39 protein-coding genes are annotated in these 45164 nt (G+C 42.1%); 17 read left to right on the top strand and 22 right to left on the bottom strand.

The window, feature by feature from the left end; translation table 11 throughout:
- The first annotated feature begins 349 nt into the window (after positions 1-349).
- Positions 350-778 carry a hypothetical protein gene (locus PR675_RS17905; RefSeq protein WP_014657136.1) on the top strand — a complete coding sequence of 143 codons (429 nt, stop codon included), beginning with the start codon at positions 350-352 and terminating at the stop codon, positions 776-778.
- Between the two features lie 79 nt (positions 779-857).
- On the opposite strand, the gene actP is transcribed toward PR675_RS17905, so the two are convergent.
- From actP to acs, 3 genes are all read right to left on the bottom strand, one after another.
- Positions 858-2507, bottom strand: coding sequence for a cation/acetate symporter ActP (gene actP / locus PR675_RS17900; RefSeq protein ID WP_060561500.1), 1650 nt, complete (start codon positions 2505-2507; stop codon positions 858-860).
- Positions 2504-2815: a DUF485 domain-containing protein gene (locus tag PR675_RS17895; RefSeq protein WP_004916081.1), complete on the bottom strand. Its 312-nt coding sequence runs from the start codon at positions 2813-2815 to the stop codon at positions 2504-2506. Before PR675_RS17895 ends, actP begins: the two co-directional genes overlap by 4 nt.
- 67 nt (positions 2816-2882) lie before the next feature.
- Positions 2883-4838 (bottom strand): acetate--CoA ligase, encoded by a 1956-nt coding sequence (gene acs, locus PR675_RS17890; RefSeq protein WP_004916080.1) that lies wholly within the window; start codon positions 4836-4838, stop codon positions 2883-2885.
- A gap of 423 nt (positions 4839-5261) precedes the next feature.
- Here acs and sodA point away from each other — a divergent pair, with 423 nt between their 5' ends.
- From sodA to yiiM, 4 genes are all read left to right on the top strand, one after another.
- Positions 5262-5888, top strand: coding sequence for a superoxide dismutase [Mn] (gene sodA / locus PR675_RS17885; protein ID WP_014657135.1), 627 nt, complete (start codon positions 5262-5264; stop codon positions 5886-5888).
- A gap of 207 nt (positions 5889-6095) precedes the next feature.
- The gene (locus tag PR675_RS17880; protein ID WP_014657134.1) at positions 6096-7793 is read left to right on the top strand and encodes an Hsp70 family protein; all 1698 of its coding nucleotides are present in this window, start codon (positions 6096-6098) and stop codon (positions 7791-7793) included.
- Positions 7793-9256, top strand: coding sequence for a J domain-containing protein (locus tag PR675_RS17875; protein ID WP_060561501.1), 1464 nt, complete (start codon positions 7793-7795; stop codon positions 9254-9256). Before PR675_RS17880 ends, PR675_RS17875 begins: the two co-directional genes overlap by 1 nt.
- 71 nt (positions 9257-9327) lie before the next feature.
- On the top strand, positions 9328-10008 hold the full coding sequence (gene yiiM / locus PR675_RS17870) for a 6-hydroxyaminopurine reductase (protein WP_004916078.1): 681 nt from the start codon (positions 9328-9330) through the stop codon (positions 10006-10008).
- A gap of 5 nt (positions 10009-10013) precedes the next feature.
- Here yiiM and PR675_RS17865 read toward each other — a convergent pair whose 3' ends face one another.
- Positions 10014-11645: an ATP-binding cassette domain-containing protein gene (locus tag PR675_RS17865; protein ID WP_272582848.1), complete on the bottom strand. Its 1632-nt coding sequence runs from the start codon at positions 11643-11645 to the stop codon at positions 10014-10016.
- The gene (locus tag PR675_RS17860) at positions 11642-13324 is read right to left on the bottom strand and encodes an ABC transporter ATP-binding protein (protein WP_060561503.1); all 1683 of its coding nucleotides are present in this window, start codon (positions 13322-13324) and stop codon (positions 11642-11644) included. The genes PR675_RS17865 and PR675_RS17860 overlap by 4 nt, the downstream gene beginning before the upstream one ends.
- A 186-nt stretch (positions 13325-13510) precedes the next feature.
- On the opposite strand from PR675_RS17860, the gene PR675_RS17855 reads away from it, so the two are divergent.
- Positions 13511-14422: a LysR substrate-binding domain-containing protein gene (locus PR675_RS17855; protein WP_004916076.1), complete on the top strand. Its 912-nt coding sequence runs from the start codon at positions 13511-13513 to the stop codon at positions 14420-14422.
- A 57-nt stretch (positions 14423-14479) separates the two neighbouring features.
- Here PR675_RS17855 and PR675_RS17850 read toward each other — a convergent pair whose 3' ends face one another.
- A complete protein-coding gene (locus tag PR675_RS17850; RefSeq protein WP_004916075.1) occupies positions 14480-15355 on the bottom strand; it encodes a pirin family protein in 876 nt (291 codons plus the stop codon).
- A 266-nt stretch (positions 15356-15621) separates the two neighbouring features.
- Here PR675_RS17850 and PR675_RS17845 point away from each other — a divergent pair, with 266 nt between their 5' ends.
- The 3 genes from PR675_RS17845 to PR675_RS17835 all read left to right on the top strand — a co-directional run bounded on the left by PR675_RS17845 (position 15622) and on the right by PR675_RS17835 (position 18194).
- Complete coding sequence (locus PR675_RS17845) at positions 15622-16299, top strand: hydrolase (protein WP_004916074.1); 678 nt, start codon at positions 15622-15624, stop codon at positions 16297-16299.
- A 97-nt stretch (positions 16300-16396) separates the two neighbouring features.
- A complete protein-coding gene (locus PR675_RS17840; protein ID WP_004916073.1) occupies positions 16397-16963 on the top strand; it encodes a YceI family protein in 567 nt (188 codons plus the stop codon).
- A gap of 52 nt (positions 16964-17015) precedes the next feature.
- Positions 17016-18194, top strand: a complete 1179-nt coding sequence (locus tag PR675_RS17835; protein WP_239686487.1) for a lactate oxidase — start codon at positions 17016-17018, stop codon at positions 18192-18194.
- Positions 18195-18251: 57 nt separating this feature from the next.
- Here PR675_RS17835 and PR675_RS17830 read toward each other — a convergent pair whose 3' ends face one another.
- From PR675_RS17830 to pilM, 12 genes are all read right to left on the bottom strand, one after another.
- Positions 18252-18989 (bottom strand): 3-oxoacyl-ACP reductase family protein, encoded by a 738-nt coding sequence (locus PR675_RS17830; protein ID WP_004916069.1) that lies wholly within the window; start codon positions 18987-18989, stop codon positions 18252-18254.
- A 174-nt stretch (positions 18990-19163) separates the two neighbouring features.
- Positions 19164-20207: a tryptophan--tRNA ligase gene (gene trpS, locus PR675_RS17825; protein ID WP_004916068.1), complete on the bottom strand. Its 1044-nt coding sequence runs from the start codon at positions 20205-20207 to the stop codon at positions 19164-19166.
- 19 nt (positions 20208-20226) lie between these two features.
- Positions 20227-20919: a phosphoglycolate phosphatase gene (locus PR675_RS17820; protein ID WP_036942401.1), complete on the bottom strand. Its 693-nt coding sequence runs from the start codon at positions 20917-20919 to the stop codon at positions 20227-20229.
- Positions 20916-21590, bottom strand: a complete 675-nt coding sequence (gene rpe / locus PR675_RS17815) for a ribulose-phosphate 3-epimerase (RefSeq protein ID WP_004916064.1) — start codon at positions 21588-21590, stop codon at positions 20916-20918. The genes PR675_RS17820 and rpe overlap by 4 nt, the downstream gene beginning before the upstream one ends.
- Positions 21591-21624: 34 nt before the next feature.
- Positions 21625-22509 carry an adenine-specific DNA-methyltransferase gene (gene dam / locus PR675_RS17810; RefSeq protein ID WP_004916061.1) on the bottom strand — a complete coding sequence of 295 codons (885 nt, stop codon included), beginning with the start codon at positions 22507-22509 and terminating at the stop codon, positions 21625-21627.
- Between the two features lie 80 nt (positions 22510-22589).
- Positions 22590-23495, bottom strand: coding sequence for an SPOR domain-containing protein (locus tag PR675_RS17805; RefSeq protein WP_014657126.1), 906 nt, complete (start codon positions 23493-23495; stop codon positions 22590-22592).
- 319 nt (positions 23496-23814) lie between these two features.
- Entirely contained in the window at positions 23815-24909 is a 1095-nt protein-coding gene (gene aroB / locus PR675_RS17800; RefSeq protein ID WP_004916059.1) for a 3-dehydroquinate synthase, read from the bottom strand.
- A gap of 34 nt (positions 24910-24943) precedes the next feature.
- Positions 24944-25465 (bottom strand): shikimate kinase AroK, encoded by a 522-nt coding sequence (gene aroK / locus PR675_RS17795; protein WP_004916057.1) that lies wholly within the window; start codon positions 25463-25465, stop codon positions 24944-24946.
- A gap of 503 nt (positions 25466-25968) precedes the next feature.
- Positions 25969-27006, bottom strand: coding sequence for a secretin N-terminal domain-containing protein (locus tag PR675_RS17790; RefSeq protein WP_014657124.1), 1038 nt, complete (start codon positions 27004-27006; stop codon positions 25969-25971).
- A complete protein-coding gene (locus tag PR675_RS17785; RefSeq protein WP_060561505.1) occupies positions 26996-27544 on the bottom strand; it encodes a hypothetical protein in 549 nt (182 codons plus the stop codon). The genes PR675_RS17790 and PR675_RS17785 overlap by 11 nt, the downstream gene beginning before the upstream one ends.
- On the bottom strand, positions 27537-28076 hold the full coding sequence (locus tag PR675_RS17780) for a PilN domain-containing protein (protein ID WP_040132636.1): 540 nt from the start codon (positions 28074-28076) through the stop codon (positions 27537-27539). Before PR675_RS17780 ends, PR675_RS17785 begins: the two co-directional genes overlap by 8 nt.
- The gene (gene pilM / locus PR675_RS17775; RefSeq protein ID WP_060561506.1) at positions 28063-28905 is read right to left on the bottom strand and encodes a pilus assembly protein PilM; all 843 of its coding nucleotides are present in this window, start codon (positions 28903-28905) and stop codon (positions 28063-28065) included. Before pilM ends, PR675_RS17780 begins: the two co-directional genes overlap by 14 nt.
- A 116-nt stretch (positions 28906-29021) precedes the next feature.
- Here pilM and mrcA point away from each other — a divergent pair, with 116 nt between their 5' ends.
- The gene (mrcA, locus tag PR675_RS17770; RefSeq protein WP_014657121.1) at positions 29022-31553 is read left to right on the top strand and encodes a peptidoglycan glycosyltransferase/peptidoglycan DD-transpeptidase MrcA; all 2532 of its coding nucleotides are present in this window, start codon (positions 29022-29024) and stop codon (positions 31551-31553) included.
- 128 nt (positions 31554-31681) lie between these two features.
- On the opposite strand, the gene nudE is transcribed toward mrcA, so the two are convergent.
- The gene (nudE, locus tag PR675_RS17765; RefSeq protein WP_004916049.1) at positions 31682-32233 is read right to left on the bottom strand and encodes an ADP compounds hydrolase NudE; all 552 of its coding nucleotides are present in this window, start codon (positions 32231-32233) and stop codon (positions 31682-31684) included.
- A 420-nt stretch (positions 32234-32653) separates the two neighbouring features.
- On the opposite strand from nudE, the gene PR675_RS17760 reads away from it, so the two are divergent.
- The 4 genes from PR675_RS17760 (at position 32654) to pckA (ending at position 37988) form a co-directional block, all read left to right on the top strand.
- On the top strand, positions 32654-34747 hold the full coding sequence (locus PR675_RS17760; RefSeq protein WP_004916096.1) for an IgaA/UmoB family intracellular growth attenuator: 2094 nt from the start codon (positions 32654-32656) through the stop codon (positions 34745-34747).
- Positions 34748-34798: 51 nt separating this feature from the next.
- Positions 34799-35206, top strand: a complete 408-nt coding sequence (hslR, locus tag PR675_RS17755) for a ribosome-associated heat shock protein Hsp15 (protein WP_004916047.1) — start codon at positions 34799-34801, stop codon at positions 35204-35206.
- Between the two features lie 85 nt (positions 35207-35291).
- The gene (gene hslO / locus PR675_RS17750) at positions 35292-36164 is read left to right on the top strand and encodes an Hsp33 family molecular chaperone HslO (protein WP_004916045.1); all 873 of its coding nucleotides are present in this window, start codon (positions 35292-35294) and stop codon (positions 36162-36164) included.
- Between the two features lie 204 nt (positions 36165-36368).
- Positions 36369-37988 carry a phosphoenolpyruvate carboxykinase (ATP) gene (pckA, locus tag PR675_RS17745; RefSeq protein ID WP_060561507.1) on the top strand — a complete coding sequence of 540 codons (1620 nt, stop codon included), beginning with the start codon at positions 36369-36371 and terminating at the stop codon, positions 37986-37988.
- Between the two features lie 86 nt (positions 37989-38074).
- Here pckA and PR675_RS17740 read toward each other — a convergent pair whose 3' ends face one another.
- Together PR675_RS17740 and PR675_RS17735 are read right to left on the bottom strand one after the other, a co-directional pair.
- The gene (locus PR675_RS17740; RefSeq protein WP_004916039.1) at positions 38075-38773 is read right to left on the bottom strand and encodes a pirin family protein; all 699 of its coding nucleotides are present in this window, start codon (positions 38771-38773) and stop codon (positions 38075-38077) included.
- 538 nt (positions 38774-39311) lie between these two features.
- A complete protein-coding gene (locus PR675_RS17735; protein ID WP_060561508.1) occupies positions 39312-40514 on the bottom strand; it encodes an NAD(P)/FAD-dependent oxidoreductase in 1203 nt (400 codons plus the stop codon).
- Positions 40515-40991: 477 nt separating this feature from the next.
- Here PR675_RS17735 and pitA point away from each other — a divergent pair, with 477 nt between their 5' ends.
- The gene (pitA, locus tag PR675_RS17730; protein ID WP_004916035.1) at positions 40992-42479 is read left to right on the top strand and encodes an inorganic phosphate transporter PitA; all 1488 of its coding nucleotides are present in this window, start codon (positions 40992-40994) and stop codon (positions 42477-42479) included.
- A gap of 120 nt (positions 42480-42599) precedes the next feature.
- Here the strand turns inward: pitA and uspB are convergent, their stop codons facing one another.
- Positions 42600-42935, bottom strand: a complete 336-nt coding sequence (gene uspB / locus PR675_RS17725; RefSeq protein ID WP_004916033.1) for a universal stress protein UspB — start codon at positions 42933-42935, stop codon at positions 42600-42602.
- Positions 42936-43408: 473 nt separating this feature from the next.
- On the opposite strand from uspB, the gene uspA reads away from it, so the two are divergent.
- The gene (gene uspA, locus PR675_RS17720) at positions 43409-43843 is read left to right on the top strand and encodes a universal stress protein UspA (protein ID WP_004916030.1); all 435 of its coding nucleotides are present in this window, start codon (positions 43409-43411) and stop codon (positions 43841-43843) included.
- 265 nt (positions 43844-44108) lie between these two features.
- On the top strand, positions 44109-45164 hold a 1056-nt coding region (gene gdhA / locus PR675_RS17715), incomplete at its 3' end, for an NADP-specific glutamate dehydrogenase (RefSeq protein WP_272582847.1).

Below are 45164 nucleotides of genomic sequence, written 5' to 3'. Positions count from 1 at the left end.
GGCAAAAAGGTAATGAGCATCGATAAGCAAGCTTTATAACTTTAATAATTAATTTTTTATAAATTAATTTGTTTAAATGTTAAATAAAATCCGTTTAAGTTAGATCATTTTTCAACTTTACTTTTAATATCAATAGATAGGCCATAAACACGGTTTTGTGATCATCGGGTTTGTTGTTCTATATCTTCTATTTACCTACTCTTCTTAAGATACTTTCCCATTAAAATAGATAATAAATGTTAAATTGATGTTGCAAAAAGTTAAACATATACTATCAATAAGTAACTTAATTAGATGTTATGAATGATTTTTACACACGATAATGCGCTTGTTTATCAAGGTGAATATAATGAAGAATATAAAATCTGTTAATAGCCAAATATTTAGGGATATTGTTGCCGTTAATAAGCAAAAGGAACACGAATTCAACAATGGTCAAGATGGGGCAATTATCTTATCTCTGCTGGTGATGTTTTTTACGCCTTTCTTACTACTGAATGAGGCTCGCCAGCTTCTACACATAGATTACAGTTTTGCTGCTATGGCTGGTATAGCAGTGGTTAGTTTTGTATTGGCGGCGATCCTCTATAAGGCATTTAATATTAGCCAGAAATTTGCGAACAAAGAAATATCGCTAAATATATTATTATCAATGTATGTACCTAATAACAAATCTGAGTTCGAGAACTTTAAAGTCGAAGTAAAAAACCAACCAGCACGCTTTTTTGAGTTAGTTGATGAGTGGGTAAACACTGAAAAAATGACTTATGCGAGATAACGTGGTTTTATACAGATTAAAAAAGCGGCTTATTAAGAGCCGCTTTTTTTATGTTTCTTTCTAGAGGTAATATTAAGGGTTAGTGAGATTTACCTTGCTCAATACCTAAGCCAATTTGTGAACGTACAAATTGCTCTCTAAAGCGTTCTCTCTCGAATTTGCCTCTTTCTGAGTTATCTGTGATAGAGAATAACCAAGAAGCGACAAATGCCACTATCATCGAGAAGAATGCAGGATACTCATAAGGATAGATAGGTTTCTCATGATGTAAGATGCTTACCCAAATAGTTGGCCCTAATATCATCAGCACAACGGCGGTAATAAGTCCTAACCATCCGCCTGCTAAGGCACCACGTGTTGTTAATTTCTTCCAATACATCGATAACAGGATGATAGGGAAGTTACAGCTTGCAGCGATAGAGAATGCGAGGCCTACCATGAAGGCGATATTTTGGTTTTCGAACAAAATACCTAACCCGATAGCAACAAAGCCTAAGATCACTACCGTAATTTTGGATACACGTAACTCCTCTTTTTCATTTGCCTTACCGTCTTTGATTGCCATGGCATAAAGGTCATGGGAAACCGCTGAGGCGCCGGCGAGTGTTAGCCCCGCAACAACAGCTAATATCGTGGCGAAAGCAACAGCAGAAATAAAGCCAAGGAAGAAGTTCCCTCCGACGGCATCTGCAAGGTGTACGGCGGCCATGTTTGTTCCACCGATCAATTTGCCTGCTGCATCTTTAAAGTCAGGGTTTGCACTAACAAGAACAATCGCACCAAAACCGATAATGAAAGTTAAAATATAGAAGTAGCCAATGAAACCTGTTGCATAGAACACACTCTTACGAGCTTCTTTCGCGTCACTGACCGTAAAGAAACGCATAATGATATGAGGTAGCCCTGCTGTACCAAACATCAGCGCTAGCCCAAGTGATAAAGCCGATATAGGATCTGAAACTAATCCTCCTGGGCTCATAATGGTAATGCCATTTTTATGTACTTCGACGGCTTCTTTAAATAGGGTATTGAAATTGAAACCAACATGTTTCATGACCATTACGGCCATAAATGTTGCGCCTGCTAATAAGAGAATTGCTTTGATGATTTGTACCCATGTAGTGGCTAACATTCCACCAAATAGGACGTATAACACCATCAAAATACCTACAATTACGACGGCAACATGGTAATTAAGACCAAACAGTAGTTCGATCAACTTCCCTGCACCAACCATTTGTGCAATGAGGTAGAGTGCAACGACAACAAGAGAGCCAACGGCAGACAGTATCCGTATTGGTCTTTGTTTTAATCGATATGACGCAACATCGGCGAAGGTATAACGACCGAGGTTACGTAAGCGTTCAGCAATTAAGAAAAGAATAATAGGCCAGCCAATTAAGAAGCCGATGGAGTAGATCAAGCCATCATAACCGGAGGTGTAAACCAGTGCTGAAATACCTAAGAATGAGGCTGCGGACATAAAGTCACCCGCAATGGCCATCCCATTTTGAAAACCTGTAATTTTACCGCCTGCGGTGTAGTAGTCTGAGCGAGAACGCGTTCTTTTAGATGCCCAATAAGTAATATAGAGAGTAAACCCGACGAATAACAAGAACATGATAATGGCTTGAATATTCACAGGTTGCCGCTCGACATCCCCTGTCAGTGCATCAGAAAATGCGGCTGAAGAGGCGAAAAGTAAGATGAGAGGAAGGAGTTTTATCATTTTTGCACCTCTTTTAAGATTTCAGCCGTTAAACGGTCGTATTCACCATTTGCCCGAATAACATATAGGCCAGTTAATAAGAAAGAGATGACAATCAATCCTACACCAATAGGTATACCTCGTGTGATATAGGATCCTTCACTAATCGGCGTTCCAAGCCAACTTGGGTTAAAAGCAATAAGAAAGATAAAACCGACATACAATATTAATGTGATAGCTGACAACAACCATGAAAATCGACCGCGTTTCCTTACCAATTCTTTAAAGCGAGGGTTATTCTCTACCTCTTGATAAGCAGTAGCATTCATCAGAGTTCTCCTCTGTTATCGTCTTATTGGAATGTATGTAAGGTCGCCATAAAGGCGACCTTCAGGCTTATGACATACTCATTGATTGTTTTTCTTCGAGTAGTTTTTCGACAACGCCAGGATCTGCCAGTGTGGAAGTATCTCCTAAGTTACTAGTATCTCCTGAGGCAATTTTACGTAGGATACGGCGCATGATCTTACCGGAGCGGGTTTTAGGTAAAGAGTCCGTCCAGTGTAGAACATCAGGTGTTGCAATTGGACCGATTTCTTTTCGAACCCAATTACGAACTTCGGTATATAGCTCAGGTGAAGGCTCTTCCCCCGAAATTAAGGTGACATAAGCATAGATAGCTTGCCCCTTAATATTATGAGGAATACCAACAACGGCTGCTTCTGCAATTTTTGGGTGTGCAACTAATGCAGATTCAATTTCAGCAGTACCTAGGCGGTGACCGGAAATATTTAATACATCATCAACACGGCCCGTGATCCAGAAATAGCCATCTTCATCGCGGCGAGCACCATCGCCACTGAAATACATACCTTTAAAAGTAGAAAAGTAGGTTTGCTCAAAACGCTCGTGGTCACCAAATAAGGTACGTGCTTGACCAGGCCATGAATCAACAATGACGAGGTTACCCTCTGTTGCACCTTCTAATGGTTCCCCAAGATTATCAACAAGAGCAGGACGAACCCCGAAGAAAGGTAACGTTGCTGAGCCTGGTTTTAGCATGGTCGCTCCCGGCAGCGGAGTGATCATAAAGCCGCCAGTTTCTGTTTGCCACCATGTATCAACAATTGGGCAACGACTATCACCAATCTTCTTATAGAACCATTCCCATGCTTCAGGGTTGATAGGTTCACCAACGGATCCTAGGATACGCAACGAGCTACGGTTGGTGCCTTCAATGGCTTTATCACCTTCAGCCATTAGGGCGCGGATAGCAGTCGGCGCGGTATACAGGATATTAACTTGGTGCTTATCGACCACTTGGCTCATGCGATTGACCGCAGGGTAGTTAGGCACGCCTTCAAACATCAATGTTTTGGCACCATTAGATAGAGGGCCATATAACAAATAGCTGTGACCCGTTACCCAGCCAACATCGGCAGTACACCAATACACTTCACCGGGATGGTAGTCGAAAGTATATTTAAAGGTGAGTGTTGCATAGACTAAATAACCGCCAGTAGTATGCAGTACACCTTTTGGTTTACCTGTTGAGCCTGAAGTATACAGAATGAATAATGGGTCTTCTGCGTTCATTTCTTCAGGTGGGCAGTCGGCGCTGACGCCATCAATCACATCGTGCCACCATAAGTCACGCCCTTCTACCCAGCTTGGAACATTCCCAGTACGACGGTAGACAATGACATTCTTAACGGTGGTGACATTGGCATTGGTTAATGCGTCATCAACGTTTTTCTTGAGAGGTATTGAGCGGCCAGCACGTAGGCCTTCATCGGCTGTAATAATCAGTTTTGCTTTACAGTCGATAACACGACCCGATACCGCTTCTGGAGAGAAGCCAGCAAAGATAACAGTATGAATCGCCCCAATGCGAGCACAAGCTAACATTGCGACGGCAGCTTCAACCACCATTGGCATGTAAATCGCGACAACATCGCCTTTACGAATACCATGTTGTTTTAATACGTTAGCGAACTGACTAACATCATGATGCAGTTCACGGTAAGTGACATTTTTTGATTGAGAAGGGTCATCACCTTCCCATATGATTGCGGTTTGATCGCCCTTATCTGCCAGATGACGATCTAAACAGTTAGCGCTTAAGTTAAGGGTGCCATCTTCAAACCAGCGAATGCTGATATGGCCAGGATCGAAGGAGGTGTTTTTTACTCGGGTATACGGCTTAATCCAATCAACAACCTTTCCTTTCTCCCCCCAAAACGTTTCAGGGTCTTGAATAGAGAGTTGATACTCATTGTTGTACTGTTGCTCGTTTATCAGGGCATTTTCTGCAATTTCAGCAGTAACGGGATGCTTAGTTATTTGAGTCATATTTTTATCTCCTTGCAGATGTTAATACTATGTCAAAAAATGGTTAACTAAAGCAGGAAATATAAATTTGTTTTTCTTTTGAGCGGGAGATCACGTATTAATTGTAATGGATTTAACAGGATTATCATTTGATGCGAAATCGTCAATTAGATTAATCATCTGATTATCTGTATAAGGGTAGAATTAAAGAAAAACAAAGCAGGGCGATATTGGTATTAGTTGCTAAATAAATCAACAATGATAGTTGATGAGAAAGACCATATAAATATCATGGGTTTGATAATGATTTTCATTAACAGTAAAATAACTATAATTGATACCGACTCACAAGGTGTGAAGTTTCTGAAGTGTATACCCTATGTGTCTTGGCATTGAGTGAGAGATATAGAGGTATATGTCAATAAGTCACTGGAGACAAATACAATGAGCTATACATTACCTGCTTTACCTTATGCTTATGATGCGCTGGAACCTCATTTCGATAAGCAAACAATGGAAATCCATCACACCAAGCATCATCAAACCTACGTTAACAACACTAACACTGCGTTAGAAAAATTACCTGAACTGGCTAACCTAGACATTGATGATCTGATCCAACAATTGGATAAAGTTCCTGCTGATCAACGTACTTTTGTTCGTAACAATGCTGGTGGTCACTCAAACCACAGCCTGTTCTGGAAAGGCCTAAAATTAGGTACTGAACTAAGCGGTGATCTGAAAGCAGCTATCGAGCGTGATTTTGGTAGTGTTGACGCTTTCAAAGAACAATTTGAGAAAGCAGCAGCTTCTCGTTTTGGTTCTGGCTGGGCATGGCTAGTTCTAAAAGATGACGGTAAGCTAGCGGTTGTTTCTACAGCTAACCAAGACAGCCCTCTGATGGGTGAAGCGATTTCTGGTACTTCAGGTTACCCAATTATTGGTCTTGATGTTTGGGAACACGCTTATTATCTGAAATATCAAAACCGTCGTCCTGACTACATCAAAGCATTCTGGTCAGTCGTTAACTGGGATGAAGCTGCAAAACGTTTTGCAGAAAAAACTAAATAATTCATTAAATTAAATGATAATTAGATGGGCGTAACCCTTTTGGGGTTGCGCTTTTTTTATGCCTCTCTTTTTCTTTTTTCTATTAATCTCAGCTTTGTCTCGTTTTAATATCTTGTGTTTTGTTCATAATGTGTCTCATAAGTACAAAAAACAGATTGATATTCTATCCAGTAATAATTCAATAAAGTGAATGATAAGGGAGATAATATGGCGGCTGACATGGTTATGGGGATTGATCTTGGGACCAGTAATAGTGCAGTGAGTTTATGGATTGAAGGGCGAGCGGTATTGGTACCCAATAAACAAGGTGATGTTTTAACGCCATCTGTTGTTGCTCTTGATGATGATGACCAGATCTTGGTCGGAAAATTCGCTCGTGAACGTCTACAGAGTCACCCCCATTTAACCCAAGCCAGCTTTAAGCGCTTTATGGGCACGGATGCAACGTTATCATTAGGCTCTCTGACTTTTCGGGCTGAGGAGCTTTCTGCTTTATTATTACGGCAATTAAAAGAGGATGTTGAAGCTTGGCTTGGTTACCCCGTTAAAGATGCAGTGATCACGGTTCCTGCTTATTTTAATGATGTTCAGCGTCGGGCGGTTAAAACAGCGGGACAACTTGCTGGGCTAAATGTTTTAAGGTTATTGAATGAACCTACTGCGGCATCGTTGGCCTTTGGATTACTCGAAAACAAAGAACACAAATACCTAACCTTTGACCTTGGTGGGGGAACGTTTGATGTTTCGATAATTGATATGTTTGAAGGCGTTATTGAGGTTTGCGCGAGTAGTGGCGATGTCCGTTTAGGCGGTGATGATTTCAGTGAAGCTATTTATCTGTGGATGTTAAAGCAGCATCCTGAACTGAAAGAAGCCCAAGCAGATATTCGCGCGGAATTACTCAAACAAGCAGAAACATTAAAAATCGCATTAGGTCAAAGCAATGAAGCGACGGCTTCGCTACGGTGGAATGATCAGGATTGGCATTGGACAATGACAGATCAGGAGCTAGCTTCTTGTTGTCAATCTTTATTAGCACGATTGCAACAACCTATTTTGCAGGCTTTGCATGATTCTCGTTTTACTCTTAATGATTTGGACGACATCTTATTAGTTGGTGGTGCAACACGAATGCCACTTATCCGACAAACGGTAGCGCGTCTGTTTGGACGTTTTCCTCGCCATGACCTTAATCCAGATGAAGCCGTTGCATTAGGTGCAGGGGTTCAAGCGGGTATGGTGATGGCAGATACAGCCCTTGATGATGTTATTTTAACCGACGTAATGCCATTTTCTTTGGGGATTGAAACCTCAAAAAGAAACGGAACCCATTATGATTCGGGTTATTTTTTACCTTTAATTGAGCGAAATACCTTTTTACCTGTGAGCAAGATGCAAACGGTCAGCACGATTGAAGATAACCAAAAAATGATTTTATTAAAGATTTATCAGGGGGAAGCGCGTCGCGTCCAAGATAACGTATTTTTGGGGGAGATGGCGATTGATATCCCTCAGAAGCCTGCTGGAGAAGTGGATATTGATGTCCGGTTTACCTATACCGTTGATGGATTACTAGAAGTTGAGTGTCGTTATCAAGGTAACCCTGAGGTGTTTCGGCTAGTGATAGAGAAAGTTCCGGGGCAAATGAATGAAGCGCAAATCGAACAAAGCTTATTAAAAATTGCTGATTTAAAACAGCATCCGAGGGATAGAAAAGAGAATCGCGTGTTATTGTCACGCTGTGCTCGGTTATATGAGTTTTTACTGGGTGAGGATCGCTATTGGATGGATCAAGTCACAACGGAGTTTGAAAGAGCACTCGATAGCCAAGATCCACGCCGTATTGCGGCCATTCGTCAACAAGTGGAACAATTTTTGAGTCGCTATGAGGGAGACTCGCATTAATGAGTATATGGCAAACATTGGGAATCACTCAAACAAACGATGAAAAGGAAATTCGGCGTGCTTATGCGCGGCAGGTAAAAAAATATCGACCCGATAGCCACCCTGAAGAGTATCAACAATTACGTGAAGCTTTTGAGGAGGCAAAAAGATATGCCGCTTACGCTATTTATGATGATGAATCTGCCGATGATGAATATGTTGAAGAGCAGGCGAATATAGACGTTGATGTGCCTCATTTAGAAAGCCTCTTACACCAAGAGGCTGTTAATGAAGAAGCCGTTAATGATGATCAACAACAGCAAGAGCTGTCTGAAATTCGGATTACTTACCCATTTTCAGATGTGTTGTTAGATGATTATCAACCATCGATTAATGAATTACCGGTTGTTGAAACAGCTTATACCCAAGAGTTAATTGATTGGCTCGCGAAGCTGTTTATTATTGATGAAAACGCGGCAAAACGTGAATTAGTCGAATTGTGGGAAAACGTCTCTCAAAAAGGCAGTTTGCAGACACATCAGCAATTTCATCAAGATTTTGCGTGGGCATTATCAGAGCAAGAAGGTTTAACCGAAGCTGTTGTGGAACATGTTTCGTCTCTATTAGGCTGGCGGCTTGATGAATATAACTCAGAGCAAATTATCCCGTTTTATATTCAAAACGCATTAACTGAACAGCTACGCCAGACTGAGGTGGCTCGAGCATGGAAGCAGTGTCAGATTGATGCTGTCCATGGAGACTATATCGTTTCTCAATCTTTGCGTGTACTGACGAGTAAAAATGAGAAAGTTTCTTATAAAGTTCGCTTGATACCTGGATTGATCCCTCAAATCGCTGAGCAAGTGAAACAACGAACCAGTGAATACCCAGAGCTAAAGGATAAATTTAACCCTGCTATTTTATCTTTCATACAGCAGCCTAGGCTAGCGTTCAACTGGCGCGGGGTCTTCTTATGTATTTTTTGGGGATTGTTATTGAACATGGTTGCTACTCAGCCTGATGTTAATAGCGGCGTGGCAATAGTTGCTGGTGTGATTATTTTATTCTATTTATTTTTCAATGACCTGATTATGTTTGGGCTTCATTCTAGGAAAAAAGCATTCACTGTATTTTTGGTCAGTGAATTTTTTATAACGTTATTCGTTATCCTGATCTTTTTTCTTGGTCTGTCTGAGGTACTCTTATTCTTTATCACTGGCTTGGATATTGGGCCTGCACATGGTGCACAAGCGATGGTGATTTTTATTCTTATGTGGCTTTTTTGGTATGCATGGCCGAAAGATAAACCTAGTATACGCAGACCGGGCATAATGATGTATCGGGTGTTTGCGAGTCCATGGAAATTTTTGGAGTACTTTAAGTTTTCATGGTTTTCACTCGTTTGGTTAGTTATTATCTATTTGATTTATTATAGTGCTATGCATAACTTATTGAAGTATTGTACAGAATTTCTAGTAAATTGAACTCTGATGCTCGTTCAACGTGATAATGATGAGTTCATTGAATTTAAAGCCACGATAAAGGTGTAATCGCAATGCAAATTCATCCTCAAGTCTATATCGGCGAAGTCAAAGCCACATTAGATTGTGGTCAGAGCGCTATTCATAAGCGTCAAGTGGATGGGCCGTTGCCATTAGGGCAATTAGGGCTTGAGGGAGATGAGCAAGCTGAAAAACGCTTTCATGGTGGCCCTGATCGGGCGCTATGCCATTATCCGGCAGAGCACTATCAATTCTGGGCTAATGCTTATCCTGAACTTGAATCTCTTTTTACGCCACCAGCGTTTGGTGAAAATATCTCGACTCAAGGTATGACAGAAGAGAATGTCTTTATTGGTGATATTTATGCTTGGGGTGATGCTCGTATTCAAGTCACCCAACCACGCTCGCCATGCTATAAGCTCAATGGCCTGACAGGCGTTGAAAACTTTGCTCAAATAATGCAAGAAAATGGTCGTTGTGGTTGGTTGTATCGAGTGATAAAGACGGGGTCAGTCAGTGCCGCAACACCGATCACCCTTTTAAGTCGTAATAGCGATATTTCTGTTCAAGAAGCGATTATGATCGCTTTTCATGCCCCATTCGATGAAGAGTTATATCAACGTTTGCTAGGAGCCGCGGGGCTGTCTGCAAGTTGGAGCCTGACGATGCAAAATAGGCTTGAGCATCGCCGTATTGAAGAGTTCAGCCATCGCTTATTTGGTAAGCGAGGCTGATATTCTTAAAGGCTGCCGCTGATAAATTGTTGATACCAAGGCTCACGGGCTAATAATTCTGCATGTGTTCCTTGGTCAACGATTTCGCCAGATGCCATCACAATAATATGATCGGCTTGGCTGGCAAGCATCGGTTGGTGAGTCACAACAATACGTGTCTGCTGGTTGGCAGTGAGTAGCTGTTCAATAACAGCGGCAGTATTGATGTAATCAAGGCTAGCTGTCGGCTCATCCATCAAAATAATATCAGGACGGCTTAATAGTAGTCTTGCAATACACAAACGTTGCCTTTGTCCACCAGAGAAAATTTGCCCTCCAGCACCTACATCTCCATCTAGTAAAGTATGATCTGCATCGATATTGAGTTGTTGAAGCATGGCGATGATTGATGGATCATCGATCTCTTCTGAACTGGCAGTCATATTTTGCCGTAAACTGCCTTTAAACAGCCGGTTATCTTGAAATAATATGCCTCGCTTACTACAGAGCACTGCTTGCGATAATTGAGCGATATCTTTATTGCCATACCGCACTACGCCTTGTGAAGGGTCTTGCAAGCGCGCCAACAAATTCAATAACGTGCTTTTTCCAGCGCCAGACGCCCCCACAATGGCCGTGAATGTATTTGCTTTAAAAGTTAAGTCGAGCGGTTTTAATAGGACTTTCCCCTCCTCTGTACGCTGAGATAAGGCGTTACAGCTCACGGTATTTTCAGATGGGGTTTGAGATGAACGAACAAAATTAAGCTCAGGTGTTTCCAGTGCTTGGGTTATCTGATTGAGCGATTTTTTAGCTTGGCGTAATGCTTGGTCTAAATGGGAAAGCAACCAGAGTGGCTCAATAAAACGCGCTAATAACAGCATGGCGGCTAACCACATAGGTAGGGTAAGTGTTTCACGATTGACCGCCAATAAGCCGAAAGCTAATAAGCCGATAAAGGTTACTTGAATAGCGAATGAAAATAGCAAATGAAAAGGCAAGCTACGGCGTTGAAGTTGTTTTTGTGTCTGATATTGCTGAGTCAGGCTCTGCTCTAAACCTTGTTGTTGCTGTTGACTGACACCCGCTCTGCGAAGCAGCGGTTGATGTGTGGCAAAGTGGCCTAATTCATCGATAACCTTCTGCTGTGAGGCGTGTACTTGCTTTTCGGCGAATGACACGTGTTTGGCGGAAAAACGTAAAATAAGTAATAACATGAAGCCAATCATTAACAGGATGCTTCCTAGCCAAAAGTTCAGAATCAATGCCCCTAAGATCACGGTTAAAGGGGTGACAATACCGCTAATGATTGGGTGTAATAAGTGAGCAGGAATGGACATCACATGGGAAATAGGCCCAGAAACTAAACTTGTCGCACTTGGGATTGGTTTTAATGAGACAGGTAGATGGCGTATTAATGCGTTGGTGAGCGTGCGCATAACAATGCCACCTGCAAGGTAGCCTTTCTGAGTGGCGATAAAAATAACGGTTAATGACACTAAGCTACTCACCAGTAGCCAAATCAGCGCACTTATATCGTCGGAGCCCCAATTGATGATCACAGGAACGAGTAGCAACCCGTTGATACCATCTAAGATAGCAGCGAATATCATCCATAATAGCGCACGACGGACGGTACTTAAGAACAGACGGATCATGCGGCGTCCTCCAATGCACTTAGTAATTGTTGATATTGGGGAGTATGTTCAGATAACTGTAGGTGTGTACCTTGAGCAATTATTTGCCCTTCTTCCAGTAAGATCACCGTATCTGCATGGCATAAATAGCTCAGATCATGGGTGACCAAGACTCGTGTACGCTGCTCTTGGTTTAAAAGCTGGAAAAATAACTCGGCATTTTGCGGATCTAATGCAGATGTTGGCTCATCAAACAACAAAATAGGGACTTTAGAGAGCAGCACGCGAGCGATAGCTAAACGTTGAGCTTCACCACCTGATAAGGTGATATCATGACCGACTAAACTGTCTAGCCCCTTTGGTAATTGCTGGAGCCGTGTTAGTAGATTTAATTTTTCAAGGTAGTCAGTGATTTCGACCGCTGTCGCATCGGGGGCAAATAGCTGTAGATTTTCTTTCAGCGAACACGGCATAGGTTGAGTATTCTGCATCACAATAGATACTTGCTGGTTTAACCCTGCTAATGAGAATTGAGGTAGGGGCGTCGTATTAAAGTATAACTCGCCACGAGTTGGGTCGAGGAACCGTGCCATCAATTGTAAAAGTGTACTTTTTCCTGCTCCCGATGCACCAACAATAGCGACAAGCTGACCGGGTTGAATGGTTAAGTTGATGTTAGAGAGTAAAGTTTTATCCTGTACACAATAATCCACATCGTGAATATGAACGGCACAAGGCGCTCCTTGCAGTGATTTATCACCATACTGCATTTCTGTTTGCTCAAGAAAATGGCGAATACGCTCTGAAGCGGCGACTGCATGGTTGAGGGCATCGGCACCATGCCCCATGGCAGCGATTGGAGCGGTAATGCTATGCATCAAAAGAATAAACAACACCATTTGCGACAGTGACACCGAGGTCGGCACTACCAACGACCCAATAATCACCCATAACGTCAGTAATGTGGTACTCATTCCAATTTGAGTCAGTGAACTGAATGCGCCGATTTTGTTAATCCAGCGATTAAAGGCCACGAGAAAAGCGGAGAGTGCTTGTGTCACAGCAAGTTGAATGGCGCGGTTTGGATACTGTCTTGCAAGTAATGGGTTATCGGCAAACTCTGCATATTGAGCATATAAATTCCCCATCGTCTGGTCACGAGCAGTGAATAGCGATTGATAACGTGGTGAGCGTAGCTGGCGGAAAAGGTAAATGGTGATGATTAAAGGAAGTAGGCAAAAAATCATTAATGCCCAGTTGGTCCATAATAAGATCAGCGTTGTGGTTATGGGAACGACAAACAGTTGAGCCAAGTCGGCAGGTGCATGGGCGGTGAGTTGATGCAGCAAGCGCACATCGCGATCAACAATTTTTTGGATCCCTTCTTTACCTGAATAAACAAACTCACTCAAAGGAAGTCGATTGAGTTTATTGAGTATTTTTAGCCTTAATTGATAGCACAATTGGTTATCCGTTTGATGGGTTAGGTATAGGGCAAGTGTTTGGCAAACGAGCCATACGACTCCGCTAATAAATGCAATAATGACCCAAGTGTTCCCTTGTTCAACAGGGGATAAGGCGATTTGGCTAATTGCAACCCAAGGGATCAGGGAGCTAATGCCAGCGATAGCTTGTAAAATAACAGCAAATATTAAAACAAAACGATAAGGGCGTAACAATGCCCAAAGTGCGCGGTACATAGAAACCTCCATAGCCGGGTAGTTACTTTAATTGATTTCCTTGTTTAACTGGCAATGAGTTGTTTCGATACCGAAACTATTTGTTTGGCTAACGGGTCTTATTGACGGGGTAAATGGCGTAATTTAAGCAGACTTATTATCGATTTTCAGTAATATAAATAGGTTTTAGTAAAAAGGGGAATAGGGATGCGGTACGATTTAAATGACCTCTACTACTATGTCAAAGTAGTCGAGCATGGCGGGTTTTCACAAGCAGGTCTTGCTTTGGGGATCCCGAAATCTAAACTTAGCCGCCGTATTGCTGATCTTGAGCAGAAACTCAATGTTTCCTTAATTTATCGTTCAACACGCCAGTTCCATGTGACTGAAATCGGCCAAACCTTTTATCAACAATGCAAAAATGTTGTCGATGAAGCGAAAATTGCTGAGGAGCTGATCTGCTCTGTACAAACTGACCCGAAAGGGATCATTAAATTGTCTTGTCCTGTCGCTTTACTTCAAGTGTATCTGCAAGATTTATTAGTCGATTTTATGGTGAAGTATCCGGAGATCGATGTACAAATCTTAGCAGTTAATCGGCCCGTTGATGTGATCAGTGAAGGGTTAGATATGGCGCTGCGAGTGCGTTCGCTGCCGTTAGATGATTCGGGTTTAATGATGAAAGTATTGGGTTATTCACGGCGGGTTTTGGTCGCTAGCCCGTTGTTATTTAAAGGCGGAGAGCCGCTGCAACAACCCGAAGAGTTAGTGAATTACCCAATATTGGCAAATACCGAACATTCCCAAAATTATACGGTGACACTGAAAAACAGTGAGGACTTAAGCTTCACTCAGCACTTTATCCCCAAATTAGCAACAACCGATATTTTGACCTTGTATAAAGCCGCATTAAAGGGAATTGGTATTGCTCGATTGCCTTATGGTGTGGTGGAAAAAGACTTAAGTTCAGGGGCATTGATTGAAATATTACCTGAATGGCGTTTTCCTGAAGATATTATTCATGCGGTTTACCCATCAAGAAAAGGTTTATTGCCATCAGTACAACTATTATTAAATTATTTGGCTGAGAATATTTCACCAACTGTTAAATCATCATAATCCATCACCGTAATAAAGATAACTCCTCAATAGTCACCCTATCGAGGAGTTATTATCTTATTGATTTTGAGGGATTCGGCCAAATTTACCACGATTAAAATCATTAACCGCTTCGATAATTTCTTTATCGCTATTCATCACAAAGGGACCATAGCCGACAACGGGTTCATCAATGGGCTCACCGCTTAAGAAGAGTACAACAGCATCTTCCGTGGCTTCCATAACAATATTACTGTCACTACTATCAAGGATGAGCAGCTCTCCCTCATTTAAACTAGCGTGACCATCAACAATTAACGAGCCATGTAACATCACTAAACCAACATTACGACCGGCTTTAGTTTGTAACCCTACTGTTTTACCTTTTTTCAGTTTGAGATCCCAAACATCTAAAGGGGTAAATGTACGTGCAGCACCATTATTTCCTAGATAGTTACCTGCAATGACGCGTAAATAGCCTGCATCATTAGGTAAAGCAATATTCGGAATATGGCTACTTTTTAGCAGTTGGTATCCCGGAGACGCCAATTTATCTTTAGCCGGTAAGTTGACCCACAGTTGCACCATATCTAAGGTGCCGCCATTTTTCATAAAATCATCGGATTGGTATTCTTGATGTAAAATACCGGATGCCGCAGTCATCCACTGAACATCTCCTGGACCAATCACGCCCCCTTCACCTGTAGAATCATGATGTGCAACCTCACCATCATAGACGATAGTTACCGTTTCGAACCCTTTGTGCGGATGCTCTCCAACACCACGGTTCTCAGCATCTGAGCTTGGGAAGGTAAAAGGCCCCGCTCTATCAAGTAAAAGAAATGGGTTGAGATATTTCCCGTGGTTGTTATAGCTAAATAATGAGCGAACAGGGAAGCCATCTCCAACCCAATGACTGCGAGGTGCGTTATAAATACCAATGATCTTTTTCATGGTTATGCTCCTAAAATAGATTCTGATGTATTTATCATAGGGGCACGATTTCGTTATCAGTAGTGGTAAAAATAGGTTTCATTGTTTCATTACTAGAACAATAGTTCTGGTTTCCATTATCCTATTTTTAGAACAGTGTTTACTAAAAACCGGACTACTCAACAAAAAATCGATGAATTAATGTAAATAACAAGAGAGCGGGGCAACGATTGTTCTATTTCTCGTTTAAAAGCATTTCATTATTTTATTGATTGAGAGGTTTCATTATGAGTAATCCGGCAAACTTCAATGGACAGCGTCCTGTTATTAATCCAGATGATGCAGTGATGTTATTGATAGACCATCAAAGTGGTTTGTTCCAAACTGTCGGTGATATGCCAATGACAGAGCTGCGAGCGCGTGCTGCTGTTCTCGCAAAAATAGCTTCATTGGCAAAAATGCCTGTCATCACAACAGCATCTGTACCACAAGGCCCGAATGGCCCTCTGATCCCTGAAATTCACCAAAATGCGCCACATGCACAATATATTGCACGTCGCGGTGAAATCAACGCATGGGATAACCCTGAATTTGTTGAAGCAGTTAAAGCAACGGGTAAAAAACAACTGATTATCGCGGGCACGATAACCAGTGTTTGCATGGCTTTCCCTGCTATTAGTGCGGTAGCTGACGGTTACCAAGTTTTTGTCGTCATTGATGCATCTGGTACTTATAGCAAAATGGCACAAGAAATCACCTTAGCACGCATGGTTCAAGCTGGTGTTGTACCAATGGATACAGCCGCGGTCGCGTCTGAAATTCAGAAAACGTGGAATCGTGAAGATGCGGCAGAATGGGCACAAGCTTACACGCAAATTTTCCCTGCATATCAACTGCTCATTGAAAGCTATATGAAAGCTCAAGATGTTTTGAAAAACAATGAGCAATTAGATTCAGAACGCTAAGCCTCATTTTTAACTCGAATTATCCGTAGCCTTTACTAAAAGTAGAGGCTACCTATCTGTATTAATTTAGATAAAACAAATAATTAGGATGTATTCCATGAAAAAGATTGTATTGCCATTATTGGCTTCACTATTGGTAGCCGGTACTGCTCAAGCCGCAAATTATCAGTTAGATCCAACCCATACTAAAGCGGTTTTCTATATTGATCACTTTAATACATCGACCAATAGCGGTGGTTTCTACAACATTCGTGGTGATATGAGCTATTCCCCAGAAAAAAACAAGGGAAGCATTAATGTCAAAATCCCAGCGGAGACATTAAATACCGGTCTAACAGCGTTTGATAACCATATTAAGAGCGCCGATATGTTAGATGTAGCGAAATACCCAACCATCGAATTTAAATCAACTAAATGGAACTTTGCGGATAATAAACCTGTTTCTATTGATGGCATTTTAACCATGAAAGGACAGTCTCATCCCGTTCAGTTGAAAACAACGAAATTCGGCTGTTATTTCAGTCCTATTTTTAAAGCGGATGTTTGTGGTGGTGACTTTGAAACGACCATTGACCGTACAAAATGGGGGGTGGATTTCCTTGCAAAAGAGGGAATGGCAAAAGAGGTAGTGATAAAAATACAAGCGGAAGCTATCAAACAATAAGTTGAGGAGGTGGAGTATGTTACACAGAGCAAAAAAACAGCCCATCGCGGTGATGTCATCGGCGATACTGGCTTTGACCTTATCTGTTGGGGCTGTACAAGCCGCGGATTATCAAGCGAGTACCAAAGAAGGACCGATTAAAATTATCAATTTAGATGAGCTAGAAGACCAAGTTGCGAAAAACATGGAAAAAGGGGCTTTTGGCTATATTCGAGGTGGGGCCGAAGATGAGCTGAACTTAGATAAAAATACGCGTAGCTTTGATAGAAAATACATTATGCCGCGGGTAATGCAAGGGATTGAAATTAAAGATATTGACTTATCAACCCAATTTTTAGGGATTGATTTAAAAACGCCAATTATTCAAGCCCCAATGGCAGCTCAAGGTTTGGCCCATCAAGACGGTGAAATTGCGACAGCCAAAGGGATGGCGAAAGCTGGCTCAATTTTTTCATTAAGTACTTATGGTAACAAGACTATTGAAGAAGTCGCCGAAGTTTCAGGGGAAAGCCCATTCTTCTTCCAACTTTATATGAGCAAGAATAATGCTTTCAATGAGTTTACCTTGAAACGAGCTAAAGAGAGTGGTGCTAAAGCGATTATTTTAACGGTGGATTCGCCAGTTGGTGGCTATCGCGAAGATGATATTCGCAATAACTTCCAATTCCCACTTAGTTTTGCCAATTTAGAACTGTTCGCTAAACAAAATGATGATGGCTCTAAAACAGGTAAAGGGGCTGGGATCAGCGAAATTTATGCTCAAGCTAAACAAGCCTTTACCCCAGCAGATATTGCTTACGTGAAAAAACTATCGGGTTTGCCTGTGATAGTGAAAGGGATCCAATCACCTGAAGATGCAGATAGAGTGATCAAGGCTGGTGCAGATGCGATTTGGGTATCTAACCATGGTGGGCGACAATTAGATAGCGGCCCAGCTTCTTTTGATGTTTTGCCTTCCATTGCAAAAGTGGTCAACAAACGTGTTCCTATTGTTTTTGATAGTGGTGTTCGCCGTGGCTCCCATGTGTTTAAAGCGCTAGCAAGTGGTGCTGATGTTGTCGCGGTGGGTCGTCCAATTTTATATGGATTAAATTTAGGGGGCGCGAAAGGGGTGAATTCCGTTATTCAGCAACTGAATAAAGAATTATCCATTAATATGATGTTGGGTGGCGCGAAAAATATTGAAAGTGTAAAAGCAACGAAGCTTTATACCGATATGGATTTTCAATAAATTTCATTAAGTGAAAAAACGGGAGATGCCTCCCGTTTTTTTACGCTATTAAGATAATTAGATGCTAAATCCACCATCAATATTTAAGCTTGCACCTGTGATATAAGCAGCGGCAGGGCTGGCTAAATAAACGACAAAACTGGCTATTTCATCGGCGCTGGCATAACGTTTTAATGCCATGATCTGTTTTAAACTCTCTGCAAACTCACCTTGTTCAGGATTCATGTCCGTGTTGACAGGACCGGGCTGGATATTATTCACAGTAATGCCTCGGCTAGCGACATCACGAGCCATCCCTTTAGTAAGCCCTACGATAGCGGCTTTGCTCATCGCATAAGCACTACCGCCTTCAAATGGTACTCTTTGTGCGTTAATGCTACCAATATGAATAATGCGCCCATTATTATTCATCACTTCTAATGCAGCTTGGCTGGCAATAAATAGGCTGCGAACATTGAGGTGATAGGAGCGATCGAACGCTTCTAATGATAGGGTATCTAATGTTCCTAGCTCTAAAGTACCAACATTGTTAACTAAGATATCAAGGCTACCAAATGTATTGGCGGCTTGTGTGATGGCGGCTTTTATTTCATTTTCATCAGCGCTATTTGCTTTGATTGCCAATACGTTACCTGAAAATTGCTCAATTTCAGCCACTAAAGCTTTAGCTTTATCGTCAGAAGAGGCGTAGGTAAAAGCGACACTGGCCCCAGCTTGAGCAAATTGTTTGACGATAGCAGCACCGATACCTCTTGATCCACCTTGAACAAAAGCATATTTATTTTTGAATAACATAGATTCACCTTAACGTTATTACATATCAATGAGTGAGCTATTTGACTGAGAAAAGCACAGAGACACCAGAGAGATAAATCGATGAGGTTGTTGAAAATAATTGAAGGTGAAGAGAAAGGTGAGTTTTTAAATTAAAAGCCCTTACCTTTTAGAAGAGATAAGGGCGTGTATGAATTACAGCTGAGGGCGTTTTACAAAACCAATGGCTTCATAAACTTTATCAACGGTTTCTTGCGCGCGTGCTGCCGCTTTGGTTGCGCCTTCATCCATAATTTTGTTGAGCAGCGCTTCGTCATTACGGAATTGATGATAACGCTCTTGGAGTGTAGCCAACATGCCAGAGACGGCATCTGCCACTGCACCTTTAAGATGACCGTACATTTGACCTTCAAATTCGGCTTCAAGCTCGGCAATCTTTTTACCCGTTACGCCAGATAAAATATCTAGCAGGTTTGAAACACCTGGTTTGTTTTCGATGTCATAACGAACACGAGGCGGCTCTTCTGAGTCAGTGACCGCACGTTTGATTTTTTTCGCTGCTGATTTTGGATCTTCAAGCAGGGCGATAACGTTATTGCGGTTATCATCAGACTTAGACATTTTCTTCATTGGATCTTGCAAAGCCATGACACGAGCGCCACCTCCAGTCGGAATAAAAGGATCTGGCACGGTAAAGATATCGCCATAAATCGCGTTAAAACGCTGTGCAATATCACGGCTTAACTCAAGATGCTGTTTTTGGTCGATACCAACAGGAACTTGGTTAGTTTGATAAAGTAAAATATCGGCAGCCATTAATACAGGATAATCAAATAAACCAGCGTTAATGTTTTCTGCATGACGCGCTGATTTATCTTTAAATTGTGTCATACGGCTTAGTTCGCCGAAGTAAGTGTAACAGTTTAGCGCCCAGCTAAGTTGCGCATGTTGCGGCACATGGGATTGAACAAAAATAGTGCTTTTATTCGGGTCAATGCCACAAGCGAGGTAGAGTGCTAAGGTATCGAGGGTTCTTTTGCGTAGCTCGTCAGGGTCTTGACGTACAGTGATCGCATGTTGGTCAACGATACAATAGATGCAGTCGTAATCATCTTGCATTTGTACCCACTGACGTAGCGCACCCATGTAGTTACCGATGGTCAATTCACCGGAAGGCTGCGCGCCGCTGAATACGATAGGTTTTTGGGTTTGCTTTTGTTTTTCAGTGGGTTCACTCATTTCTTTTTATATCCTTTAATTATTTTGTGTCAGATAAACCGATGGTAGGCAGGATATCTGAAAAGTGTGTTAATACACAGTCAGGCTCACTCAGAGCGATTGATTCACCATAGTTATAACCGTAAGTTAGGCCAACGCTAGGGCATTGTGCGCTTTTTGCCGCAATAATATCATTACGGGAATCACCGACAAAAAGCAATTCCTCTTTACGTAAACCAAGCTTGCCCATGGTGAAATACAGTGGCGCTGGGTGTGGCTTTTTCTCTTTCACATCATCGCCGCCAAGCACTAACGAAAAATAGCGATCAATGGCTAATTTTTTCAGTAATGGCGCGATAAAAGGTGTGGGTTTATTGGTCACTATGGCCATAGGGATGTTATGGAATGCGAGCTTTTCTAACGTCTCTTTGACTTCTGGAAATAGTTCGCTGCCCGTTGTCACAGCGGTGGCATAGAATTTATCAAAACTGTCACGGGTCGCTTGGTGAAGCTCGGGAGTGATGGTTGCTCCCGCCCATGTTAATGCGCGTTCAATCATGACATCGGCACCGTTACCTACCCAAATTGAAACACGCTCTTTCCCTGCTGGTGGAAAACCTTGTTCTTTTAATGCGTTATCTAGCGCTTCAGCTAATCCACCGGCACTGTCAACGAGAGTACCATCTAAATCAAAGGCAATTGCTTTGATGTTTTCTAAACTCGGTTGTGTCATTGAGATACCTTTTGTAATTCCTTACGCATTTGATCAATGACGGTTTTGTAATCAGGCTGACCAAAAATTGCAGATCCTGCAACAAAGGTGTCGGCACCAGCAGCGGCAATTTCGGCAATATTATCAACTTTAACACCGCCATCGATTTCTAAACGAATATCATAGCCACTTTCATCGATCATTTTACGGACTTGGCGCAATTTAGTCAGCGTATGTGGAATAAAGGATTGACCACCAAAGCCTGGGTTTACCGACATGAGTAGGATCATATCGACTTTATCCATCACATACTCTAGGTGGCTCAATGGTGTTGCTGGGTTGAAAACGAGGCCAGCAGTACAGCCATGTTCTTTGATTAACTGTAGTGTTCTATCGACATGTTCGCTGGCTTCAACGTGGAAGCTGATATGATTTGCGCCTGCTTTTGCAAAGTCAGGGATAATTCTGTCGACAGGTTTAACCATCAAGTGGACATCGATTGGCGCAGTAATTCCGTAGTCGCGTAGGGCTTTACAAATCGGTGCACCGAACGTGAGGTTAGGAACATAGTGGTTGTCCATAACGTCAAAATGCACGATATCCGCGCCAGCGGCTAGTACTTTTGCGGTATCTTCGCCTAAACGGGCAAAATCTGCAGATAAAATAGATGGGGCAATGAGAAAATCTTTCATTATTGTCTCCGATTATTTAAACGTCACCTGAGAGTCATTCCACGCCAGACGAGAGGCGCTTGATGTTTTTCTTATCAGCGTTTTTGGGGAGTTTTAGCGCAGGCTCCCCGTTATATAGTGCCAACAACTCATTGACTTTCGCGCGATTAAGTATGTTTCGACTGATTGTTCGACGCACTTTGACAATGTGTAATTTAGCTTGATGATACCACTCTCTTGTTGCTGGCGTGTCATGATTTGAAATCAGAACCGGAATTTTGCGATCTGAAGACAAATAATGGGCTAATCGCGCAAGATTTTGTTGTTCTTGAGCGCTAAAGGCATTGGTGTGATAGGCCGTAAAGTTCGCTGTTTCGGAAAGCGGAGCATACGGAGGGTCACAATAAACGACCGAGCCTGATTCCGCAGATAGCAGCGTACTTTCATAATCTTGGGTCACAAAGGTCGCTTTTTGCGCTTTATCGGCAAACCACAGTAGTTCTTCTTCTGGAAAGTAGGGCTTTTTATAACGACCAAAAGGCACATTAAATTCGCCGCGTGAATTATAACGACATAGCCCGTTGTAGCAGTGGCGATTTAGATATAAAAATAATACGCTACGTTTGATAGGGTCTGTAGATTGGTTAAATTCTTGACGTTTAATGTAATACTGCTCGGCGGTATTAAATTCAGGCGTAAAGATCTCGCGTACTTCTCCGATGAAAGAGTCTGTACGGTATTTTACGGTATTGTAGAGGTTAATGAGGTCGCTGTTGATATCAGCTAGGACATAAGCATCGTAGCTGGTATTTAGGAAAACAGAACCTGCTCCTACAAAGGGCTCGATCAAGCAATCACCCTGTGGAAGATGTTTTTTGATATCTTCCACTAGAGGGTATTTGCCGCCGGCCCATTTCAAAAAAGCGCGTGTTTTTTTCATGCCGTCTTATTGTTACAAACGTTTAGAGTAGTATTGGGTACTCTGTCAGGACAGCATAATGCGCCCGCTATAAAACGTTGTTATTTCTGATCCTGTTGAACTTGCTTCATATTTCTAACCCATGGTTTTTTCGCTTGAATTTCGGCTGGTAAAGTCGCAATAGCGCTTTTAGCTTCATTGACGGAGCGATAGTTGCCGTGGATCAGAACATACCAAGTTTGCCCATTACGGATTGTTTTATAAACTTTATAGTTATTGAGTTTATGTTGTTTAGCGAAAGCTTCTAGTGTATCAGAACGGCTTGCACTGCTTAATTGTAATGTGTAGTTACTCGCAGGCGCTGACATTAAGTTACCACTTTGATTTTGGTTCGCCGTGGTTGTTTTTGCTGGCTGCTTAGGTTGAGCCGGTTGTTTAGTTTCAACAGGCTTTGTTTGCGTCCTCTCTGGTTTTGCAGGCACCGTTTGTGGCTTTTGGGCCGGTGGCGTTTGTGTCACAGGAGGCGGTGCAATATTTTGTGCCGGCGTATTCGCCGTGCCTTGGTTGAGTGATTGACCTTGGTTTAGGGCATCGACAACATCACCCGGGATTTCAATCCGTTCACCATAATTATTTGTTTGTTGCTGTTGAGTACCTTGGGTAGGTACTGGGTTCACAGGCGGTACGTTTATCTCTTGTGCCTGGCCTGATGGGCTTTGATTATTGCTAAGCGATGAAGAGCTAGACAAATCGATATTACGCTCGTTTGCCGTTGTATCAGTTTGCTGCTTTTCATGCTCTGTTGGAGCTTTTAAGGCTGAGCTAATGGCGATAATCAGTAATAACAGCACCAAAACACCTACACCAATCATAATATGTTGGCGAGATATCGTGAGTTTAGGTTTTGCTGTTGATGATGGACGGCTACGACCTGCCGGTCGGTCGGATGTATCTGGCCGTAGATCATTTTGTGTATTAGGCTGATTATCTGGTTTAAATTCGTCCATTTTGCCCTCCCGAATAAATATCACCTTGTAATCGAGATAAAATTTCTCTTTTCATTACGGCCTCTTCACGAGTAAATAGTGTATACCCGCGATGTTGCAAAGGATAGTCTTATACTTGTCATATCGTCTTCATATGATTAATACGACATATGATATTGCATGTCTAAAAGTCTAAGTGTTTGAGAGTGTGTTGTAACCTGAAACTTTAGGCATAGCTTATAATTTAACGATTTTAAGACATATCTGCCAGAAACATTTTAAAACCTCAAATTATCTGGATGGTTTTATCTGTTTCTGGCTGATAATCACACAAGATGGCTTAGGTTTCGGGTAAACAGGACGATATCGCATCTCGTACTGTTTGTGTTTCAATATCTGAGCGCATTTCTGCATGGCCGATTGTGGTAGGTAAGATAAGATGGAGTTTCCCGCCCATGACCTTTTTATCCCGCATCATATGAGGTAAATAGTCATCCGGTTTCATTTGCTCAGGACCCGTCACAGGTAGCTCAGCGCGTTCTAACAAGGCGATAATTCGCTGAGTTTGGTGTGCGGTGAATGTGCCTATGCGTTCTGCCGTTTTAGCCGCCATCACCATACCTGCTGCGACGGCTTCACCGTGCAGCCAAACGCCATAGCCCATATGGGCTTCAATAGCATGACCAAAAGTATGGCCAAGGTTAAGTAGCGCCCTTAAGCCGCTAGTCTCTTTCTCATCAGCCGCGACGACCTGTGCTTTTAATTCACAGCAGCGACGGATGCAGTAAGCCATGGCTTGATTATCAAGAGCCATTAGAGCGTCGATATTCGCTTCTAGCCAGCTGAAAAACTCCCCATCAAGGATGATGCCATACTTGATGACCTCAGCAAGACCAGATGAAAGCTCTCTTTTCGGTAACGTTTTTAAGCAATCAAGGTCGATGATGACAGAGGCGGGCTGATAAAATGCCCCGATCATATTTTTGCCTAATGGATGGTTTACCGCGGTTTTGCCGCCTACGGATGAATCTACTTGTGATAACAAGGTGGTTGGTACTTGGATAAAACGAACCCCACGTTGATAACTTGCTGCGGCGAAACCTGTTAGGTCACCGATAACACCCCCACCAAGTGCTATGAGGGTGGTATCGCGATTATGGCGTTTTTCGAGTAAGGCAGTGAAAACATCGTTCATAATGAACAAGGATTTATACTGTTCCCCATCCGGTAAAATGATTGAATCTACTGTTACCCCTGCTGCTTCAAGAGCACGCGTCACTTTCTCAAGATAGATAGGCGCAAGTGTCTCGTTGGTCACCAACATAGCTCGTTGACCCGCTTTGAGTGGCCAAAAAGCATCTGGTTGGTTATAAAGACCCGGAGCAATTGTGATTGGATAACTGCGTTCATCCAGAGTAACAGTGACTTTTTCCATCTTGCTTTACCTTGTTGCCATGAGTAATGTTAAGTTAGTTTTTTTCTAACAGCTCAATGATTTGGCTTGCGACAACTTTGGCACTTTGCTCATCAGTATGAATGGTGATATCAGCAATTTCTTCATACATTGGGTTGCGTTCAGATGCCAATTTTTCAAGAACTTCACGAGCCGGTTCATCCACTTGTAATAGTGGCCGTTTTTTATCACGTTGAGTTCGAGACAACTGTTTCTCGATAGTGGTTTCGAGATACACAACAACACCACGAGCAGATAGGCGATTGCGAGTTTCTTTCGATTTTACTGAACCGCCACCCGTTGCCAGTACGATGCCTTGTTTTTCGGTAAGCTCATTGATGATTTTTTCTTCGCGCTCGCGGAAGCCTTCCTCGCCTTCTAGGTCAAAGACCCAGCCTACATCTGCACCTGTACGTTTTTCAATCTCGTGATCAGAGTCGAAAAACTCCATATTAAGCTGTTGAGCCAATTGACGACCAATAGTGCTTTTGCCGGCACCCATCGGTCCAACCAGAAAGATATTGCGTTTCTCTGCCATGTTTTTTGGTATTACTACGATTATTCGTTAATGATAACCCGCCCCGCCAATCGAATTAGCGACGGGACCTAAACTGAAACCTCATGAGTGATAAGTGAGATCAGATAAGAAAATTATCTCAATACATCAACCTGAATTGCAACTATATAAATGTGGCACTGAGCGAACAAAGTGCCACATTTGTGTTACTGGTTTCTTTTATTATGCCGTCTATTTTGCCTAACGTTTTGTTCAACATGAGTTTTAACAGTATTGCCACTGCATATAAAAGCAGAGGAACGTGTTAATTTATAGAGCAAATTGATTGCGGCTATTTTATAAGCGGCTGATAGCTTGTTCTTTAATCTACTGATAGTTAGAACACTCAATGGGTAACCTTGTATGCTAAAACGACGTCAGCGTCAAATTTATCCGGTAAGTTTATGGCATAAAAAATAATTTTCTCTGCTCACATTTCCTTTATATTCATTCAACTACTTGAAGTATCAATATTATTTTTTTATCTAAATATTGATCAGCTTTGGTGTGATAAAAACCACAAGAACTCTACGGTCAATATGTTCACCTGTATTGGTAAATAACTTTCCCAAAAGGGGAATGTTGGAAAGAAAAGGTAGGCCTGTTTCTGTTTTTTCTTGCTTCTGTTGAAAAATGCCGCCGAGTATCAATGTTTCATTGTTGCGTATCGTGACAGAGGTAGCGATTTCTTGCTTATTGATCGCTAAATAGTGTTCATCACTGGTGGTAATCGCTTTATCAGGGGAGTTATGACTGATTTTCAGTAGTAGCTCAACGTGATCTCCGCGTGAGAGAGTTGGCGTGACCTCCATTCCTAATACCGCATCTTTAAACTGAACGTGTGTTTTCTTTTCTGTGCTAGTGACATAGGGGATTTCAGACCCTTGCTGAATACTGGCGGGGTGTTTGTGTGAAGCCATCAAACGAGGGCTTGCGATAATAGAGAGCAAATTTTCTTTTTCTAAAGCATTAAGTTTAAGTTCTAACAGCCCTTCGCCCAGCCGAAGTAAATTAAACTGACCTGATGAAGAGTCATAGCGGTTATAACGCTGGTAACGGCTATTATTGGGGCTACCCGATAACATTCCCCACTCCAAGCCTAACTCTTGCAGGGCTGTCCGGCTGCTGCTGATAATGTGTGCGGTAATTTGGACTTGCTGTTTAGGAACATCAAGTTGCTTTAACCACTCTTCAATCAGTTGTAAGCGGGTTTTTGTCTCTTTTATCACTAAACTATTTGTTGCAAAGTGGCTGATGGCGGTAGCTTGGCTCGATAATAAAGCATTTTCAGGGTGTTTTAACTGTTCGAGGGCATCTGTTGCACTTATGGATGTGAGTTTAAAGATTTTTTCGATGAATGGATTCTCGACGGGTTGATGAGAGGGAGTTGGTGAGGGAGAGGCGAGCTTTTGGTGAGTTTCATCTAAAGGCAGAGGGATGAAAGGGTCGCGCATCTCTTGAGCGATCACGTTTAAGGGAATAGTAAAAACAATGATTACAGCTAAAAACAGTTTATTGTTCATTAATATCATCCTTGATAAATGAGAGGGTGAATGTGGCTGTTAACTCGCCATTGCGAGGCGAAAAACGTACCTCAGAAATGAGACCTGTTTGGTATGATGCGGGCGTGATAATGGCATGGATGAAGCGGTAAATTTGCGGGTAATCACCTTGAACTTCAACCTGATAACGCTGCTCATTGGTCGCTACAGCCGCCGAGGGTTGTAAACGGTTAAGTACGACCTTTGTTTGGGTAACCATGTGTTGTATATGAGCCACAAATTGTGTTGCGTTTTGTTTTGATAATGTTAATTCTTGCTCCAGAGCCACCATTTGTTGCTCAAGTTGATGGAGTGAAGGAAGTTGTGTTAGTGCCTGCGTATATTGTTGTGATTGAGAGGCGATATGCTGAGTTTTATTTTTAAGTTCAGTCAGTTGAGACTCCACTTCCTGCCAATAAAAAAAGGTGTAAGCCAGTAAGATAGCAATCGTAGCAACCCAAAGAGGAATAGTTTGTTGCCAAAAAGGGCGATACCAAAACCCAGAGGCATTATCATTCATTCGTCTCCTCCTGATAGTGTGCACTTACATGCAAGTAGTTAACCTGACGAGTTTTCCCCATTTTTATGAGTTGTACTTGATGCAATAACGGGTTGCTTTCTAAGCGAGTGATCAATTGGCTAATATCGTGAAAATCATAGCTAACAGCAGCTATTTCTAGGTTATTACCAGTGAGTGAGACCTTCGCGAGCCAGCTTTTTTGCGGTGTAAGTTCAGGCAGCTTATAAAGAAGATTTAACCGAGTTCGGTTACTTTGTGCTTGCCGATTAAGGTGTTGTCGGTGCGTTTGCCATTCAGCGAGCTTGGCTTGTTTTTCGTTAATCACCTTTATCTGTTGCTGCTTTTGCGCGACATGTTGTTCGAGTTGCATTTTGGTGATCTGCCACTGTGTTTGTTCGAACTGCTGTTGTGAAGAATTGTAGATAACCACGATCGCGACTAGACAACTTTGCAGAATAAATAGCGCGAAACACCGCCGTTTATTGCGAGTAATACGCTGTTGCCGCCAAGGTAAAAAATTAACTTGATACATGGTCACGATCCTTATCGCGTAACGCTAAACCTGTTGCAACCACAAAATCACCGAGTTGGTGAGGGAGCCTAACGGTATGGTTATGAAAGGCTTGCAATAGGCTCCATGAATGTACTGCCTGAGACTTATGGTGATCGCCGATATAATAGAGAGGCAATTTTAGTGGCCCATTGTTTTCATTGAGTAGAGCGATAATTTGTGGAAGTGTGGTGATGTCATTTTCTTGGATTTGATTATAAGTTGCAGGTTGACTGACGGGGCCAGTCCATAGCCACTCCCCTTGGCGATAATGTATTAGCCAACTCTCATCGGGTAACCCAGCATAGCGTGCAATGTAACGTAAGACACAAGGGGCGACATCAATTGCGGTTAACAAGAAGCCACTGTCATGTAATAAATTTTGCCAAAACACGATCTCTGACTTACGTACCCCGTTTAGGTAGGCTCGATTGTCTATCACACGATAATCGATCACCAAATCTTCTGAACTTAGTGGAAACAATTTTTCGGCACAGCTTTGTAAATACCAACCTAGCTCAGGTTGCTTTAAAGTCACTTGTTCAGGTAAAGTCACTTGCTGTTTTAATGTTTTCAGAGCAGAAAATGCCATTGAGACCTGACAATTTTTAGGTAATTTCCGACGCCATTGTATTAAAATTTTCAGTAGCATCTCGTATCTATCATGTTCAGATTGGCTGGTGATTTCGTTTGGAATATTATGTTGCCAACACTCGCATAAGTACCGCCGTTTGCGGTTTTGTTTTGTGGCAACAAGTTGAATTGAGGCTTGGCAAAGGTCTATTCCGATGTTCCATTTTTGTGAATACATAGATAATTTCCTTATCATCAACAAATAAATTACGATTTCTATTGAGCTGTATAAGCTTTATACTACGCGCCAGCTATATCTAAACCCTCCTGTCTGTTGAGTATGGGAATTATCCGGTGAAGTTCGTAAAATATTTTTTTATTATTGTTATTTGTTGCATTTTTTTGGGAACCGCCTCGATTTTTGGCATGTACAAATATGTCGAAAATGAGTTACCTGACGTCGCAACAATGAAAGACATCCGCCTACAAACGCCGATGCAAATCTTCAGTGCTGATGGTGAATTAATTGCACAATATGGTGAAAAACGCCGTATTCCGCTGCCATTAGCTGATATCCCACCCCTGATGATCAAGGCCTTTATTGCAACGGAAGATAGCCGTTTTTATGAGCATCATGGTATCGACCCTGTGGGTATTTTCCGTGCCGTTACGGTAATGGCATCTTCGGGTCGTGCTTCCCAAGGGGCGAGTACAATCACCCAGCAATTAGCCAGAAACTTTTACTTAAGCCCAGAAAGAACCATAATGCGTAAGGTAAAAGAGGTCTTTCTTGCGGTGAGAATTGAGCAGTTATTCACCAAAAATGAGATCATGGAACTGTATCTCAATAAAATTTACCTTGGTAACCGTGCATATGGGGTTGGCGCAGCCGCGTATGTGTATTTTGGTAAAACGGTCAATGAATTAACGCTCAGTGAAATGGCGATGATCGCGGGTTTACCAAAAGCACCTTCGACATCAAACCCTTTATTCTCTTATGAAAAAGCGATTAGCCGTCGTAATGTGGTGCTTGGGCGTATGCTAGAAGAAAAATACATCACCCAAGCGGAATATGAACAGGCAAAAAATGAGCGAATTGAAGCGTCTTATCACGCACCGAAAATTGATTTCTCAGCGCCTTACCTCGCCGAAATGGCACGCCAAACATTGTATGAGCAACATGGTGAAGATGCTTATACTGACGGTTACAAAGTCTACACAACGGTTATTCGCAAAGACCAACTCGCAGCCACTGATGCGGTACGCAATAATTTAATTGATTATGATGTCCGTCATGGTTATCGCGGGCCAGCAGACGTGTTGTGGACAGCAGGAGAGCCTGCTTGGACGACAGAAAAAATTATCGAAAAACTTAAAAAATCCCCTGTTTATGGGCCATTATTACCTGCTGTTGTCCTTTCCTCAACGGACAGCGAAGCGACGGTGCAATTGGCCGATGGCTCAACAGAGAAAATCACTTTAGCGGGTGTGCGTTGGGCGCGTAAATTTATTTCCGATACCCAGCAAGGTGCCATGCCAAGTAAAGTGAATGCGGTGATGAAAGCAGGTGAGCAAGTTTGGATCCGCAAAGTAAAAGATATTTGGTGGCTGGGACAGGTTCCTGAAGTTAACGGGGCTTTTGTGGCATTGAACCCAAATAATGGTGCGATTATCGCCTTAGTGGGTGGCTTTGACTTTAATATGAGTGAGTTTAACCGCGTCACTCAGTCATTACGCCAAGTTGGCTCGAATATCAAACCTTTCTTGTATACAGCAGCGATGGATAAAGGTTTGACGTTGGCATCACTGTTAAATGATGTTCCTATCAGTCGTTGGGATGCGGGAGCAGGGTCAGATTGGCGGCCGAAAAACTCACCACCTCGTTATGCAGGCCCTATCCGCTTAAGACAAGGGTTAGGTGAATCAAAGAACGTGGTTATGGTACGCGCCATGAGAGCGATGGGGGTTGACTATGCAGCCGATTACCTCACACGTTTTGGCTTCCCTGCGGAAAATATCAATCGGACTGAAGCCTTAGCGCTCGGTGCGCCATCATTTACGCCAATGCAGATGGTGCGAGGCTATGCGGTGATGGTGAATGGTGGTTATCTGATTGACCCTTACTATATCCAAAAAATTGAGAATGCAGAGGGTGAGGTGCTTTTTGAAGCTAATCCAAGAATAGCTTGCCCTGATTGTACTGATATTCCAGTGATTTATGGAAATACGGAGCGTACGATCGCCCTTAAAGGTGTTGATGACGAGTCGACAGAAGAAATTACTCAATCAGATGATAAACCAACGGAGCAAGAGCCAACGATGGAAGTGACATCTGCGGCACCAAAAGAAGCGACACCTCAAGATATGTATGCGCCTCATGTTATCAGCACACCTTTAGCGTTCTTAATTAGGGATGCAATGATGACGAATATCTATGGTGAACCAGGTTGGTTAGGTACTGGCTGGCGTGCAGCGAGAGATCTAGGTGGTCGCCGTGATATTGGTGGTAAAACAGGCACAACGAATAGCTCGAAAGATGCTTGGTTCTCCGGTTACGGCCCTGATGTTGTCGCCTCGGCTTGGATTGGTTTTGATGATAATAGGCGTACCTTAGGGCGCACTGCAATCAGCGGTGGTGAAGCGGGGGCGAAAAGCGCTCAACCAATATGGGATGACTTTATGAAGTCAATCTTAGAAGGTGTACCGGTTACGATGATGAAGCCACCGAAAGGGATCATTGCTGTTTCTATTGATAGTCGGACGGGTAAGCTAGGCAATTCTCGTAAAGAGTATTTTATTGAGGGTACTGAGCCTAAAGAGCATGCTATTCAAGAGGTTGGAACGACTATCTTTGAAGAGGGTGGCGAAAGCCAAGAGCTGTTCTAATGTGTTTGGCTCCCTGTTCAAAGGGGAGCTAACAAGAGAGTAAATGTTAAATAGGAAAATCGTTGTATTGATTTTCCTATTTATTTTTAACGCAAAAATTAATCGGTGATCTATTTGGAAAAATGGCGCTAATTGTATTTTTTTAAATAACGCTCAAGATAGAATAAGGCACTGATATTACGCGCTTCATTGAAATCAGGGTGTTCAAGTAACTCCATCATGCGTGCAATTGGCCATCTAACCTGTTGTAAAGGCTCTGGTTCATCCCCTTCTAGCTTTTCATGGTAGAGGTCGCTTGCGATGAGAATATTCATCTTACTAGAGAAGTAAGAGGGTGACATGGTGAGTTTCGCCACTTGTGTGATGTGATTGGCACCAAAACCGATTTCTTCTTTTAACTCGCGTTGTGCTGCTTCTATTGGGGTTTCACCGGGATCGATAGCGCCTTTAGGGAACCCTAATTCGTAATCTTCAATACCGACAGCGTATTCACGGATTAGGATCAAACTATCATTGATGATAGGAACAATGAGTACGGCCTCACGTTTCCCTGGACGCATCCTTTCATAAATGCGTTTTTCGCCGTTGCTAAACTCGAGGTCAACAGATTGGATACTGAATAACTTGGAATGAGCAACATCCTGAATATTCAAGATTTTTGGCTTTTTAAGCTCAGTCATAACAATTCCCGAATAGGGTGAGTGAATAAAAATATCAGCGACGCTACAATGTCGCTATTACACTGTTGTTAACTATGACCCATATCAAAAAAAATTGATAGAGATTATCGGGTTGATAAAATGCTGTTAGTATACCTATCGCACTTCTAGTTGTGTGAGAGGTATGATAATAAGGTACAGTGCTTCGTCTCTTAGGTTTTATATTAAAATGGCGTACTTAGCATGTATACAAACATACAACTTGAATTGTTTTATGTATATATGAAGTGTATAAAAAGAGCACAGATTAATAAATAAAATTTTTTAATTACAACATATTGTAAATTAACATAAAAACTAAAAATAGAATAGGAATTGGCTTATATAGCGATAGCGCCGTGATTGCTATGCTTTTCTTGATATTATTTCACTGGGGAAAAAATGCTTACTTACGTCATTATAATGGCTATTTTTATAATTAGCCTAACTATAATGGCTTCCTTTCTGTATTTCAGGCGGGGGCGGAATTCTGGTGTCTATCAGATCCCTTCTCAAGCTGAGCCATCTTACCGGAAGATGATAGATAACGACTATCAAATCATCTCTCAGTACTTACGTACCAACCCTTTTCCTTCCCAAAGCGCTGAGCAAACACCGTGGCAATTGAAGAAAAATGCCGTGATCGCAACGGTGTGTAATTCAGTCACTCGATTTAATTTGCGGCAAGAGCAAGCGAATAGTTGGCGTTATTTTATTGATACCATTGAAGTTAAACTTCCCCACCAGCTTGAACCTTATTTACAGCAAAAAAATGTGATGGAGTTAGTTGAAACTAACCATCTACCATTAATTATTTCTCTAAATAATTTCTCGTTAAAAGATTTTAATTATGAGTGGACCTCTGATGATATTCAGGAAATTGTTACCCCTGAAGCGGCAATTCATGAAAGAGGAGAACCTAATGTTCAAGTATTGCGTGTTCGCAAAGAAACTATTGAGGAGCATCGGCTAAATCATTCCTCTGGTTGGCTAGGCACTTTACTGATTTGTTTGAGCTTTTTACTTGGGTATTTAGCACTAATTGCCATTCCTTTTTTGCAGTCATGGGGGTTTGTCGGAGCCTTTTTCTGTTTTGTTGCGGGCCTATTGGCTCTCTTTCGCTTACGTGTCTTCCCTAAGAAATTACAAGATGTGCAGTGCGTTTTTGGGCAACCGAAACGGTGGGAACTGTATGGGGAATTAGATAAAAGGCAATCATCGACCGTCTCTATAGGGGGGATCGATCTCTATTACCCTTCCCATTGGGAACCTTATATCCACCATGAGTTAAACAAAGCGACTCAGATAGACATGTACCCGTCAGGGCAGGTTTTGCGGCATGGGCAATTTCTATCATTGCACGAAGAGGAGCGCTATTACCCTTATCGGCGATATAAAAAAAATCTCCTGATACTCGCAACTGGTTTACTGGTTTTATTTTTGATGTTTTCCTATCAATCCATGTGCTTACCCATCAAACTCGGGTTTGCATGGCTTGAGGGTGCTGAAAAGATCAAGGTCATGAATGTGGCTGAACTGGAAACGCGAAAATTAAAAGTTGGTGATAGTTTAAGTGCGAAAGGGGTTGGGATGTGCTATCGGCCGCCTAATCTGTCTGATACGAATCATGCTCAGTTTGCGCCTTTTGATTGTTCAGGTGTGTATTGGAACAATATGAATTTGACGCCAGACCCGGAATCTGAAGTGATAGAGCGCGCAATTAGGCTACTTAATACAGTGCAAAAGCAGCTACACCCTGAAAAAAACAGTGTTGGGGTTAACCCGCGCTTACAGCGTGATATTATGAAATCAGGGATGAATATTATTTTTGATTTCTCTGAAATAATATTGAAAACCAACGAGTTATGTTACCAAGAACATGCCTGCTCTAAGCTGAAAAGTGCGCTAACCAATTTAGGCAGCACCGATGATTGGGGAACACTTGTTGTTAAAGCGTCCACAGGGAAATTAAGTGGCGCTCATGTTTTATTACGCGCAGGTAGTGCCGAGGCCTTGGAAAAGCTAGTTGAAGTCACCACATATGAATTTATCAAAGTCGAAGTTGAAAAAGAGGCTGCAAAACTGAATAGCCCTCCACCGGGTGGCGTGCTACTGATCAGTGATGAAAATAAAGCGCTCGTCGATTTTATCGTGGGGAGCACATTCAATGATATGACGCCTTTGCAACGCTGGGTGGAGCTTAAACGGATAGCGGGCTTGCTTATCAACACCCCGTTTGATGTCGAAGGTATTATCACGGATTTGTCGACGGATGCGAACGGGACATTACATATCACCCTTCATAGCAAACCGGATGAGAAGGTATTGTCGCAATATGTGATCAGTTCCTTATTCACTCTCTTTCTCGGCATTGGCGTGTTATTAAATGGTACTTTAGTCATATTCCGTATCATGAATAATAAAAAGCGATTACGTAATATTAAACGATATTATGATAAGTGCTTTGAGGCAGACAATCCCTCCAATCAAAGTTAGTTTCTAAATGATGGAGGCCTCATTTTAAAGATTGGCACTGAGGATAACATCATGAAACAATCACCTACAGAACAAGTTCGCCTAGATAAATGGTTATGGGCAGCGCGTTTTTACAAAACACGCTCGATAGCTCGCGATATGATTGATGGCGGAAAAGTTCATTACAACGGGCAAAGGACCAAGCCCGGTAAAATTGTTGAACTGAATGCGTTAATCAGGCTAAGGCAAGGTAATGATGAACGGACTGTCGAAGTATTGGAAGTGAGTGGTCAGCGCAGAGGCGCTCCAGAAGCCCAATTACTTTATCGTGAAACCCCCGAGAGCCAAGAGCAGCGTGAAAAATTGGCCCAAGCTCGGAAGATGAACGCATTAACGATGCCGCATCCAGAACGGCGACCCGATAAAAAAGAGCGTCGAACCCTGCTAAAATTTAAGCAGACAAATTCCCATGACGTGTAACCGTTGATGTTATTCGTATTTAAAAACATTTTAATCAAGGTGAGAGGTTTTTAACGAGGCCTCTCATAAGCAATAGAGAGAAATTATGGCTAAACAAGACCTACTCCACCGTTTCCTTTTTGAACAGCATGCTGTACGTGGGGAGATGATCACTGTCGATGAGACATTTCAGCAGATCCTGAACAATCATGACTACCCAGATGCCGTTAAAGGACTATTAGGTGAATTGCTTGTTGCTACCAGCCTGCTTACCGCAACATTGAAATTTGACGGTGATATTACTGTACAAATCCAAGGTGATGGCCCAGTGAATTTGGCTGTTATTAATGGCAATAACTTACAACAAATGCGGGGTGTTGCGCGTGTTGATGGCCCCGTGGTTGCTGGGAGCACACTAAAGCAGATGATTGGTAATGGCTATATGGTCATTACTATCACACCCAATCAAGGGGAGCGTTATCAAGGGATTGTTGCAATCGAAGGTGAAACGCTAGAAGAGTGCATTGATGCTTACTTTATGCAGTCAGAACAGTTACCAACGCGCTTGTTTATTCGCGTTGGTGAATCACAAGGTAAAGCGATTGCCGGCGGCATGTTACTGCAAGTACTCCCTGCTGCGGATGAAGGTAGCCATGATATCTTTGATCACTTAGTGCAGTTGACCGCGACCATTAAAGGCGAAGAGTTGAGTGAGCTGGATGTCAAAGAGGTGCTACATCGTTTATATCATGAAGAAGATGTTACGCTATACGACCCACAATCCGTTGAATTTCGTTGCACTTGCTCACGGGAGCGTTGTGAAAGCACATTAATGACTTTACCTGAAGAAGATGTTATCGATATATTGCAAAAAGATGGAAAAATTGATATGGAGTGTGAATATTGTGGCTCACACTACGTATTTATTGAATCCGATATTCAAGGGTTGAAAAATGAGCAAAATCAGCAACTTCACTGATACGATTTAGCAACCTAATTATGTGACGAGGGTGCAATTTTGCACCCTTTTTTTATAATTTTAAAGGCTTATTACGTGCTCTAAGTCTCATAATGAATTAAAAAAAATTATACATTTTCAATTCTTTGATAGCTATCGCTGTTAATTAGTCGTAAAGAATTATGATCATCTGTAGATTAGTTATGATTACCAGGAGCAATAATAATGAGCGCTAAAAGTATTACCCCGAAGGAACTCGAACAATATGGCATTCATGATGTAGCCGAAGTTGTCTATAACCCTAGTTATGAACTGCTATTCAAGGAAGAAACTAAACCTGGATTAGAAGGCTATGAGCGTGGCACAGTGACCACGTTAGGTGCTGTTGCGGTTGATACCGGTATTTTTACTGGTCGTTCACCAAAAGATAAGTACATTGTGCGTGATGATGTCACCCGTGATACTGTCTGGTGGGCTGATCAGGGCAAAGGTAAAAACGACAACAAACCAATGACCCAAGAAGTTTGGAGTGAATTAAAACATTTAGTGACAGAGCAGCTATCAGGTAAACGTTTGTTTATCGTTGATGCATTCTGTGGCGCGAATGCGGACACTCGCTTAAAAGTGCGTTTTATCACGGAAGTGGCATGGCAGGCGCATTTCGTTAAAAACATGTTTATTCGCCCAACTGACGCAGAACTGGTTGGTTTTGAGCCAGACTTTATCGTTATGAACGGTGCAAAATGCACTAACCCAAATTGGAAAGAGCGAGGTCTGAACTCAGAAAACTTTGTGGCTTTCAACCTAACAGAGCGCATGCAGTTAATCGGTGGTTCTTGGTACGGCGGCGAAATGAAAAAAGGTATGTTCTCAATGATGAACTACCTGCTGCCACTTAAAGGCATCGCATCAATGCACTGTTCTGCTAACGTTGGTGAAAAAGGCGATGTCGCTATTTTCTTCGGCCTGTCTGGTACAGGTAAAACAACATTGTCTACAGATCCAAAACGTAAGCTAATCGGTGACGATGAGCACGGTTGGGATGACGATGGTGTGTTTAACTTTGAAGGTGGTTGCTATGCAAAAACTATCCACCTTTCTAAAGAAGCCGAGCCAGATATCTATGGCGCCATCAAACGTGATGCTCTGTTAGAAAACGTCACGGTACTAGCGGATGGTAGCGTTGATTTTGACGATGGTTCGAAAACAGAAAACACGCGTGTTTCTTACCCAATCTACCATATCGAAAACATTGTTAAGCCAGTCTCTAAAGCGGGTCACGCGACGAAAGTCATTTTCTTAACGGCAGATGCGTTTGGGGTGTTACCTCCAGTTTCACGTTTGACGCCAGAGCAAACACAGTATCATTTCCTATCTGGCTTTACGGCTAAATTGGCAGGTACTGAGCGTGGTGTCACTGAACCAACACCAACCTTCTCTGCCTGTTTTGGTGCGGCATTCCTATCACTGCACCCAACACAATATGCTGAAGTATTAGTTAAGCGTATGGAAGCTGCCGGCGCGAAAGCTTACTTAGTGAATACGGGTTGGAACGGTACTGGTAAACGTATTTCTATTAAAGATACGCGCGCTATTATTGACGCTATCTTAAGTGGTGATATCGAAAAAGCAGATACCATTAAGCTGCCAATCTTTGATTTGGAAGTTCCAACAGCATTACCGGGCGTTGATACCAATATCCTTGACCCTCGTAATACCTATGCTGATAAATCACAATGGGATGAGAAAGCGAAAGACTTGGCTGATCGTTTCGTGAAGAACTTCGACAAATATACTGACACGCCAGCAGGTGCAGCATTAGTGAAAGCAGGCCCTAAACTGTAATGGGTTTGTTGAACAAATAATTATAAGGCCCTGAATTCAGGGCCTTTGTTTTTTATTGAGTGGGTAAATCTGCATGCAGTCATCTATTAGTCAGCCGCAGGTAAATCAAACAGTAAAATTTCGCTGTCTTCACTCGCTGTCATTGTGAGGCTAGCTTCTTGCCAGATCGCTAAGCCATCGCTGGTTGTGGCAGTTTGGCCATTAACCTCGATGTTGCCTTTAACCACTTGGATCCAAACAACGCGTTTGTCGGCAATCGCATAGGTTTGGGTGTCATTGTTCGATAACGCCCAACGCCACAATGTCATGTCTTGATACACTTTTAGCGAGCCATCTCTCGCATCAGGTGATAGCACCAGCTGTTTCCCATCCTTTGAATCAAAACGTTTTTGCTCATAACGTGGCTCGATACCGGCCTTTTCCGGCAAAATCCAGATTTGATAAAGGTGAAGGCGGTTTTTATCATCAGGGTTGTACTCAGAATGACGTACTCCCGTACCCGCACTCATTATTTGAAATTCACCGGCTGGGATCTGCTCCATATTGCCCATGCTGTCTTTATGTTCAACGGTGCCTTCTAGAACATAGGTGAGGATCTCCATATCTTTATGAGGATGGGTACCAAAGCCTTGCCCTGCATCGATAACGTCTTCGTTGATGACACGGAGCGCAGAGAAGCCCATAAATTGCTTATCATAATAATTGGCAAACGAAAAAGTATGCCAGCTATCTAGCCAACCATGATTAGCATGGCCACGTTCATTTGCTTTGCGTAAATAGATCATTGTGTCATCTCCTTAAAAGCCTATCGCCAACCGATGTTGGAACAGTGCTAAATTTGTTGATGACAGTTTAAACAATTTAATAATAGAGAGAAGCCGTTACGATTGACCATAGAATTCAAAAAGTTTGAACAAGATCAGGAGATAAAAAAGTAGCCAGCACAAGGCTGGCTAAACTAAACACTGGAAGCAATGTGAGCAATGTCGTACTGCCAAGACAGTGACTGTATCAGTGATGTCGAGGTAGTGATTTGATGATAATAGTTATCACTATCGTTTGTAAAGTGTTTTTTTTAATCAAAATCGTATAAATTACAATAAAAACCGCAATTATATGATTTCTATCAAATTAAATAATATCCATTATTTTTCAATGGATTAACTTTTTATAGGTTCAGCGAGATTTTTGAACGATACATAGGGAAAGTAGGGGTATTATTGAGGTTAGAATGCCTCGCTATTACCCCGTTTAATCATGTTTATGCAAAAACCATTGCGTGGCTTTAAATGATTTTTTGCGTAGGTTACGCCTTTAAATAGTTTATTGCTCTGTATGTAACGGCAGATTTTCCGCACAAGCCGCAGCCGAACTCCACGCCCATTGGAAGTTATAACCGCCTAGCCAGCCTGTGACATCCAAAACCTCACCGATGAAATATAATCCTTCTGTTTTTAGTGAGCCCATCGTTTTCGATGAAATTTCGCGGGTATCAACGCCACCTAAAGTGACCTCAGCGGTACGATAGCCTTCAGTACCATTAGGTTGTATTTGCCACTGATGTAAGTTGTTATGCAGTGTCTCAATTTGTGGGTGGGTAAGTTGTTTGAGTGCGCAATCAGGTATCTGGCCTAGCGTTTGCAAAACTTCAACTAACCGTTTTGGTAATAATTTGGCGAGTGTTGTTTTAAGGGATTGGTTTGGATGTGTTTGCTTTTCTTCAGCCAAATAATACGTCAGAGAGTGTTCAGGAAGTAAGTTAATACTTACAAACTCTCCGGGGTTCCAATAATTGGAGATCTGTAAAATAGCGGGGCCAGATAGGCCACGGTGAGTAAAAAGAATATTTTCTTTAAATAAAGTACCATCGGCGGAGGTAACGGTTGCTGCAACAGAGACACCCGAGAGGACTTGTAGCGTCTCTAACAGCGGCTTATGCAGTGTAAAAGGAACTAACGCTGCGCGGGTTGGTAAAATCTGATGACCGAACTGTTCGGCAATTCGATAACCAAAAGGTGTCGCTCCTAGTCCGGGCATGGATAGGCCACCCGTTGCGACAACAAGTGAGTGTGCACTCACTTTATTTCCGTTCACTGTTACCACAAAACCGTTGTCTATTTTTTCAACGCCAGTCACTTCGCTACGCAATTTTATGGTGATATTGGGTAAGCGGCACTCTTCTTCGAGCATATCAACAATATCTTGGGCGCTATTGTCACAGAATAATTGGCCTAATGTTTTCTCGTGGTAAGGGATATTATATTTATTAACCAACGCAATGAAATCCCACTGTGTATAGCGAGCAAGTGCTGACTTACAAAAGTGAGGGTTGGCGGAAAGGTAATTACTGTGTTCGGCATAGATATTGGTAAAGTTACAACGCCCGCCTCCTGACATGAGGATTTTTCTGCCAAGTTTTTTTCCGTTATCCAAGACCAGTGTATTCAAACCACGCTTCCCTGCGAGTGATGCACAAAAAAGTCCTGCGGCACCTGCACCCAGAATAATGACGTCATAATTTTTCACAATAAGAAATTCTCTATCTGTTTGATTTTAAAAGACACTACAATTTTATGAGTGGCTAGTGTTCGTTAAACTTTTATCGTTGCGATACCATGTATCGTGTAACAACTGATGAAAAGTATTGAATACATATTATAATTAGGGTCTGCTGAACTTTTAGGCTTATTTTTTGGTCAGTGATTAATCAATGACGCTGACTCAAAATTGGTTTTAGGGTTTTTCTAAAAGATCAGCGGTTCGTTCGATATTCGCCAAAAAAGATGAATTTACTCTGATTTGCGTGAAATTCTAACGAAAAAGAGAAAAAAAATCAGAATAAAAACAAATTGTGTAATATGCTGATAATTATAGGATAATAATCATGTTGTACTTTTTTCAACAGTAGTGAAATCAAAAAAAGGTTAGATTTTGCTTCCACCGCTAGCGTTTGTCACTGATAATGCGCCGCGTTCATGACCAACATAAAATGGCTTAACGTCTATGCTACATCTTTTTACAGGTTTGGAATTTTACACCGGCCTACTGTTAGTACTGGCACTGTTATTTGTGCTGTTCTATGAGGCTATAAATGGCTTCCATGATACCGCGAATGCGGTAGCGACAGTTATTTATACCCGTGCAATGCGCGCTCAGTTCGCGGTTGTTATGGCGGGTGTTTTTAACTTTTTTGGCGTTCTGCTCGGGGGGTTAAGCGTTGCTTATGCAATTGTGCACCTATTGCCGACAGATCTTTTGCTTAATGTGAGTTCAGCTCACGGCCTAGCAATGGTCTTTTCATTGCTATTGGCTGCAATTATCTGGAACCTTGGAACCTGGTACTTTGGTATCCCTGCATCCAGTTCTCATACGTTAATCGGGGCGATTATTGGTGTTGGTTTAACCAATGCAATTGTGACTGATTCATCGGTTGTGGATGCACTCAACATACCCAAAATGATCAGTATTTTCATGTCCCTTATCCTTTCTCCTGCTATTGGTTTTGTGATCGCGGGCTTGATGATATTTGTTCTACGCCGTTACTGGAGTGGTACGAAAAAACGTCGCCGTATTCACTTAACGCCCGCAGAGCGTGAGAAAAAAGATGGTAAGCGCAAGCCACCATTCTGGACCCGTACTGCACTGATTCTTTCCGCCGTTGGCGTGAGTTTCTCACATGGTGCAAATGACGGTCAGAAAGGCATCGGTCTTATCATGTTAGTACTGATTGGTGTTGCGCCAGCCGGTTTTGTCGTCAATATGAATTCAAGCGGTTACGATATCGCAAGAACGCATGATGCTGTTGTTCACTTGCAACAATACTATGAGACACATAAACCAGCACTCAACCATGCAATTGAAAATACACCAGCAGTGACTGGCACCGATGAAATTGGCGAAGAGTTCCATTGTGATAGCTCACGTACGGCTATCGTTCTGAGCCAAGCTCAAAAGCTGTTGAATGGCGTACAAAGCTACGATGAGTTATCACCAGAGCAACGTAATCATATGCGTCGCTTATTAATGTGTATCTCTGATACCGCAAATGCGGTTGCTAAGCTGCCAGAAACTAGCTCTCAAGATGCAAGCTTGCTGAAAAAATTGAGTAATGACTTACTGTATACCGTTGAGTATGCGCCATTGTGGATCATTATTTCAGTTGCTTTAGCACTGTCTCTCGGAACAATGTTTGGTTGGAAACGCGTTGCTGTCACTATCGGTGAGAAAATCGGTAAGAAAGGCATGACATATGCGCAAGGTGTTTCTGCTCAGGTGACTGCCGCTGTTTCAATCGGTGTTGCGAGCTACACAGGGATGCCTGTTTCGACGACTCAGGTATTATCTTCCGCAGTTGCGGGAACCATGGTCGTTGACGGTGGGGGTGTTCAGAGCAAGACAATTAAGAGTATTGCTTTGGCATGGTTATTAACACTGCCTGTTTCTATCTGTCTATCTGGTGGTTTGTACTGGATTGCATTGATGATTATCTAGAACAGTTTCACAAACTGTTGATAGAATGAATACAACATAATAGTGATGAGCTGCTCAGTTCATCACTATTTTTTTGCCTTGAAAACCGTGGAGTATCGAGTTTGTTTTTTTACCCTGCTATTAAGCAAAAATAAGTAGGTAAATTAAGCTAACAATCACTAAGATACTTAGCTGACTAATTTGTAGAAATTGTTTGCGTATCCTCTCACACCGTAATATGACCTCATCGTCAAAATGCTCAAGGTATTGCTTACTATTGATATAACGAACCAGTTTTAGCTGTTTGTTTAACTGGCCGTGGGTTGTGAAAAAGCCATTACCGTCGACAGATTGATAAAGCAACGGGTCGGTATCCCGTAGGATATAAAGCAAAACACGGATGGAAGAAAAGTAGCGTATCATATTGATGATACACAAAAAGCATAAAGCCCAGAACAAGGCAACCATACTGAACATACTCACCTCCTTAGGTATCAGCTTGCGCTGTTGCTACAAAGGAAATAAAGCAAACACAGTGTTAAGCTAGCTTATTGTTTATTGTAGGATAATAAGTTGCCTAAAAAAAGTGCAAACCCGAGGATTTTTGAGCGATTTTTATCCGAATTTAAGCTGATAAAAAAGAGATATTGGGTAAAAGTGTGTAATAACAGAATGATTATCTAAGAAATAGGCTACTGCTTGTTTATATTGAAAAATATCACACATAACTCTCGTTTATATATTAATATTGTAGAGATGATGTTATTGTTTTCTAAAATGTTATGTGATGAAAGATTCACTAGGCTAATCTGCACAGATGTGATCAAAACGACACTTATCTATCATAGTATGCAGGTATAGTATTTATAAGCGATTGGTGAGTTAAGAGGCTAAGAATAGGATAGGCTCTTAACTTATCACAAAATCAGCATTCGGAAGGAGTTTACTTTATGGCGTACAAACATATTCTCGTAGCGGTAGATTTATCACCTGAAAGTAAAATATTACTGGATAAAGCCGTCTCTATGGCAAAACCTTACGGGGCTAAAGTATCCATGATCCATGTTGATGTGAACTACTCAGATCTCTACACTGGCCTTATTGATGTGAATTTGGGCGACATGCAACAGCGTATCACGGATGAAACTCGTAATTCACTCAAAGACCTCTCCGCAGGCGCAGGTTATGAAATTCAAGAAACATTGAGCGGTAGTGGTGATCTTGGTCAGGTCTTGGTTGATGCAATCAAAAAATATGATATGGACTTAGTGGTCTGTGGTCACCACCAAGATTTTTGGAGCAAGTTGATGTCTTCAGCTCGCCAGTTGATTAATACTGTCCATGTTGATATGTTGATTGTTCCACTGAATGACGATGATGAATAATCCATTCAGTTAAAAATGAAAAACTATTCGCTAAAAACGCTTGCTTATGCAGGCGTTTTTTTTGGCTTAAAAAATTTAAATTAAGTTACTTATTGTCGGGTCAAGAAAAATTTTTTTGTATTAGAGTAAAAAAAACCTTGAAACTTGAATACAAACTAGTGATATATTCAATAGGCAAATGCAAATCAACCTCACATTTCCCCAAAAATTATCACAAGAAAGAGTGAGGAATATCACAACAAAAAATTTAAAAAGGAAGATATAGATGAATTCACTATCATCGTTCTTGGAGTCTGTACAAAAAAGAGACCCTCAGCAACCTGAATTCCTCCAGGCTGTTCGCGAAGTCTTTACCTCACTTTGGCCATTCTTAGAAAATAATCCTAAATATCGTGAACAAGCACTACTTGAGCGTTTTGTTGAGCCTGAAAGAGTGATTCAGTTTCGTGTTTGTTGGGTGGATGACCAAGGTAAAGTGCAAGTGAATAGGGCTTGGCGGGTTCAATATAGCTCTGCTATCGGCCCATTTAAAGGCGGTATGCGTTTCCACCCTTCAGTTAACCTTTCCATTCTAAAATTCTTAGGCTTTGAACAGACACTAAAAAATGCACTGACAACCTTACCAATGGGCGGTGGCAAGGGTGGCTCTGACTTTGATCCGAAAGGCAAAAGCTATGGTGAAGTGATGCGCTTTTGCCAAGCACTGATGACCGAATTGTATCGCCATTTAGGCGCGGATACTGACGTACCCGCGGGTGATATCGGGGTTGGTGGTCGTGAAGTTGGTTTTATGGCTGGGATGATGAAGAAATTATCGAATGATACTTCATGTGTTTTCACGGGTAAGGGACTCTCTTTCGGGGGGAGTTTAATTCGCCCAGAAGCAACCGGTTACGGTTTAGTGTATTTCACAAATGCGATGTTAAAACGCCATGGTTTAGGTTTTGAAGGCATGCGTGTAGCGGTATCTGGCTCTGGTAACGTTGCGCAGTATACGATTGAAAAATGTATGGAGCTTGGCGCAACGGTCGTCACGGCATCCGACTCAAATGGTACTGTTGTTGATGAAGCTGGCTTTACACCAGAAAAATTAGCGCGTTTGGAAGAAATTAAAAACAATTATGGTCGTGTAGAGGCCTATGCAAAAGAGTTTGGCTTAACCTACTTAGCAGGTCAGCAACCTTGGTGTGTACCTGTTGATATTGCTCTACCATGTGCGACACAAAACGAATTAGATACTGCTGCCGCAGAATTGCTGATCAAAAATGGTGTTAAAGCGGTTGCTGAAGGCGCGAATATGCCAACGACAATCCCAGCGACT

It is taken from the genome of Providencia sp. PROV261 (assembly GCF_028477945.1).
In the GTDB taxonomy this organism is placed as follows: domain Bacteria; phylum Pseudomonadota; class Gammaproteobacteria; order Enterobacterales; family Enterobacteriaceae; genus Providencia; species Providencia stuartii.
Note: the sequence above shows the minus strand (reverse complement) of the source record. Positions and strands in the feature narration are given on the sequence as shown.

Bases quoted from the DNA above. Each gene is read 5' to 3' on its own strand.
- PR675_RS17875 (WP_060561501.1), top strand. From the start codon at position 7,793: ATGAGTATATGGCAAACATTGGGAATCACTCAAACAAACGATGAAAAG.
- PR675_RS17860 (WP_060561503.1), bottom strand. From the start codon at position 13,324: ATGTACCGCGCACTTTGGGCATTGTTACGCCCTTATCGTTTTGTTTTA.
- pckA (WP_060561507.1), top strand. From the start codon at position 36,369: ATGAGCGCTAAAAGTATTACCCCGAAGGAACTCGAACAATATGGCATT.
- PR675_RS17835 (WP_239686487.1), top strand. From the start codon at position 17,016: ATGTCATCGGCGATACTGGCTTTGACCTTATCTGTTGGGGCTGTACAA.
- rpe (WP_004916064.1), bottom strand. From the start codon at position 21,590: ATGAAAGATTTTCTCATTGCCCCATCTATTTTATCTGCAGATTTTGCC.
- pilM (WP_060561506.1), bottom strand. From the start codon at position 28,905: ATGTATTCACAAAAATGGAACATCGGAATAGACCTTTGCCAAGCCTCA.
- PR675_RS17895 (WP_004916081.1), bottom strand. From the start codon at position 2,815: ATGAATGCTACTGCTTATCAAGAGGTAGAGAATAACCCTCGCTTTAAA.
- PR675_RS17790 (WP_014657124.1), bottom strand. From the start codon at position 27,006: ATGAACAATAAACTGTTTTTAGCTGTAATCATTGTTTTTACTATTCCC.
- nudE (WP_004916049.1), bottom strand. From the start codon at position 32,233: ATGACTGAGCTTAAAAAGCCAAAAATCTTGAATATTCAGGATGTTGCT.
- sodA (WP_014657135.1), top strand. From the start codon at position 5,262: ATGAGCTATACATTACCTGCTTTACCTTATGCTTATGATGCGCTGGAA.
- yiiM (WP_004916078.1), top strand. From the start codon at position 9,328: ATGCAAATTCATCCTCAAGTCTATATCGGCGAAGTCAAAGCCACATTA.
- PR675_RS17830 (WP_004916069.1), bottom strand. From the start codon at position 18,989: ATGTTATTCAAAAATAAATATGCTTTTGTTCAAGGTGGATCAAGAGGT.
- pitA (WP_004916035.1), top strand. From the start codon at position 40,992: ATGCTACATCTTTTTACAGGTTTGGAATTTTACACCGGCCTACTGTTA.
- PR675_RS17880 (WP_014657134.1), top strand. From the start codon at position 6,096: ATGGCGGCTGACATGGTTATGGGGATTGATCTTGGGACCAGTAATAGT.
- PR675_RS17855 (WP_004916076.1), top strand. From the start codon at position 13,511: ATGCGGTACGATTTAAATGACCTCTACTACTATGTCAAAGTAGTCGAG.
- aroB (WP_004916059.1), bottom strand. From the start codon at position 24,909: ATGGAAAAAGTCACTGTTACTCTGGATGAACGCAGTTATCCAATCACA.
- acs (WP_004916080.1), bottom strand. From the start codon at position 4,838: ATGACTCAAATAACTAAGCATCCCGTTACTGCTGAAATTGCAGAAAAT.
- PR675_RS17780 (WP_040132636.1), bottom strand. From the start codon at position 28,076: ATGTATCAAGTTAATTTTTTACCTTGGCGGCAACAGCGTATTACTCGC.
- PR675_RS17840 (WP_004916073.1), top strand. From the start codon at position 16,397: ATGAAAAAGATTGTATTGCCATTATTGGCTTCACTATTGGTAGCCGGT.
- hslO (WP_004916045.1), top strand. From the start codon at position 35,292: ATGGCTAAACAAGACCTACTCCACCGTTTCCTTTTTGAACAGCATGCT.
- PR675_RS17850 (WP_004916075.1), bottom strand. From the start codon at position 15,355: ATGAAAAAGATCATTGGTATTTATAACGCACCTCGCAGTCATTGGGTT.
- uspA (WP_004916030.1), top strand. From the start codon at position 43,409: ATGGCGTACAAACATATTCTCGTAGCGGTAGATTTATCACCTGAAAGT.
- PR675_RS17820 (WP_036942401.1), bottom strand. From the start codon at position 20,919: ATGACACAACCGAGTTTAGAAAACATCAAAGCAATTGCCTTTGATTTA.
- trpS (WP_004916068.1), bottom strand. From the start codon at position 20,207: ATGAGTGAACCCACTGAAAAACAAAAGCAAACCCAAAAACCTATCGTA.
- actP (WP_060561500.1), bottom strand. From the start codon at position 2,507: ATGATAAAACTCCTTCCTCTCATCTTACTTTTCGCCTCTTCAGCCGCA.
- PR675_RS17760 (WP_004916096.1), top strand. From the start codon at position 32,654: ATGCTTACTTACGTCATTATAATGGCTATTTTTATAATTAGCCTAACT.
- PR675_RS17785 (WP_060561505.1), bottom strand. From the start codon at position 27,544: ATGAATGATAATGCCTCTGGGTTTTGGTATCGCCCTTTTTGGCAACAA.
- aroK (WP_004916057.1), bottom strand. From the start codon at position 25,465: ATGGCAGAGAAACGCAATATCTTTCTGGTTGGACCGATGGGTGCCGGC.
- PR675_RS17905 (WP_014657136.1), top strand. From the start codon at position 350: ATGAAGAATATAAAATCTGTTAATAGCCAAATATTTAGGGATATTGTT.
- PR675_RS17845 (WP_004916074.1), top strand. From the start codon at position 15,622: ATGAGTAATCCGGCAAACTTCAATGGACAGCGTCCTGTTATTAATCCA.
- dam (WP_004916061.1), bottom strand. From the start codon at position 22,509: ATGAAAAAAACACGCGCTTTTTTGAAATGGGCCGGCGGCAAATACCCT.
- PR675_RS17805 (WP_014657126.1), bottom strand. From the start codon at position 23,495: ATGGACGAATTTAAACCAGATAATCAGCCTAATACACAAAATGATCTA.
- PR675_RS17740 (WP_004916039.1), bottom strand. From the start codon at position 38,773: ATGATCTATTTACGCAAAGCAAATGAACGTGGCCATGCTAATCATGGT.
- hslR (WP_004916047.1), top strand. From the start codon at position 34,799: ATGAAACAATCACCTACAGAACAAGTTCGCCTAGATAAATGGTTATGG.
- PR675_RS17865 (WP_272582848.1), bottom strand. From the start codon at position 11,645: ATGATCCGTCTGTTCTTAAGTACCGTCCGTCGTGCGCTATTATGGATG.
- uspB (WP_004916033.1), bottom strand. From the start codon at position 42,935: ATGTTCAGTATGGTTGCCTTGTTCTGGGCTTTATGCTTTTTGTGTATC.